The organism is Streptomyces sp. NPDC002467 (assembly GCF_042889825.1).
In the GTDB taxonomy this organism is placed as follows: Bacteria; Actinomycetota; Actinomycetes; order Streptomycetales; family Streptomycetaceae; genus Streptomyces.
Map to the genome: position 1 here is coordinate 1 of NZ_JBIARJ010000007.1, position 54,598 is coordinate 54,598.

The window sequence follows — 54,598 nt, forward strand, 5'->3', positions numbered from 1 at the left end:
AAGCCGTACTCCTGGGCCAGCCGCTCGTGAATGACCGCGGCCTTCATCAGGACCTCGGCCCGGAGCATTGAGTCGATCAGCGGCCCGAACTCGTCAATCACCCTTGCCCGCGACCGTCCGCTCGGCGACCGCCGCGGAGGGGTCGCCGGCCCCGATGCCGAGAGGTACTTGCGGACCGTCTTGCGATCCAGCCCCGTCTCCCTGGAGATCTCCGACAAGCTCATCGCTCCGGACTCCAGCAAGCCACGAAAGCGCCGAAGCTCCAACCAACGCTGCGGATCCAAGACCACTGCCAGCCCCCTCCGCCGCCCGAATAGACCAAGCAGCAGAGTGGCGGGCAGCAGGTCTCACTGCATCAACAACTGTCCCTATTCATCCGTACGAGACTGGGGACGTTCACGTGTACGCCGACACCTGCCGCCATGTGACCGTGGTGAACGTGCTCGTCTCAAGGCCGGCGGCCAGGGTCGCTACTGACGGTGCGGGGTGCCGGTAGCGGGGCTGGGGCCAGCAGCCGACCGGCCCCTTGCGGGGCGGTGCTTCGGGTTCGGCGTCGAGCGGGTGGGCACTCACGTCCGCTCGGACGGCCAGGACGTAGTGGATTCCCCGGTCGTCGAGGCCGGCCCGCAGGTGTGCGTTGGTGCCGTAGGCGGCGTCCGCCACGACGACCGGGGGCCTCATGTCCCACTCCGCGAGTGTGTCGAGCATGTCCAGGGCCAGCCGCCATTTCTCGCGGTGTGTGACCTCGGGCGGGACGCGGGTGGACGTCCGGCGGTCGGCGTCGGTGTCCCACGACCGGGGCAGGAACAGCCGCCACTGCAGCGGACAGGAAGCGGTGTCGGTCGCGGCGTGGACGCTGACGGCGACCTGGCAATTGGCACGTTTGCCCAGGGCCCCGCAGTACTGCGGGGCCACCCCGACCGACATTCTTCCGTCCTTGGGCAGCGACACGTCGTCGATCACCCAGGCCGTCGGGGCGATGAGCGGCAGCATGCGTTCGCAGATCCGACGCTGCACCGGCACCGGATCCCAGGTGGACTGGTTCACGGACTGCTGCAGGTTCTGCTCGTTACCGTCCGGCAGTCGGCCGGCCATCGCCTGGATCGACTTTCGGCGGCCGTCCAGCATCAATCCCCGCAGGTAGCAGTCACACTTGGCCCGTTGGTCCTTCCGCCGCAGAGAACCGAACACGTCAGCCACATACAGCGCCAACTCAGCTCGTACGCGGTCCACTTCACGTGCATCCACACATCCAACATGCCCGCCCACGAACAACCCGAACCGAAGACCTAATGACCTGAGTCAGAGATTCGGTGGCAGTAGGCGGCGACCTTGTCGAGAATCTCGTCGGCTGTTTTCGTCCAGACAAAGGGCCGTGGGTGCTCGTTCCAGTCGGCGAGCCAGGTCCGGATGTCGCGTTCGAGGGCCTGGACGGAGCGGTGGACTCCCCGCTTGAGCTTCTTCTGTGTGAGCTCGGCGAACCACCGCTCCACCAGGTTCAGCCAGGACGCGCTGGTCGGGGTGAAGTGCAGGTGGAAGCGCGGGTGGGCCAGCAGCCACTTCTTGATGTCCGGTGTCTTGTGGGTCGCGTAGTTGTCGAGGATCAGGTGCACCTCGAGGCCTGCGGGGACTGCCTTGTCCACCTTGGTCAGGAACTTTTTGAACTCGGCGGCACGGTGGCGGCGGTGGAGGGACCCGATGACCTTGCCGGTGGCGACCTCGAGGGCGGCGAAGAGAGTGGTCGTGCCGGCCCGGACATAGTCGTGGCTTCGGCGTTCAGGGACGCCGGGCATCATCGGCAGGACGGGCTGGGACCGGTCCAGGGCCTGGATCTGCGACTTCTCGTCCACGCAGAGGACCAGGGCCTTCTCCGGTGGGTCGAGGTAGAGACCGACGACGTCGCGGACCTTGTCGATGAACAGCGGGTCCGTCGGCAGCTTGAATGTCTGCGACTGGTGCGGCGCCAGCGCGAACGCCCGCCAGATTCGCGAGATGCTCGACTGCGACATTCCTGTCGCCGCGGCCATCGACCTGGTCGACCAGTGAGTCGCGTTCTTCGGTGTCTCCTCGAGCGTCTTGACGATGACCCGCTCGACGTCAGCATCGGTGATCTTCCGGGGGACCCCGGGCCGCGGGTCGTCACACAAACCGTCCAGGCCCCGCTCGATGAAGCGCCGCCGCCAGGTGCGGACCGTTTCCGGAGCGATCCGCAGCCTGCGGGACACCTCCATGATCGAGTGGCCATCGGCGCACTCCAGCACGATCCGCGACCGCTGGGCCAAAGCCTGAGCCGTCGTGCGGCGGCGTAACCAGCCCTCCAGCACCACCCTCTGGGCATCAGTAACCGACAACGGCGGAATCTTCGGACCAGGACGACTCATGCCCAACCAACAGTAAATCTCCGACTCAGATCACTAGAGGCAGGCCGAGCGCTGGTCCGAGCGGCGCGCGAGTGCGGACAGCTGGTCCGGGTGGACATCGGTAAACTCGACGCCACCGAGGCAGACCGGCAGGCTGGCGTGGGCAAGGTGATCGACCGCCGAGGCGGCAGGTACTGAGCCACGGACCACCTGGGGACAACAATGTCCCGGAGCCCCAAGAACCCGGGCTGGTCCAACCAACATCCAGGCACGCCGCGTCCTTGCCACCACTCCCTGGTCGTGCATCTGCGCACGACCCTAAACGGTATGTGTACCGACGGCAGCATCGGGCCACCTCGGGCCCTGCCCACCGCCATGGAACTGTCGACCGTCATCACATACCTCGCACGCTGGCTCCCCGCCCACCAAGTCACGTAGTTCCACAACCGAGCCGTCGAATGGGCCACCGTGACCAGCGACGGCCATGCACGCCTACGTCCTGCTTCGCAAAGCCCAGGCCACCAAACACCACGACGCCGCCTGCATGCTCGACCTTGCGTCCACCGCCGCACACGACCCCTGGAGCCTCCCGCCGCGCGCACAGGCCGAAGCACTCCAGCAGGAAGCCCGCGCGCTCGCCCTGACGGGCGCACCCGCCGACACCATCACCCGCACCTCGACCAAGCCCACCACGCCCTTGACCAAGCACAGCCCACCGAACCTGCCAGCTGCTCCGGACCGCTGTGCGCCAGCTGCACCCTCGACCGGCTGATGGCCCAGTCGGCCATCAGCCACCGTGCGGCCAGCCAGCCGGCCCGCGCTGTCGAAATGCTCCAGCAGCACCTCGCCCACGGCGAGTTCGCCGCCCGGGACAGGGCCTTCTTCACCGCGCACCTCTCCGGCACCATCGTCGCCGCGGGCGAACCCGACCAAGCGGCCATCACCGGCCTCACCGCGCTCCGCCTCACGGCCGCCCCCGGCTACGGCCACGCCCTGGGCGAACTACGCCGCACCGCCGCCCAGGTCAAACCCGCGCGCGACGCCCCGTGGTCCGCGAACTCCGTCAAGCCCTCACCACCCTCACCGTCTAAGAGCTCGTAACACGATCATGAGTCGGGTTTGGTGAGGCGTCGCCAGCAGATGAGGCTGCAGGCAAGGGAGACGAACGCGTCGTGGAGTTCGGTGCGGCGTTCCCAGCGGACGGCGAGTCGTTTTGAACTGGTGGAGCAGGGCGAAGGTCTGCTCCACGACGTAGCGGAGCTTGCCCATGCCCTTGATGTTCGGGGCTCCTTTGCGTGAGATGACGGGCAGGATCCGGCGTTTGCGCAGTTCATCGCGGTTGGGGTTGGAGTCGTAGCCCTTGTCTCCGAGCAGAGCCTCGGGACGCCGGCGGGGCCGGCCGGGACGGCCTGACACCGGTGGGATGCCGTCGACCAGGGCGAGGGTCTGGGTGACGTCGTTGACGTTCGCCGCGGTCGTGATGACCTTGAGCGGGGTGCCGCGTCCGTCGCAGATAAGATGGTGTTTGCTGCCTGCCTGCCTGCCGCCGGTCGACCGGCGACGGACCGGTGTCGGCTCCCCCTTTTTCGCCCGGATGTGGGAGCCGTCGACGCAGGCCCTGGACCAGTCGAGGCGGCCGACCGCGTTCAGCTCGGCGAGCAGGATGCGGTGCAGTTGGTCGAAGACTCCGGCCTGCTGCCACCGCTCCAGCTTTCGCCAGCAGGTCTGCCCGGACCCGAAACCCAGCTCAGGCGGTAGGAGTTGCCAGGCGATGTCGTTGCAGAGCACGTACAGGATGCCTTGCAGGCACAGCCGGTCAGCTACTGGCCTCGGCCCTGGTGACCTCGTCGGCCAGGGCGGAAGCAGCGGCTCGATCAGTGCCCACAAGTCGTCGTCCACGATCCACGGCCGAGTACTCACACGATCACGAACGCCGAATCGTCACACCGGTCACGGCTGACCAGAGCATCTCATCAAGATCGTGTTACGAGCTCTAAGCCGCTCTTGCGCATGTTCCCTCCTGGAGTTGGTGGAGCCCTTCGGGTGGTGCGCATTCACGCTGCCTCGCACGGTCCGCCCGGTCTTCAGCACGGAGCGCACGTCTACTTGGCATCCCGTGCACGCAGCCATGCCTCGCTCAGGGGGAAGCCGTAGGCCTTGCGGAAGGCCCGTGTGTCGGCGTACGCATGGACGTGGCCCTGGCAAGATTTCCGTGAAGCTGGGTGTGTCACCGTGCGCCCGTGACGCTCCGTCACGGGTAGTGCCGTCGGAGCAGGGCCATGAGGATGACGCGGTGGCGGAGCAGTGGGACTCCCGCGCGGCCGGCCGTGATCCGTTTCTGGAGCTTCAGGTCGGTGATGCGGCCTTCGTTGACGCCGGAGTTGAACGGGGTGGTGATGCCCTGCACGACGGCGAATTGGTCTTCGCGGATGGCTTTGCCCAGACTGGCCAGGGCCGGGAGGCGGGCGGTGGTGAGTTCGTCGAGCCAGGCTGGCAGAAGGGTTGCGTCGCGGGCGTCGAGCATGGCGGCGAACTGCCGCACCAGATCGTGGGTGCGGTCCAGTTCCGGGCAGTGCTCGAACAGCCGACGCAGGCCCTCGGAGGCGTGCAGGCCACGTCGGGGCGACGTGGTGGTGATCCAGCGGGCGACTTCCCGGGGCGAGGGCGGCCGCTCGCGCGGCGTGTCGATCGGGAGGCCGCGACGCAGCGGCGCGACGGCCATCTTGATCCGCTGGTAGTGGCCACGGTAGCCCTTGGCGAGGAGTTCTTGGTGAAGCACCGTTGCGTTGTGTTCGCCTTCCTCCCAGCGTTGCCGCAGGTACTCCAGGTAGGGGTCGAGACTGGTGGGTCGGCGGGGCCGGGTGGTTCGTGCGCATTCCTGCCAGGTGGCTGCTCGGGCGTACTTGCTCACGGTGCGCCGGTTCAAGCCCAGCTCGCGGGCTGTGGCGTTGAGCGATCGGCCGGTGTCGGTCACGGCGTGCACCGCTTCGAACAGCTGCTTCGCGTGGCGTCGGGCGGGGGTATCGGCCCGGCCGGACGGTCCCACATGCTCGGCCGGTGACGGTGCCGCTTCGGGCTCGGGCACCGCGGCGGGCAGGCAGCCGCGGTGGGCGGCGGCGATGTCCCCGACCCGCTTCGACAGCCCCTGCCACAGATGGAAGCGGTCGCTGACCTGCACCGTTTCCGGGGCACCCGCCGAAATGCCCTGGCGGTAGACCAGCGATCCGTCCCGGCAGACCACCTCGACACCGGGATGCCTCCGCAGCCAGGCGGCCAGCTGCTCTGCGTCGCGCCCGGCCCACAGCTCGATTGGCAACCGGGTCTCGCCGTCCACTAGCAAGGTGCCGTAGACGTCCGCATACAACGCGAAGTCATCCACGCCAAGGACCCGCGGGGTCGCGGCCGCCGGCAGCGGCAAGTGCATCAGGTGGAACAGCACGCTGGTCCGCGACAGCGGCACCTTCAAGATCTGCAGGAGCCGGGCGCCGCCGCGACCAGCGAGCAGCACCCCGGCCATCTCCACCAGGTGCTGCAGCAGCGGACTGCGGCGCCGGGATGGCCCGGTCAGCCCCTCGACCTGCTCGGCGAACGTCCGCCGGCCACGGCCCGGGCCGTCACAGAACAACCGCCGCACCGACAATCCGATCAACACCGGACGTCCACCGACAGCGATATCGGCCAGCGTGCGGCAGTAACGACTGTGCACCCGCGCAGAACCGCGACCGCAGTCCGGACACGCCACCGTCGATTCGCGCGTGCAGGCCGCAACGCGGACCACGCCGTCCGCCACCCACACCCGCTCCACCCGCACCACATCAAGGTGCGGAGACACAATCCCTACGAGGTCATCACACCTGACGACAGTCCCGCCAGCCATGACGGAGCGTCACCGGCGCACGGTGGCACACCCAGCTTCACGGAAATCTTGCCAGGGCCACGTTCACGTGTACGCCGACACCCGGATCTAACCGACCTGCGCACTGCAGTGCATCACGCCGAAAGAGGGATCGTCGGCACGGTGTCCCCGTCCAAGAACGTAACCGTGCAGGGCCCGGGTCACTGGAGCACTTGGAGGATCGTCAGCGTGAGGGTCGCGGCGAGGGTGAGGGTGCCGCCGAAGGCGATCACCGCCCGGCCGATCGCCTGCGAGTGGCGAGCCCCGTCCCGGTGGGCCAGGTGGCCCGCCGCCCAGCCCACGAGCAGCGCGATGACTACGACGTTGGCCGCGGCGAGCAGGGTGATGGCCACCTTGGTCGAATTATTCATGAGTAGTCCCATTTCCTGGTGCTGGGTGCTGACAGGGGGGACACTGCTCTCGAAAGGGTTCGCCGCGGTTCGGCTGAACCCTTCTGAACCGAAGCGGACCGTGTGCCGGGGGGCGACGTGGCTCAGCAGGACGGCTCCGAGACCGCCGACGACACTGCCACGGTGACCGGACGTGACGCACTCGTCCTGCTGCGCCAGTTGCTGGAGCGGGGGCGGGCGACCCACAAGCTGACGAAGACCCAATTGGTGGCCCGGACCGGACTGGGCAAGACCACCGTGATCCAGGCGTTCAGCATGAGCGCCCCGGCTCCCAGCGCGATCACGGTCGCGAAGCTGGCCGACTGTCTCAAGCTGGACCGAGACCGGCTCCTCGAACTGCACGCGAACATCACCGTGACGTCGCAGCCTCCGGTGGCCGCGGTCGCCGACGGCACCGAACCAGCCGGAGCGCCCCACCCTGACAACACCTCACCGGTAGGCGGCGGTGTAGGCATCGGAGACAGTGGGACCGACGAGGCAGCGGCCCGGATTGCCGGCCAGGTCCTCGCCGAGGAGACGGAACATGCCTCCCGATTGCTGGGACCCGGCGGACACCGGATCGACCTGGAGTTCCGGTGCGTCCCCGAGCTGGCCAACAACGCGGCCGGCGCCCAGGAGCGGGGAAACCTGCGTGATGCCCAGACGTTCTACCTGGCGCTCCGGCCAGCCCGTCTGGTGATCACCGGCGAGCCGGGCGCCGGAAAGACCCTGCTGGCCATCCACCTGGTTCTGGCGCTGCTCTCGGACCGGACCCGGTCCCCGGCCGATCCCGTCCCGGTGCGCTTCTCCTTGGCGGGCTGGAGCCCGGGGCTCCCGCTCCAGCGGTGGCTGGCCGAACAGGTGGCCGACCGCTTCGCCGCCGAGGGCATCAGCCGACGCCGGGCCGTTGCCCTGGTAAAGCGCCGCCGGATCCTTCCGGTGCTCGATGGTCTGGACGAGATGGACGCGGCCGACACCCCGCTTGCCCGCAGCCGCGCCTACCAGGTGCTGGAGGAACTCAACTCCTACCAGGACGCACGGGGCAGCGCACCGGTCGTGCTGACCTGTCGCACCGAGCTTTACGAACGGCTGACCCGACATCAGGTGCGGGTGCGGGACGCGGCCCGCGTCCGCATCGAGGCCGTGTCCGCCATCGAGGCGGTGGGCTACCTCACCGACCGCACCGCCTCCCCCCGGCGCTGGCAACCGGTGCTCAGCCACCTGGGGGAATCTGAACCGGGCGTCTTGGGCGCCGTGTTGAACACCCCATGGCGGCTGAATCTGGCAGCCACCGTCTACGAGCAGCGCGATGCTGAACTCGCCTACCGGCGCGACCCGGCCGACCTGCTCGCCTTCACCTCCGCTGAGGAGGCGGGTGATCACTTGCTCGGGCTGTACCTCTCCGCAGCGTCGGCCCTGCATCCCACCGCTCCCGACCGCTACCCGGTCGAGGCCACCCGCCGCTGGCTGGGTGTCCTGGCTGCCGGACCGGCCGCTGGGGCGCCGAGGGCCGGTACGGATCTGTACCTGCACGAGCTCTGGCAGCTCATTCCTCGGCGGGTGCGGATCGCCGAGCTGCTGCTGGTCCTGCTGTGGGTCGCGGTCCTGTGCGGGTGGGTGCGGCTGGCGGAGCCCGAGGAGAGCGACGTATGGACGGTCTACACCGTGCTGCTCGCTGGGCTGCTCGGGCTGCGCGCCTGTAAGCGCCGGGTCGTGCCGCGCGCCGCACAGCTCGGGCGGCTGGGCAGCGTCGCAGGACTGCGGCTTATGGGACGGCGCATGGTCGGAGCGGGCACGGCGGGCTTCCTGATCGGCTTCTTCGTCGCGGTCGCCGAGACCATCGTCACGGGCGTCGTCGACCTGGTGATGCTCTCCCTCGACCCGTTCAAACAGCTGGGGCTCTTGATAGGCGGCACCGCGATCTTCGCGGGCGTGGGTGTTCCGGCGGGAATCCTCTTCGGTGTACTGAGTGCCCTGACAGGTCCGGTCACCTGGGAGCGCACGTCCGCGACGCCGACCCGCTTCGGCCGGTGGGTCCGGGCTGAGAAGTGGCGCAAGCTGACCTACGGCCGTTCGGTAGGTGCGATCGTTGAGCCCCGTGCCGACCCGCACCATGCGATCCGTAACGACCTGCTGGTCGGGTTCGGCCTCATCCCCATGATGGTCCTGGTCGGTGGACTGGTGCTCACCCAGGTGGTCCACATCAGCCTCGACTCCTGGTCGCCGACGTTGGGGCAGGTCGCTGTGGGCCTGGTCCTCGGTCTCCTGCTCGGCTTGTACTTCCTGACCGGGGCGGGCAGGCGCTACCTGGTGTTCCTTCTCTGCGCGCGCGGACAGCTCCCGTGGCGGCTTGGCCGGTTCCTGCGCTGGGCCTACGGAGCGGGCCTGCTCCGGGTGTCAGGATCGGCCTACCAGTTCCGCCACCGGGAGCTTCAGGAGTGGCTCGGTGTGCACGGACCGTGCCAACCCGGCAGCACCGCGACCGACCGAGCCGGTCGCGGGCACATATCGTGACCGGCACCTCGGCAGCGGGGCAGTTGCGAGCCTGCTTCGTACAGGGGGTTCGACGGCCGGCCCTGGGGTTCCAGCACATTGAGGGAAGGGAGCACGGTGTGAGGACGCCAGTGCTGATGCATGTTCGGCTCAGTCGCCCCGGGGCGCTCGCCAAGCTGGTCGACCGGATGCGGGCGGAGCTCCGGGAGCTGGCGACCGCGGTCGTCGACCACCCCCACTGGGCGACCGTTCCGCGTGAAGACCCGGTGAACGCCCGGATGCAGCTCAAGAAGCAGACCCGCTTGGCGGAACCCGATGACGTAACCGAGGCGGCGTAGTCCCGTCACGCCACCTGCCCGTACCGCCGGCACTGGACCAGCTCCTGGTAATCGCCGTTGGCCGGAGCTCACCCTCGCCCACGGCGACAGTTCGGAGTCGGGCGAGACGGCCGAGGTCCGGACCTCGGCGCCCCCTACATCGAGCGCCTGCGCGGCAACCGCCGCATCTCCGCCGCCCTGACAGGCATCACCGCGATCGTCGTCGGCGGCATCGCCAACCTCGCCCTCTACTTCGCCGAGCACGCCCTCTTCGCAGACGTCGACGAGAAGACTTTCGGGCCGATCACCCTCGCCCCTGCTCGCCAAGTTGCGCCCCGCCGCCCTCGCGATCGCCCTGATCGCCGCGCTGATCTTCAAACTCCGGTGGAGCGTGCTGCGCACGCTCGGTATCTGCGTGGCCCTCGGTCTGGGCGCCGCCCTCATGGGTCTGGCTGGTATTTGAGCCGCCGACCGGGGAGAGCGCGGTGTCCGCGCCGCGGCTTAGAGCTCGTAACACGATCTTGATGAGATGCTCTGGTCAGCCGTGACCGGTGTGATGATTCGGCGTTCGTGGTGGTGTGAGTACTCGGCCGTGGATCGTGGACGACGACTTGTGGGCACTGATCGAGCCGCTGCTTCCGCCCTGGCCGACGAGGTCACCAGGGCCAGAGGCCAGTAGCTGACCGGCTGTGCCTGCAAGGCATCCTGTACGTGCTCTGCAACGGCATCGCCTGGCAACTCCTACCGCCTGAGCTGGGTTTCGGGTCCGGGCAGACCTGCTGGCGAAGGCTGGAGCGGTGGCAGCAGGCCGGAGTCTTCGACCAACTGCACCGCATCCTGCTCGCCGAGCTGAACGCGGCCGGCCGCCTCGACTGGTCCAGGGCCTGCGTCGACGGCTCCCACATCCGGGCGAAAAAGGGGGAGCCGACACCGGTCCGTCGCCGGTCGACCGGCGGCAGGCAGGCAGGCAGGCAGGCAGGCAGGCAGGCAGGCAGGCAGGCAGGCAGCAAACACCATCTTGTCTGCGACGGACGCGGCACCCCGCTCAAGTGGCTTTAACGCCTTGTTTCGGCCCCACTTTTCCGGTCTGAGGTGGCGCCATTGGCAGGGATCGGGTGCTGTCGGAACGGCTTGCGGTGGCTCCGGGTTCCGGTCTGTTCTGGCCCCGCTCGTGGGTTCTATCGGTCGAGGAAGCGTGGGTCGGCCGTCTGGATGTAGTGGCTGAGGAGTTCGCGGTTGTGGAAGGCGGAGTGCAGGAGGACGGCCAGGTCCGTGAGGGCCGTGAGGTCGGGGCTTGTGACTACGAAGGTGCCAGCCTCTGATCCGAAGTGGAGCTTGTCGACGTTTTTGGGCATGTGGGAACGAACGAGTGACTCGGCCAGGCCTTCCCAGCCGTGACCGTGGCTTTCGGCGTTGTGTTCCTCGAAGGCTGCGGCGACCTGCTCCATGTCGCCGTCGAACAGATAGAGGCAGTGGGAGCCGTCGGCTTCGCTGTCGTCGTCAAGGTGGAACGGGGCCAGGGCTGATGCGTCGGTCATGCGGTGATGGTAGAGACGGCCGTGTTCCGGGGATGCCGCGGGTGGACGTTCAGGCTGAGCGGGTGTGTGTCCTCTCCAGCTTGGCCTTGGTCTGGGCGAGGCGGTAGGACTCGGTGCCGGTCTCGATGATCGCGCCGTTGAAGGTGAGCCTGTCGACGATGGCCGCGCAAAGGCGAGGGTCGGTGAACGTCTTCGTCCAGCCTCCAAAGGATTCGTTGGAGGCGATGGCGACACTGTTCTTTTCCTCCCTCTCGGTCAGAACCTGGAACAGCATCTCGGCTCCTCGCCGGTCCAGTTCGAGATAGCCCAGTTCGTCGATGCAGAGAAGGTCCACTCGGCCGTAGCGGGCGATCTTTTTCGACAGCTGCTTTTCATCGGCGGCCTCGACTAGCTCGTTGACGAGCTTCGCGGCCAGGGCATACCGAACACGGTGGCCCTCCATAGCGGCGGCAGTTCCCAGGCCGATCAGCAGGTGGGACTTGCCGGTGCCGGAGTCCCCGATCAGGCAGAGGGGCTCGCCCTTCTTGACCCATTCGCAGGTGGCGAGGTTGTTGATCACGGCCGGGACGACGTTGGGGTTGGCGGAGTAGTCGAAATCGGAGAGCCACTTCTGCCGTGGGAAGCCGGCCGCGCGGATCCGGCGTTCCGAGCGCCGCCGGTCGCGGTCCTCGCACTCGGACATCAACAGCTCCGCGAGGAACCCACGGTAGGAGAGCTGTTCGCGTTCGGCCCGAGCGACGAGGTCGGGGAACTGGGCCCGCATCGTGGGCAGCCGCAGGACCCGGCAGGCGGTGTCGATCGCCGCGTCGGCGGCGGGCTCGGTCAGGTAGTGGTTCGGACCGGTCATGGCGCGTCCTTCCTGGACTGGTTCAGAAGCTGGTCCCAGCGTTCGAGAGCGGGCAGGGGCCGCTGGTCTGCGGGGAGACGTGTGGCTCGGTGAGCACTCAGGCTGACCACCTCGCTGGGCTCGGGTCCCGGGAGGGCTGGTGCGGGCCCGGTCACGGCCACGGTGGGAGAGCGGCCGTCGGCTTGGGCTGCTTTTCGGGCCTCCAGGGCCACGACGTCAGCGGTGCAGGCGCCGACCGCCAGGGCCGACCGGATGCCAGCGACCACGTCTCGGTGTTCGAGGTGCCGGTGCAGGAGGAGGACGTGGACCAGTTGTTTGGTGCCTTCGGTGTCGCCTTCGGCGCTCTTCGCCGCGGCCCAGAACGCCTCGTGAGCGGCGGTGAACCTGCCTTCGCGGCGGGCCTGGTCGAGGGCTTCAGAGCCGGCCATCGCGCCGGGCTTGGCCAGCAGTACTTCCAGGAAGTGGTCGAGGACGACTCGCTCGGCGCCTTTGGCGGTGAGCCGGGGGTGCCGGGCGATCTCGGTGCGTCCGTGGAAGACGACCAGGTCGCTGGAGCGGAGCACGACCCGGACGGAGCGGCCGATAAACCGCGCCGGAACGGAATACCGGCAGACCCTGACCGCGATCATCCCGTAGCGGTCGACCCTCGGAGTGAATACGGCACCGGTTTCGAACCCGTCCGTCGGCTGAGGTAAGAGGAGCACCGACTCATGGAGGAAGTCCTGCCCGATGGTGCGGATCCGCATCCCGATGCGCCGTCCTTCCTCCGCCCGCTCGAACTCCGCGAAGGACGCGTTCAGCTCGTCGAGTGAGTCGACCCGTGGAACGGGAGTCAGGTAGTTGCGGCGGAAGTAGCCGACCTGGCCCTCGACCCCGCCCTTCTCATGGGCCCCGCGAAGTCCAGGCTCACAGTAGAAAGGGGTGAAGCCGAATTCTCTGAACTTTGAGATCGGGCCTCGAGAGTGGTGTGAACTCGCGGTTTCGGCTTCGGTCAGGGCAGGTGTTGGCGAGTCTCTGTCCAGGCGAGAAGTTGATCCCGTACTGGGCTGGGTTGCAGGTGGCCGACGAGCCGGTCCAGATGGGCGGTCAGGCTCTTGTGCCGCCGTAGCTCGCCGATCCGCTCAACCTCGAGGTCGCGCCAGTGATCGGCGAGAGCCCGGGCCTCAGCAGGGGCGAGGGCGAGTGCGCCAACAGTGTCGGCCGCCAGCGCCTCGGGGCTCCAGTCGTGATCCTCGTCGTCAGGGCCGAACTGGTCGATCATCCACATCCGGAGCATGAAGTTCTGCTGAGCCCCTCGCGCTCGATCCCACAGACCGTCGCCGTGCAGACGATGGTTGGCCTGCAGCGACAGCTTGGCCCACTGCTGGCGGGCTTCGCGGGGTTCGTCGGCGCGATAGGCATGGCTCTGCGCGACGACACGTACCGCCTCCAGCTCCTGGCCTTGGGCGTCCTCGGCGAACGACTGAAGACGTTCGATCGTCCAGGTGCTGAGGTCCCGGCTTGGGCTTTCGTGATCGGCGTCGGCGTTCAAAAGTCCTCGTTCCTGATGGTGGGCATGCCGAGGTCGACGTCGGCTCCCTGGCGGGGACGCCGGTCGACCTGGGCGAGCTTGTCCTCGGCTCCCGCAAGGCTGACACGCAGGCCTTCAACTTCGCCGAGCCACCCCTCGCGCTCAGCCTCGGCGATTCGGGCGATGAGATTGTCGCGGATCTCGACCAGCCGGTCACGCTGGGCAGGGTCGGGCCAGAGCATTGGGCAGCGCACGCAGGCGTGTTCGTGGATGCACGGAGTGCCGAACGAGCGTCCGCAGGTTCCGGTGGAGACCTTGCGGCGTTCGAAGTGGCCGAGAAACTCAATCCACTCCTCGTCGGTGGGGACGCGGTACTCGTCGCTGGGTCGCATGGCTCGTCTGCGGGCGAGGAAGGCCAGGTGGGCCTGGACTGCTTCGTCCGGATAGACCGCCTTGTAGCCGAGAGTGACGTTGATGTCCTGATGCCCGGCGATGACCTGGGCAATGTGCGGAGGCAGGCCGCTCAGGACGGCGTCGGTGATGAACAGCCTGCGGAAATCGTGCGGAGTGAAGTGCAGAGGGCCGCTGGTGACCGAGTCGGTCAGCCCGGTGTGCGCGAGCGCGGTTGTCAGCAACTTCCGGATGGCGCCGGAGCTGATCGCTCGGTTCTCGCCGCCTCGCTGCCGCTGGAACAGCAGGGGCGAGGGCGGCAGCCAGGTGCGTTCGTAGTGGTCGTAGGCGGGAACCCGAGGGACTTTCCCATTCGTGTCACGGATTCGGCAGATGATCGTGGAGAGCACGTCGGCGAGCTCGGGACTGACGACCAGCAGCCTCTCAATGTCCGTCTTCGACGGGATGATCTGCAGCAGTGGGATGAGCTCGCCGGTGGTCGGCAGCCGGTATTGGATCAGGCTGTGGTGGGAGAGCTCGGTGAGTTCCTCGACGCGGATGCCGGTGGCTCGCAGGACCTCGACGACGGCGAAGGCCCAGAAGGCGTGGTCCTCCTCGCGGCCGAGATCGCGCCGCTGTCCGGTCGCGGGGTCCTCGGCCAGGATCTTGGCAGCGGCCGAGCGGCGTGGGGTGACGCGTACCAGTGTCTGCCCGGCCGCAGTGAACGTCTCTCCCGGTGCCGAGTCGCGGGCGGCCATCAGCAGGGTCGCGGCGTCCTTGCGGCGCCGGTCGACGCTGCGGACCAGGACCGGCAGCACGGGAAGCCGTTCCCGGGTGCGGGCATCCATCCGGGACTTGCGGCGCCGCTTGTCCTTCTTGCGGTTGATCTCTTCGCTGCCCACCGGGCATGGCGTGACCCACCGGGCCCAGCGCGAGGGCTCCTCGACGGCCCAGTGGGCCAGGTCAAGGTAGAAGGCCCGTACCGGGGTGAGGCACTCGCGGTAGTTGATGCGAGGTGCCTGGGCAGTGATTCGTCGGCCGTCGGGGGTGCGGACCGTCTTGTCCACGGTGCGAAGTCGCTGCTTCCAAGCGTCGGCGACCTCGGTCGGCAGGTGGAGGCTGTCGATGCCCGGGTGGTGCCGTTCCAGGTCGGACCAGAACAGCTTCGCGAGGTAATAGGACAGCGCTTCCAGGCTGTTGTAGTCCAGCGCAGGCTGGCGCTCGCGCAGGTAGTCGACGAACAGGTCACGGATGGGACGGCAAGCGACGCCGTAGCGGTCGATCAATTCCTCCGGCGTGCGCTGGCCGGCACTCCTCAGCTCACGCAGCGTCGCCGGAGCCTGGTCTCCGAACACGCCCAGGTCGTGTAGGACCCGATAGAACAAGTGGGTGGCGCCGACCGAGGTGCCCCGCAGTTCGGCCTCGACCTCCAGCAGCTCGAGGACGTCGCCGGGGGTGATATCGGAGATGCCGCCGCCCTTGGCGGCGAGGATCTGGGCGGTGCGGTAGGCGACGCGGGTCGCGGAGGCCGTGGAGACGCTCGGATCCTCGCCGCATCGCTGCCGCAGCCGGGTGAAGCCGACGGTGTCCCGGTACTTCTCCATCGCGCGGGGCAGTGCCCCGCGGCGAAGCGAGGAGGTGACCAGCCACGTCAGTGAGGGGCGGAAAAGGTCGGCGGCGAGGGCGACATTGACCGCCCGGAAGAATGCGTCCTGATGGGAGACGCTGGCGTGGCCTCGATTGGAGAGCCACTGCAGCTGAATTTCACACCAGCTGCCGTTCGCGTGGTCGGCGTCGGCTCCGCTGGCCAGCCACCGGTTCTGCCAGGTGACGCCGGGCTGTTCTTCGAGCCAGTTCAACAGCAGCCCGAGGCCCGCCTTATGACCGCTGTTGTCGCAGCCCACGAGGAACGGCGGGGTGGTCATTCTCGCCCAGACCGCGTCTCGGTCCTGCACCGTGACGGGCCAGGACTCTTCACGCGGTCTTCCCCGCGCGTACGTTCTCTCCGAAGGCAGCGGCGTGACCGCGCGTGGCGCGGCGTCCAGCGCGGTGGCCATCAGCGGGCCGTCCCGAACAGCACGTCCAGCGATTCGGACCGGTAACCGGGCGCGGGGGCGGGCGCTGTGCGAGCTGCGGCCTGCCGCGTTTGTTCGGCGTGATGGATCAGTAGCCGCCGGATCACCTCTTCCTTGCGGGGAGTGAGGTAGATCTGGGTGGTGGTCAACTGGGAATGTCCAAGGACGAATTGGACATCAGTGAGGGGGAGATTCGGGTCCTCGGCCATCTGGTAGGCAGCGGTGTGCCGCAACGCGTGCAGCGTCGCCGAGGTGCCGGCCTTGGCGTTGACCCGCTCGAACATCCGGTGGGCCGCGTGATAGGTCAGTGGCCGGGACGGATTGCGCAGCGTCCACCACAACGGCATCCGCCGCCCCTTCGGGATGAGGTCTTCCATTTCCAGCTGGTAGAGCCGCAGCCAGACGAAAGCATCGGTCGAGGCGGGGAGTTCCTGGACCTCTCCGGTGCCCTTGCGGACCACGCTGATCAGCTGGCGGCCCGGGTCGGCCCCGCCCTGCCACGCGGTCAGAAGTTCGCTGGCGCGGGCCCCGGTGGAGACATAGAAGGCCACCAGGGCCCGGTCCCGGTGCGAGGGCAGCCGCGCGAAGATCTCGTTGAACTCATCGTCCGGGACACTGCGAGGAACCCGCTGCGGCAACCTCGGCCGGTAGAGGCCGACGCGCTCGTTGCGGTGCGGTTCCATCGGGTTCCGGTGAGCGTGCGCTCGTCGTCCCCGCCGTGAGCGATCCAGCGGGAACGGGTTGAGGACCGGGCCGGTGCCAGCATCACGGTGGAAATCGTAGAAGGTTCGCAGGACCGTCTCGCTGTGGGTACGAACCGACGGTGCGTACGGCTTTCCGCCCGGAGCCCACTGGCCGACCGCGTCGGGACGCCGCCAGTGAGGGCGCGACGGCTGCCCTGCGACCTGCAGCCAGCGGGAGAAGTCCCTTGCCTCGATGCGGCTGGCCCGGTCCCACGGCACCTCGACAGCCCAGAGGAAGCGGAACCAGCGCAGTAGATCCATCCCATAGGAACGAGCCGTCGTCGTCGGCCGTCCCGCCGCCTGCAGGTCCCGCAGGAAAGCAGAAGCCCCTTCAACAGGTGCCCCGGGCGCATCGACGATCCGGTAGGGCTCCCACGGATCACCCGTGGTGACCAGCTCGCCGACCAAGGGAACGGACAGGATCGACAGGTCTCTTGATGGTTCCACGGCAAGACCAACGATGTTTCCATCAAAGGGTCACTGACCTGCGGGAACTCCGCCAGTAGTTCAGTCAACGGGTAATGCCGCCGGAACTCCTCCCACCTGGGATGTTCCTCCCGCGACCGGCTCTTGTGGATCACCCGTGAGACCGCCGGAGAGAGGTTGTCGTAGCGGATCTGACCACCCGGAATGCCGCCCAGGGCCCGGAAGGCGTGAACGTGGCCGTCCAAGAACGCTTCCTGCCCGCATGACGTCGTGATGCGGTGGATCGCTTTCCCCGAGTAGGCGAGACGCAGCGCGAACACGAAGCACTTCGTGCGTTCACCGGCCAGGTCCACCCATGCCTCGCCGAAGTCGACCTCGGCGTCCATGCCCGGGCGGTTGTGGCGGATCACGAACCCCGCCGTCGGCGCCGCGCCGGCCGCCTCGGCGATCTCCCGGCGCCGGCGGGAGACGTAGTCCCACACGGTTGAGTAGGCGAGGTCGGCCCCGCACTCCTGATGCAGTCGCGTCAGGATCCGCTGAACGGTGTGCCGCTGCTTCGGCGGCGCCTCCAGATCCCCGAGCAGCCACTCGTCGATCGTCTTCTTCAACGGCTCCAGGCGAGGTGACGACCGCACCGGGGTCTTCCGCGGCTTGGGCACCGGCGATGCCAGAGCCTCGCGTACCAGCCGACGGTGAACGCTGTACTTACGGGCCAACGCCCGCATCGACAGCCCCTCCTGCCACGAGTCACGGCGGATCCGCAGGAACAGCTCTTCCCTCGACAGCTCCATCCGGCATCGCCCCCACACGGTCCACCACGACCGTCCCACCACCCGCTAACCGGTGGGGCCAAATGAGACCGGAACAACCCCCGAACGCTCCCGTACGCCCCCACGCCTGGGGCCAACTCAAGCCGAAAAGTGGAGCCGAATCAGACCGTTAAAGCCACTCAAGGTCATCACGACCGCGGCGAACGTCAACGACGTCACCCAGACCCTCGCCCTGGTCGACGGCATCCCACCGGTGTCAGGCCGTCCCGGCCGGCCCCGCCGGCGTCCCGAGGCTCTGTTCGGAGACAAGGGCTACGACTCCAACCCCAACCGCGATGAACTGCGCAAACGCCGGATCCTGCCCGTCATCTCACGCAAAGGAGCCCCGAACATCAAGGCATGGGCAAGCTCCGCTACGTCGTGGAGCAGACCTTCGCCCTGCTCCACCAGTTCAAAACGACTCGCCGTCCGCTGGGAACGCCGCACCGAACTCCACGACGCGTTCGTCTCCCTTGCCTGCAGCCTCATCTGCTGGCGACGCCTCACCAAACCCGACTCATGATCGTGTTACGAGCTCTAAAGGGGGCGGTGATCCACGAGCGTCTGGTGGCGGAGTACGGATTCACCGGCAACTACCAGCGTGTGAAGATGTACTTGCAGGAGGCCAGGCCGCGGATCGCGGAGGAGCTGGGCATCAGCCCGGGTGAGCTGGCCTGCCACCGCATCCGGGTGAACGCCGTCGCTCCAGCCTTCATCACGGGCCCCATGGTCGAGGCCGACAGCGCGGGCGGCGACTACACCGAGGACGACATCGTGGCCCGTACCCCCCTCGGACGGCTGGGCAGTCCGGGTGAGGTGGCGGCGGCGGTGCTCTTCCTCGCCTCCGACGAGTCGAGCTACATGACGGGCTGGGTGATCCCGTCCGTTCGACCACCCCCGCGCCAACCCAAGATCAGCTTGACTCGTTGACATCGTGAGGTGTCCAAGGAATTGCCTGGCTCGATGGCTCCGGCCGGGCGGCTGTCTTGCCCCGCCGGGGTGTGGTGTTCTGCCGGATTTCCTCGGTTGCGGCCCGGAACGCGGGCGCGGCACGGGCAAAGTAGTCGAAGAGCAGGGCCTGCTGCTCGGGGGTGTAGCTGCCGATCACACCCGCGATATGGCGCCGGGCCGGCCCGACGACGTCCTCGATGCGGTCCAGCGCGTCCGGTACGGGCTCCACGATGACCCGGCGGCGGTCGTGGGGGTCGGCGGCGCGACGGGCGTAGCCGGCCCGTTCGAGGCGGTCGATGAGCCGTGTCGTCGCCCCGGTGGTGAGTCCGGTGCGTGAGGCGAGCTCACCGGAGGACAGGCTCCCCTCCAGGGTGATGAGGCTGAGGGCGTACCACTCCGAGGTGTGCAGGCCTGCCGCCTCCGCGCTGGCCAGGCCCTGGAGGCCCACGGCGTCCAAGTAGCGCCGGAAGACCATGTGCGCGTTGCCGCCGCCGGCTGTTGCCATGTCCGGGATCTCCTCCTACATTCATATCTGCACGCATGCAGATATTGCATTCAGTCAGTATCTGCGTCAGTCTAGCCAATAGGGAGCGGTCCGTCATGGAGTCCAACGCCAACACGAGCAACATCAACGCCACCACCGCCGTCAACGAGGACGTTGCCGCGGTCCAGGCCGTCCTGGCCCAGCTCGCCGGCGCCTGGGAGCGTCACGACGCGGAGGCGTACGGCGCGCTCTTCACCGAGGACGCCACCTACATCACCTACGTCGGCACCTTCTACCAGGGGCGACGCGACATCGTGGAGAGCCACCACACGTTGTTCGCGGGCTTCCTCAAGGGCACCCGGCTGGCCGACGAGATCCTCGGCATCCGCTTCTACGGAACAGGCCTGGCCGTGGTCAACGGCCGCGGTGACACCTACAAGGGCAAGCGCCCGGAGAAGCTCGGCAAAGTCCAGACGTACACGCTCGTCCTCGAGGGCGACGGGCAGTGGCGGATCGCCGCCTTCCAGAACACCCAGCGCCGGCCGGTCATGGAGAAGGTCTCCTTCCTCCTCTCGCCCGGCACGATCCCTGCGACCGAGAGGTGAGAGCGCTGCGCGCGCTGGTACACGCCCCACCTCGCTGGGCTCCACGTAGCCCTCCCGTCCGAGCTTCGGAGTCAGCAGGAGGACCCGGGCCTCCCTCTTCCATCAGGGCGTTCGCACCGACCAGCGCCGCGGTGAGGTCGCTGTCCCCCTCTCGGAACCACAGGACCACCGCGTCGGCGACGTCCTCGTGGTCCTCGCCGACCAGCTCCGCACCCGCCGACACCTCGATCGCCTCACGCAGTTCCCGGTCCACGTCATCGTCATACCCGACCTCCACCACAACCTGCCCGGGCTGGAACCCGAGCCTGGCCGCCAGGTCCGCCTGCGCCCGGTCCGCAGTCGCCGACTGCCCGACGTCCGGCCGGGCGAGGGCCACCGGGACGGCCCGGCCAGCCCGAGCCGGGCGCACCGACGCCCGCGGCCAGGACGCCATCACCGGCAGCAGATGTTCACCACTTCGGGTTCTGGCTCAGCTTCCGTGCAGCAGCAACTCTGAGTGACGGCTGAGCGTCGACGGGCAGTGCTCGAAGTCGCCCGAAAATGAGCCGTGGTCATGGCAGTTGGGCTGACAGTACGGGGCCGTGGAAGAGGTCGTGCTCCGACTGAAGGAGCTGTTGTTCCCATCGATCGCGGACGTCGCGGTGCTGTCGGTGGACGTGAACATCGCGATAGTGCGTGTTGACGCGAAGTGCACCACGAGTGGTGCCGCCTGCCCGGAATGCGGGGCCTGGTCGACTCGCGTTCACAGTTCCTACCTGCGGTTTCCTGCCGACGTGCCCAGCGCCGGGCGAAGGATCGTGCTGCAGCTTCGCGTCCGGCGGTTCCGGTGCGGGACGACCTTGTGTCGGCGTCGGACGTTCGTGGAGCAGATATCCGGCCTGACCCGCAGGCACGGTCAGCGTACGGAACGACTGCGCTCGACCCTCGCGGCACTCGGCCTCGCCCTGGCCGGCCGGGCCGGCGCCCGGCTGGCCCACGTCCTCGGCGTGTCCGTGAGCCGGAGCACTGTCTTGCGCCTGGTCAACGCACTGCCCGAGCCGGAAGTACCGGCGCCGCGGGTGGTCGGCGTCGACGCCACCCGCAAGGGGCGCCACTACGGCACCGTCCTCGTGGACGTCGAAACCCGCCGCCCAATCGATCTTCCCCCAGACCGGGAGGCATCCAGTCTGGCGGCGTGGCTCGCCCAGCGGCCGGGCATCGAGGTGGTCTACCGGGACCGGGCACCGTTTTTCGCCGAGGGCGCCGCCGCCGGAGCGCCGCAAGCGGTCCAGGTCGCGGACAGGTGCCACCTCTGGCACAACCTGAGCGAAGCCGCCGAGCGGAGTGTTGCCCAGCATCGCCGCTGCCTGCACGTTCTGACACCCGCGTCACCTGAACCCCAGCCGGTGACAGTCCCGGCCACGGGCCAGACCGCGTCGCCATGGCCACGCGGACACCGGTTCGCCGACCTGCCCCGCTCCCGGCACGCAGCCGTGCACGCCCTGCTGAAGGCAGGGCACAGCCAACGCTCGATCCAGCGACAACTCGGGATGACCTGGCGGACCGTCAAACAGTTCGCCGACGCCGCGAAGCCGGAGGACCTGTTCACCGGCCAATGGCAGAACCGGCCCTCCCTTCTCGACGATTACAAGCCCTACCTGGACGACCGCTGGAACGAGGGCTGCACCAACGCCTGGAAACTCTGGGAGGAGATCCTGCCGCTCGGCTACAAAGGCAGCTACCAGCGGGTCCGCGCCTACCTGCACGACAAACGCACCTCACCCAGGCCGGTCACCGCACGGCCGCCCTCGCCCCGAACGGTCGCCGGATGGATCCTTCGCCGCCCGGACACCCTCACCGAGTCCGAGCAGATCCAACTCAAGTCCGTCCGGACACACTGCCCCGAACTCGACGCTCTGACCCGCCACGTTCGATCCTTCGCGACCATGCTCACCGAGCGCCAAGGCCAACGACTTCCGGACTGGCTCGACGCCGTCCGGCAGGACGACCTCCCCAGCCTCCACACCCTCGCCGCCGGCATCGACCGAGACCGCGATGCCGTCATCGCCGGCCTCACCCTGCCCTGGAACTCCGGAGTCGTCGAAGGACACGTCAACCGGATCAAGATGCTCAAGCGCCAGATGTTCGGCCGCGCAGGCTTCCACCTTCTTCGCAAACGGGTCCTGCTCGCCCCGTAATCGTCTTGTCAGTGCCTGCTGCGAGGATCCGGGCGACCATACGCAAGGAGAGCAGCATGGGCACCTGGGATACCGGCCCTTTCGACAATGACACAGCCGCAGACTTCGCCAACGCACTCGACGACGCCGAGCCCGAGGCACGCGAAGCCCTGATCCGAGGCGTCCTCGTCCGAACGATCGACGCAACCGGCTATCTCACGGAAGCGGAAGAGGCGGTGGCCGCCGCTGCACTCATCGCGGCGCAATGCCCGGGCGGCGAACCCGTCGACATGTCCTACGGTCCGGAAACACCCATGCCCGTCTTCCCTTCCGACCTTCGGGCACTCGCCGACGAAGCCCTGGCCCGCATCGCCGGCGACGAGGATGGGCTGGCCTCAAACTGGGTCGACCCGGAGGACTGGAAGCAGTGGCGAGCCATACTCACACGCCTTCGCGCCGTGCTTGCCCCGCCACCCCCCTCCATCGCTCTCTTCGATGTCCAGCCGTAACTGAGCGTCACTCAGCACGGAAGTTGTGCCAGAACCAGATTTGGCTCTGGCGCAGCTTCTGTGGTGTAAGGCTCTGTGGGCCAGCGGGCGGCTCCGCGCAAGCCGCTGACCTGCCGGTTCCCTCGCTTGTCAGCTTCGATGTGCCGAGGAGTTGGGATGCACCACGGAAGCAGTTGTGCCAGAGCCCGAGTCGTGACGTCGGTTGAACGTCGTGCCGATCCCGGACGGCGGGCCGAGTCGCCGGCACCGTCCGGGATCGCACGGATGTTGCGTGGGCGGCTCAGGCGGGCTGCGGGACCAGGTGGTCACCGGGGATCCCGGACAGGCCGGGGGTGTAGTAGTCACGGATGGCGTCGGCCCAGGCGGTCACGGTGACCCGGTCGTCGTCGTCCGGTCCGAAGGCGTCGAACAATTGGTTGATGTTCGGCACGTCGAAGCCCCATGCGGTCATCAGGGCGAGGAAGCGGGGCCGTTCGATCAGGCCGTCCTCGTCCGGGTCGCCGAGCTCGGCCAGCGCGTTCGCGAACGTGTCGGCGGCCGGGGCGAACCGCTCGGGGTCGAGTACGGAGGCCTCGAACTCCTGCGGGCTGATCACACCGTCACCGTCGGCGTCCAGTGCCCCCTCCAGCACGTTCCACCAGCCGCGCATGCTGTCGACCAGCGCCTGCCTGGCTTCGAGCCGCGAGTCCGTGGCGACGGCCAGCACCCGGTCGGCGTTCAGCTCGAAGTCCTTGGCTTCGAGCACTCCGTTCCCGTTGGCGTCGAGCAGCTTGAAGATGAGCGCGACGCGCTGAACGGCTTCGTTTCGCACGGTTGTTCTTCTCCTCATAGACCATCGGGGCCAGGACATCCCCGACCCGACCGCGGCCCGCCGTGTCGGAACACCGCGGGCCGGGAACGCAATTCTTGGCGATCTCCGACCGGCCGACCGTTGAGCCGGCGCCTCTTCACACGGGCGGGTGGAATCGTGTGATGAGCGAAGCCGCCGGGCACCCGTGGGGCCGGCCGGGCCTCCTGGTGGTGGCGCCGGTACGCCTGCGCAGCCGTCAGGAGACGGTCGGGGCCCGGCCCCAGCAGGTGGCCATGGCGAAGAACGACTCCCTGGTCAGGGGGTGCGCCAGATACTCGACGGCCTCGTCGAGAACGGCCTCGGGCAGCCCGGCGGCCAGCATCCTGTCCCTGGCCTGTTCCAGCGTCAACGCCAGGAACCGGTCGAAGCCGGCATCAAGGCCCACGACCGGCAGGTGCGTGTCCATGCCGACGTCCCGCAACCCGAGCGCGGTGAACGCCTGGGGATACTGCGCGGCGCAGTGCCTGTCGCTGCCGATCGTCTCGGCGATCATGTGCCAGTAGCCGGTGATCGTGCGTCGGTAGGCCTCGTGCGGGGATGTTTCGCCGCCGACGGCGAGGGCGTCGGAGACGACCAGCAGCCCACCGGGCCTGAGCCAGGAGACCATGCGGCGCAGCACCTCTTCCCGGTCCCGCAGGTGCATCAGCACGAACCGGGCGTGGACGAGGTCGAACCGGCCCGGCTGGAAGGCCGGGTCGGTGATGTCCGCCTCGATGACCGTCGCGCCCCTGTCCGCAAGGTGGCCGAGGAACCGGGCGTCGCGGTCGACGGCGTCACCTGCCCCGGGGATGCTGCGAGGGACGTGAGCCAGCCGCTCAGGGTGCCCGTGCCCGCACCGACGTCCAGGCAGGACCACCGGGCGTCGAGCCCCAGCGCGAGCAGGTTCCGCCGACTCGCCGGATCGAACGCGTCGGCCAGACCGCTCAGCCGATCGGACTCGTTGCTGTGGGAGGCCGCGAAGAGCTTGTCTCCGTACCGTTCGGCCTCGTGCGTCGTGGTGACGACGGGTTCTCCTTCAGGGGGAAATCCTCCTGCGACCTCCTTCGCCGCGGCGGTGAGCCGAAGACCCGGAAGGGACGGCCCAACCAGCGGATCGGCACAGACGCCGACACGACGGAGAAAGTCCCATGAGGACGAAGGGGCGGCGTGTGCCGCCCCTTCGACGTCGGCGCTTCCCGGGTGATGTCCGGTCGACAGGCCGACTGTCCGGTGTTTTCAAGGGGGTGCCAAGGAGCCTACGTACGAGATCCCGAAGGCTCACGGAAAGCATCAGCCCGCCACCCGAACGAGGCAGGATCGACAGAACATTTGACGAAGGGGCCCAGCGGAGAGGGGTGCCGCGGCGCCCTCGGTACGAAGTAGCCCGGAAACCCGGATCGTGACCGTCGATTCACCAGGACCACCCCGCCCCGCACACCGGGCACGTGTGCTCCGGCGCAGCAGGCCGCATCCGTCACCCAAAGCGCGCCACCAGCTCCGGCGCCGGGATCTCCCCCCAACAGAAGTGATCAGCCCAGCTCAACACCGTTTGATCAACTGCCGAACAAGTCAGAGCGGACACCCGCGTCCGCTCTCGGGCATGGCGAAAAGGCGTGAGCCTTCAGGCCACAGGCTCGGTAGCCTGCGTCACATGGACCTCGATGATCTTCCTACGGTGGAGTTCGCGTTCCCCGGGCCACTGCGGGACCAGCCGGTCGCCGCGATCCTGTCCGGCGCCAAGACCACTACCTCCGGGCTGGTGTTGGAATACGAGCGAGAGAACGAGCCATTGCCCAAAGCCGGCCGGCAGTCGGCCGTGGTCGACTCCGACGGGCGGCGGATCGCGGTGATCGAACTGACCGAGGTCCGGGTGATCCGACTTGCCGACGTCGACCTACAGCATGCCCTCGACGAGGGCGAAGGCGACAAGTCGGTGGACGAGTGGCGGGCTGGGCACGAAAGGTTCTGGCACAGCGCGGAGGTGCGCGAGGAACTGGGCGACCCCGATTTCACCGTCAACGACGACACCCAGGTGCTAGCCCAGCGCTTCCGGCTGGTGCACACAGCCTAACGAGCTCCAACAATCATCAGAACCACTGAGAACGATCACCTCATCGCGTCTCAGTGGAACTGATGAGCACAGCTCATCGCAGTTCGACCGACCATCGAACAAGCCAGAACGGACAGCAGCGACTCAGAGACAATCACCCGCGGTGTCGCACCCGGACCCCAAGCATAAGCGCAACCGGCAGATCGTCTGCAACAAAACCATCTGCTAACGTCTCTCTTGTTCCGTCAACTGGCAGGAGAAACCGCATGTTTGCCGCATCCGACCCTGCGCCATCGCCCGCTTCGCCCACTGCCCACGCGCACACCGGCTCGTTCTCGGAGCCATCGCCACAGAGCTGCGGTTGATCGCCTCGACGGCTCCATCGCGCCTCTTCCGCCCCGGCCATCCAGAGCGGTCTGGACTTCACCGCCGCCGCCCCCGGCCGGGTCATCAACCTCTACCTCATCACGCTCGGCAGCCGGCTCCTGCCGTGGCCGGCCGGCCACGTGCCCCGATCAGCCACAGGCACACACTCCCAGACGGCACCGCCGCCTTCGACTCACCGGAGTGGCGGGCGCGTCCACCGGCCAGGTCCGCGGCTGCACGCTCCCCGTCGAAGGGCACCACCACTCCCGCGCGGCGGGCCGCCCGGGAGCCCGACGCCCTGGCCCCCGCCCCCTCGGCCTGCTGACCCGCCCTCCCACACCACTCACCTCACCCCAACCGACGAAAGGCCGATCCCGTGAGCGACCGCACCACCACCGAGACCACCGCCGGCACCACCCAGAACGACGGCCCGGCCCCCCGAGCACTCACCGACCAGGAGCTCTCCCAGCTGTTGAGCCAGCAGCAGTTCGGTGTACTCGCGAGCGTCAGGAGCACCGGCCACCCACACCTGTCAACCGTCCTCTACGACTGGAACGCCGAGGAGCGCGTACTGCGAGTCTCCTCCACCGCCGACCGCCTCAAGGTCCGCCAGTTGCGCCGCGACCCCCATACCTCACTGCACGTGAACGGCCCGGACATCTGGTCGTTCGCCGTAGCGGAAGGTGAAGCAGAGATAGCAGACCCGGCCGACGGGGCGGCCCCCGGCGAGCACCCGCTGCCTGATCGACGCGTGACCATCCTGATCCGGGTCGCCCGCCTGTACGGAACCGCCCTGGACATCCCCACACAAAACTAAAAACCCCCGTGCCTACAGAGTCGGCGCCAACCCCACCCTCGCTTCGGCGGAGCCCTTCACCAGAGATCGGCGTCACGTCTTCAGCAAGACCATCGCCATGCAGCAAACCACCAGGTCACAGGACTCAACGTCCACTGAAAACGCCCTGTCGCTCGACCCGGTCTACGGCGGCGGTGACAACGCGTACGGCTACCCGGGTGACCCGGTCAACGAGTTCGACCTCGACGGCAAGTCCTGGGGTGATGTCTGGACGTGGACCGAGCGCCACAAGTGGGATATCGCGCTGATAGCGGCCACCTTCTTCGTACCGGGCGCCGGAGCGCGGGCCGCCACCGGGTGTGTGGGACGGCCCGCACCGAGGGTCGTGAACTTCGGTCGGGTCAGGTGTGCCGGGCGACCTTGACCGCCGAGACGAGCAGGATCACCGCGAGCGCGGGGATCAGGACCAGGTCCGGGATCACCCCGAGGAGAAGCCCTCCCAGGAGCGCGCCGGTGATCGAACCGGTGGCCATGAGGGCGGCGAAGCGGCGGTTGGCGCCGAGGACGGCGAAGCTGCCGTCGCGGCTGTAGCGGGTGAACGCGACGAGCATGGTGGGCAGGGACACCAGCAGGGACAGGCTCCCGGCGAGTTTGATGTCCGCGCCGAAGAGCAGCACGATCGTGGGGATGAGGAGTTCGCCGCCCGCGACGCCCATGATGGCCGCGACTACGCCGATCCCGAAGCCGGCCACCACTCCGGCCACCACCTGCACCGGGCCCGGCAGATCCGCGGATCCGATGGCGGTGGTGTGGGTGACCACCAGAGCGGCGGCAGCGGCGACCATGAGGGCCGCGAGGACCTTGTAGAGGGTGGCGGAGCGCATCCGCACCGCCCACGAAGCCCCGGCCCACGCGCCGAGCAGGCTGCCGGCCAGCAGGTTCACCGCGATCGTCCAGTGCGCGCCCAGGTCACCGAAGGAGACCGCCGCGAGGCGGGCGGGCAGTGCGGTGACCACGACGACCAGGCTCATCGCCTTGTTCAGGATCACCGCCGACAGGGCCGCGAACCCGAACATGCTGATCAGCAGGGGCAGGCGGAACTCCGCGCCGCCCAGTCCGATGAGGCCGCCTAGGATGCCCACCGTCGCGCCGGCCCCGAACACCAGCGGCGCCGACCGCAGCCGTGCAACGGCGGCCAGATCCTTGTCCGGCTCCACATCGACCACGCCCCTCACCTGTGCCACCAGCCGGCGGCCGAGCGGCCTCTCAGAGTGGTGGGGACATCGTGGCCGACGACCGCTGACACAGCAGCCATCGAGGACAAGGGAAGAGCAGACATGCTCGGCAGTCTGCACAACGCCGACACCCCACAGACAGTGGAGGATCACACCAGGTCCGCACTACGTCACGTGCAATCCATCCGACCGCCACCACCTGGCAAATCACAGCCGACCCTGCGGATACTCACGCGCGTGCAGGTTGGCCCTCACAACCTACCGTCCTCCGGGGTGGTGAGCTTCTCGGCCTTCCGGGCCGCCGCCTCCGCCCGCGCCCGCGCCTTCGCGGCCGCTCCCCCCGCCTCCTTCAAGCGGGCGGGCGCATCCGCGCTCGCCACACGCGCCGCTTCCAGCCGCTCCCCCGCGGCCCGTACGCCGTCCTCGGCCGCCGCCACGTCTGTACCAGCGCGGTCCGCCAGCTCCTGCGCGGCGGCCTGCGCGGCTTTCAGGCGCTCCGCCTCCGCCCGCGTCTCGGCAGCCTCCGCCTGCGCCGCCCTCACGCGTTCTCGGCGCGCCTGCACCGCACGCCCTTCGGCATCCGGTTCCGACGGCGGTACCTGGTCTTTCGCAGGCTCGGCGGGCGGGGCCGCCCGTCGCGGAGGAGCGGCGCCGGGCGCCGGTTCCAGGCCGGTGAAGCCCAACGCGGCGTCCGGGGCTTTCACCAGCCGGCCCGCCTCCCACAGAGCGGCCGTGTCGGCATCGGCGAGGACCGCGTGGAGGATCTGCTCGACCTCGTGCAGCGCCGGCTCACTCACCGCCTGCCCGGCCTCGGCAGCAAGGGAGCGCGCCGTACGGGCGAGGCGCCCGATCACCACGTGCTGGTCATGCGACAGCTTCCGCAACTGCTCGGCATCCAAGGTCCGGTGCGCGGTACGCAGCGCCTCGCCGAGCTGGACGAAACTGTGCGCCTCGTCCGGCCGGCGGCGAGCCAGCAGCCCGGCCGTCCACGCCGCGAGCGTCGGCTTCCGCAGCGCCGCGATCGCGGCGGCAAGCTGCCTGTCCCCGGCCTTGCGGGCCTTGGCCGCGTACTCGTCTCGGGCCACGGTGAACTCCTCCGGCCTCAGCCCGAACAACTCCACCGACAGCGACTCCACATCCATGCCTCGGAGTCTCCCGCCCCCGCCGCAGCCCGGCCGGCACCCCGCACGACACCGCGCGTCGACCCGGTGACAGCGCGCGGCACCCGGCTGGCTTGGCCAGGTACCGCGCTCAGAGGGAGCGTTTCCCGGCTGGCGAAGCTGATCCAGGAGCCAGGAACCGAGCTCCTTGGTGATCAGTGGCTCTCCCGGGTTCGCGGCGCCGGCCTGGGCTCATCGAAGTCTTCGTCGTTCAGCTCGCTGGCGAAGTCGGCGCTGACCAGCTTGAGCTTGAGGGGCCTGACCGGCCAACCCCCAGACGCTTCAGTTCCGCACCTCTCCGCTGGAGGGAGCGGTGCCGTTGTAGGAGACGTAGACCGTGGTGTCGTGATCGATACTGTCCTGCTCCGCCTTCGCGAGAACGTAGCGAGCCGCCAGGGCACCCCTGCCGACACCGCCCACGACCAGGCGCGCGCTGCCCCTCTTATCCCTGACCGCCCAGCTGATCGCCTGCAGAACGGCGTCCGCCTGGTCGGAAAGGTTGGTGACCTTGTCGTTGTAGCCGACCAGGATCAGGTCGTGGCCGCGGGCGTGCAACTCCCCGAGGAACGAGCGCTTGGCGAAGAAATCTGACGGACTGCCGGTCTCGGGCCGCCTTGCGATATCGCCGAGCTCAACAACCGCATCACCCGGCTCGAACAGCTCAACGTCGATCTGACCAGGGCGCTGGAAGAGCGGGAGGCAGAACTCGACGCCGCGCGGGCCACAAACCGGGACTTGACCCGCGCCCTGAATCAGCGCGGATAGCCCGCCCGCGTCCGACACGGGCGAACCTGGGCATGGTCCGCCGGATCCTGTCGGCTGGCGGACCGTGTCCGGGTTCCCAAGCCGGCCTGGCGGTTCAGGCCAGAACTTCGGCTGCCTCCTGCACCTGGTCGCTGAGGGCGGCGAGGTAGCGCTCGGTGTCGAGGGCCGCTGCGCAGCCGGAGCCAGCTGCGGTGATGGCCTGGCGGTAGGTGTGGTCGACGACGTCGCCTGCGGCGAAGACGCCTGGGATGTTCGTGCGGGTCGAAGGCGAGGCGACCTGGATGTAGCCCTCGTCGTCGAAGTCGACCTGGCCGGTGAAGAGTTCGGTGCGGGGGTCGTGTCCGATCGCGATGAACAGGCCGGTGACGTCGAGGTCGCGGAGCTTTCCGGTGAAGGTGTCGCGCAGCACGACGCCGGAGAGCATGCCGTTCGTCTCCTTGATCTCGGCGATTTCGCTGTCGAAGGCGAAGGAGATCTTGTCGTCGGTGAACGCCCGGTTCTGCATGACCTTGGAGGCGCGCAGGGTGGAGCGGCGGTGGACGATGGTGACCGAGCGGGCGAAGCGGGTGAGGAAGGTGGCCTCTTCCATGGCGGTGTCGCCGCCGCCGACCACGACGATGTCGCGGTCGCGGAAGAAGAACCCGTCGCAGGTGGCGCACCAGGACACCCCGCGGCCGGACAGTTCTTCTTCCTTGGGGAGGCCGAGCTTGCGGTAGCCGGAGCCGGTCGCGATGATCACGGACTTCGCGCGGTGGACGGTGCCCTCGGAGTCGGTGACTTCCTTGATGTCGCCGGTGAGGTTCACGGAGACGATGTCGTCGTCGATCATCTCGGCGCCGAACTTCTCAGCCTGGGCCCGCATGTTGACCATGAGCTCCGGGCCGTCGATCCCGTCGGGGAAGCCGGGGAAGTTCTCCACCTCGGTGGTCGTGGTGAGGGAGCCGCCGACGAAGATGGAGCTGCCGAACAGCAGGGGCTTCAGCTGCGCGCGGGCCGTGTAGAGGGCAGCGGTGTATCCGGCGGGGCCGGAGCCGATGATGACGACATCGCGTATGCCGTCATCATTGGTCACGTCGGTCACGGAATCAGCCCTGCTTCTTGGCGTCGATCTCGGTGATCAGGCCCTCGATGAGGCCCTTGATCTCGTCGCGGATGGGGCGGACGGCCTCGACGCCCTGGCCGGCGGGGTCCTCGAGCTGCCAGTCGAGGTAGGTCTTGCCGGGGAAGTACGGGCAGGCATCCCCGCAGCCCATCGTGATGATGTAGTCGGACGCCTGGGCGGCCTCGGGGGTGAGGACCTTCGGCGTCTGGTCGGAGATGTCGATGCCCAGCTCGGCCATCGCGGCCACGGCCGAGGGGTTGATCCGGTCGCCGGGCACGGAGCCGGCGGAGCGGACCTCGACACGGTCACCGGCGAGGTGGCGCAGGAACCCGGCCGCCATCTGGGAACGGCCCGCGTTGTGGATGCAGACGAACAGCACCGATGCGAGCGGGGTGGAGGACATCGTCTCTTCCTTCAATCCAATGACTCAGCCCGGACTGGTATCAGCCCCGAGTGATGTGAGAGTATCAGTACATGATGACGTCAGTCGACACTGATCTGATCCGGGTTCTGGCCGACCCGCTCAGGCTCCAGATCGTGACCCTCCTGGCCAAGGAGACGCTCTGCACCACCCACCTCGTGGAGGAGACGGGCGCCAAGCAGACGAACCTCTCCAACCACCTGAAGGTGCTGCGCGAGGCGGGGGTCGTGGAGACGGAGCCGTGCGGAAGGTTCACGTACTACCGCCTGCGCCCGGAGGTCATCGAAGCCATCGCCAGTCAGTTCGCCGACCTCGCTCAGACCGCGCGCGCCACCGCCGAAGCCAACCTCAAGCGGTCCTGTCCGTAGCCCGTATCGCATTCTTTGCCTCACCTGCCCGAGGAGAACCCGCCTTGACCGCCACCGAGCCCGTCGGCACCGCCCCTGCGGCGGAGACCGCCATAGCCGCCGACGCGCCCCAGCCCGCACCCGGCGCGACCCCGCCCCGTACCCCGCTCGTCGCCCGGGCCGCCGCCGAACTGGTCGGCACCGCCGCGCTCGTGGCGATCGTGGTCGGCTCCGGCATACAGGCCACCGAGCTGACCCAGGACGTGGCGCTGCAGCTCCTGGCCAACTCCACCGCCACTGTGTTCGGGCTCGGTGTGCTGATCGCGCTCCTCGGACCGGTCTCCGGGGCCCACTTCAACCCGGCCGTCACGCTGGCCGAGTGGTGGACCGCCCGCCGCGGCGGCGCAGGAGTCAACGCGCGTGAGCTGGCCGTCTACGTGCCCTCCCAGATCGCCGGCGCGATCGCGGGCGCGATCCTGGCGGACGCGATGTTCGGCGAGGCACTGGTCAAGTGGTCCACCCACGACCGCTCCGCCGGCAACCTGCTCCTCGGTGAAGTGGTGGCCACCGCGGGTCTGGTCATGCTGATCTTCGGCCTGGCCCGCACCGACCGCATCCGCTTCGCCCCCGTGGCCGTCGCCTCGTACATCGGCGCCGCGTACTGGTTCACCTCCTCCACCTCCTTCGCCAACCCGGCCGTCACCATCGGCCGCGCCTTCACGGACACCTTCGCGGGCATCGCCCCCGCCTCGGTCCCCGGTTTCGTCGGCGCGCAGCTGGCGGGTGCGGTGGTGGGCCTGGCCCTGGTGGCGGTCATCTTCATGCGCGGCAAGAGCGAGCAGTCGGCCGCATGACGCGGCACGCGGATGTGGTGGTGGTCGGCGGCGGCCAGGCCGGGCTTGCCGCCGGCTACTACCTGCGCCGGGCGGGCATCGACTTCACCATCCTCGATGCCCAGGCCACCCCGGGCGGGGCCTGGCAGCACGCCTGGGACTCGCTGCACCTGTTCTCCCCTGCTGCCTACTCCTCCCTGCCCGGCCGACTCATGCCGCAGCAGGAGGGCAAGCCGTTCCCGGACGTCGCGCATGTGCTGGAGTACCTCGCCGATTACGAGAAGCGGTACGAACTCCCCGTCCAGCGTGGCGTCCGCGTCGAGGCCGTCCGTGACGAGGCTCCTCTCCTGCGCGTCGAAACGGACTCCGGCGCCTACACGGCCCGCGTCGTGATCAGCGCGACCGGCACCTGGTGGCGCCCCTTCCTCCCGGCCATCCCAGGCCGTGAGCAATTCCAGGGCCGCCAGCACCACACGGTGGAATACCGCAGCCCCTGGGACTACGCGGGACAGCGCGTCATCGTCGTAGGCGGCGGCAATTCCGGCGCCCAGGTCGCCGCCGACCTCGCCCCGCACGCGACCGTCCGCTGGGTCACCCAGCGGCCCGCCCTCTACCTCCCGGACGAGATCGACGGCAGCGCCCTCTTCGAACTCGCCACCCAGCGCGTCCAGTCCGGCGGCCCGCGCATCTCGGACCTCGGCGACATCGTCGCCGTCCCGCCCGTACGGGCCGCCCGCAACGCCGGCCTCATCCCGGACCACCGGATGTTCGACAGCCTGACGGCCGACGGAGCCCACTGGGCCGACGGCAGCACCTGGCCCTGCGACGCAATCATCTGGTGCACGGGCTTCCGCCCCACGCTCTCGCACCTGTCACCGCTGGGCCTGCGCACCGAGGGCGGCCGCATCCCCACCGAGGGGACCCGTGCCGTCGCCGACCCACGCATCCACCTCCTCGGCTACGGCGACTGGACCGGCCCCGCGTCCGCCACCCTCATCGGCGTCGGCCGAACCGCACGCGGAGCCGCTCGCGAGATCGCGGAACTCCTCGGCGCCTGAAACCGCGCAGGGGCGGGAATCATCGCGGTGGACGGGCGAGGACGATGAACGAGAGAGATGACGATGGACCGGCAGGCCGCGTACGCGGACTACGAGCGCGAACGGCAGACCTTCCACGACCTGCTCGACAACGCCACGAAAGCCGACCTCGCCCGCCCCACCCGCGGCACCAAGTGGACCAACGAGCAGCTCCTGTGGCACATGCTCTTCGGTTACATGATCGCCCGCGTGCTGCTGGTCGTCGCCCGGGTCTTCTCGCGGCTCCCCCGCAGCGCCGGCAAGGCCTTCGCCAGTGCGCTGAACGCCGCGACCGGGCCGTTCGACTGGGTCAACTACGTCGGCCCGTGCGGGGCCGTGAAGGTCTTCGGGCCACGCCGCACGGCCGCCGCGTTCGACCTGGTCATCGACTCCCTGCACCGCCAGCTCGCAGCGGAATCGGATGCCGCCCTGGCCCGCGGCATGCACTTCCCCGTCCGCTGGGACCCGTTCTTCCAGGACGTCATGACCCTTGCCGACATCTACCGCTACCCGACACAGCACTTCGACTTCCACCGCCGCCAGCTCACCCTGGACGGCGGGCTCAGCTGATCAGCGGGCTGCGACGCTCGAGCAGGACGACGTCGCGCCACACGCCGTCGTGGCGGCCGATGCGCTCGCGGGTGCCGATGACTCGGAAGCCGGCCCGTTCGTGGACGGCAAGGCTGGCAGCATTCTCGGGAAAGATGCCGGACTGGATCGTCCAGATGCCGGCCGCCTCGGTGGAGGCGGTCAGCGCACCCAGAAGCGCCTTGGCGACGCCTTGTCCGCGGGCGGCGGGGTGCACGTAGACGGAGTGCTCGACCACGCCCGCGTACGCACACCGGTCCGAAGCCGCGCTCGCCGCGACCCAGCCCAGCACCCGGCCGTCGTCATCGAGGGCGGCGAAGCGGTGGCCGGGCAGCTTGGCCTTGTCGAACACGGCCCATTCCGGGGCCTGCGTCTCGAAGGTCGCATTGCCCTCGTCGATCCCCGCCTGGTAAATGCCCAGCACCTGCTCGGCGTGCTCCGGAAGGAGTTCCTCGATCCGCACGCCGGTCACGCCGCCTTCGCGGCGCCGGCCAGCAGCGCGCCCATGGCGGCGAGTACGGACGGCTCGACCCGGTAGTACACCCAGGTCCCCCGGCGCTCGGAGGACAGCAGCCCGGCCTCCTTCAGCTTCTTCAGGTGGTGGGAGACGGTCGGCTGGGAGACGCCGACATCGGAGATGTCACACACGCACGCCTCCCCGCCCTCGTGGGAGGCGACCGCGGAGAACAGCCGCAGGCGCACGGGATCACCGAGAGCCTTGAACATCTTCGCCGCGACCTCGGCCTCCTCGGCCGACATGGGGCGCTCGTTCAGCGGTGGGCAGCAGGCCGCGACGACGTCGGGCTCCAGCAACGGCAGAACCTTCACATTCGACATGCGTCTATGTTGACACACATCGAACCAAGGCGGCAGGGGGTCAGTTGCGGGCCAGGTGGGCGGCCATACGGCGGGCCGCCCGGGCGGCATCCCGGCCGACTCCACGCAGCGTGTTCGAGGACAGGCTGCGCCGCCACTCCAGCCCGACGAAGGCCAGGCCCGGATGAACGGAGGAGGCTCCGTCGCAGTGGCGGGGGTGTCCGGTCGGGTCGAGGGCGCCGTCGAGTCCGGCCAGGTAGGGCAGGTGGGGGCGGTAGCCGGTGGCCAGGATCAGCGCGTCCAGCCGCTCGGTTTCGCCGTCGGCCCAGGTGATCCGGTCTCCGTCGAGGCAGGTGAACATGGGGCGCCGGTCGGGGGCGCCTGCGGTGAAGGCGGCGCGGTACCGGCCGTCGTCCAGGACCGGCTGGGCGGGCGACCTCTTCAGCAGCCGGCGGAGCGGGGCGGCGTCCAGGCCGGTACGGGTGAGCCAGAAGTGCAGGTCCTTGCCCAGCAGGTGCTGCCGGGCGAACTTCACCGGCGCGCGCGTGGCCAGCGTGGTCCGGCTATCGCGGGCGAGCTCGGCGGCGATCTGCACCGCAGAGCTCCCTGCCCCGACCACCACGACGCGCTGCCCGGCGAACGGGGCCGGGCTGCGGTAGTCGGCCGCGTGCAGGACCCGCCCGGCGAAGGTCTCACGGCCCGGAAGGTGCGGGATGTGGGGGCGGCCGAATCTGCCCGAGGCGGCGACCACCGCCCGCGCCGACAGGTGCCCGCCGCTTTCCAGCTCGACGGTGAACCCGCTGCCGTCGGGCCGGACCGCGGTCACTCGCTGTCCGGTGCGGATGTCGGCCTGCAGGCGGGCGGCGTAGGCCGACAGGTAGGCGACGACCTCGTCCCGGTGCGGGTAGCGGTCCGGATCCCCACCGAACGGCATACCGGGCAGTGCACTGAACCGGGCCGGGGAAAACAGGGTCAGGCTGTCGTAGTAGCGCGGCCATGACCCGGCCGCCCGGTCCGACGCCTCCAGCACCACCGGCTTCAGCCCCGCCCTGACCAGCTCATGCGCGGACGCCAGCCCCGACTGCCCGCCTCCGATGACGACGGCTTCCACGTGCTCCACGGCAACTCCCGAGAAATAGATGAATGTCTATGTTGACGTCTATCGATACAGGTGCCATGCTGATCACACAAGCCATAGACAAACTTCGAAACACGAGGGAGTCGTCATGAACGAGCCGGTCACCCCCACCAGCCCCAACCGCGCCGAGACGGCGGGCACCTGTTGCGGCCCCGCCCCCGCACAGCCCGCCGCCGAGGCGGCTCCCACCCAGTCCGCACCGTGCTGCGGCACCAGCGAAAGCGCGGAAGCCGCCCGAGCCTGCTGCGACCCCCAGGCCAAGCGCGAAGCCGTCACCGCCGGCACCGGCTGCTGCTGACCACCTGACGTCCCCACCCACCCCGCTGCCTGCTTCAAGACCCGGAGACCCGTCATGAGCGAGACCACCACCGAGCTGCCCGTCGTCGTCATCGGGGCCGGCCCCGCCGGACTCGCGGCCGCCGCCCACCTCGTCGACCGCGGCCTGGAACCCCTCGTCCTCGAAGCCGGACCCGTCGCCGGATCCACCGTCCGCGAGTGGGCCCACGTACGGCTGTTCTCCCGTTGGGGCGAGGTCGTAGACCCGGCCGCCGAGAAGCTCCTGGCCCCGACCGGCTGGGTCAAGCCCGCCGAGGACACCTACCCCTCCGGCGGGGACTGGGCCGAGCGGTACCTCCAGCCCCTGGCCGACGTCCTCGGGGAGCAGGTGCGCTACGGAGCGCGCGTCACCGGCGTCTCCCGCACGGGGCGCGACCGCATCGTCGACGCCGACCGCGAGGCCCAGCCCTTCGTCGTCCACTACGAGAACGCCGACGGCCGCGAGCAGCGGGTCTTCGCCCGCGCGGTCATCGACGCCTCCGGTACCTGGTCAACCCCGAGCCCCGCCGGCGGCAGCGGACTCGCCGCCCTCGGCGAGAAGGCCGCCGCCGACCGGATCACCTACCGCGTCCCGGACCTCAAGGACCCGGCGATCCGCACCCGCTACGCCGGGAAGCGCACCGCGGTCATCGGCTCCGGAGCCTCCGCCTTCACCGCCCTCGCCTACCTCGCCGATCTCGCCAAGGCCGACGACGGCCAGGGCACGCACGCCACATGGATCCTGCGCCGCGGGATCTCCGGCTCGACCTTCGGCGGCGGCGAGGCCGACCAACTGCCCGCCCGCGGAGCCCTCGGTCTCGCCGCGAAGGCGGCCGTCGACGGCGGCTACGCGGACGCGGTCACCGGCTTCCGCACGGACGCGGTCGAGCGCGACGGTGACGGCCGGCTGGTCCTCGTCGGGGAGGACGGCCGCCGCCTGGACCCGGTCGACGAGGTCATCGTCCTCACCGGTTTCCGTCCCGACCTCACCTTCCTGAACGAGCTCCGTCTCGGTCTCGACGAGCGCCTCCAGGCGCCGGTCGAGCTGGCTCCGCTGATCGACCCGAACCAGCACTCCTGCGGCACCGTCTACCCCCACGGCGTGAACGAGCTCTCCCACCCGGAGAAGGACGTCTACCTCGTCGGCATGAAGTCCTACGGCCGCGCCCCCACCTTCCTCGCCATGACCGGCTACGAGCAGGTCCGATCCATCGCCGCCCACCTCGCCGGCGACCACGAAGCTGCCGAGCGCGTCGAACTCACCCTCCCCGAGACCGGGGTGTGCGGCGGCGCCGGTCTCTTCGACGAGCCCGCAGCCGCGGAGGAGACCGGCGGCGGGTGCTGCGCGGCCCCGGCCACCCTCACCATCGGCGCCCCCCTCTCCTCCGGCGGCTGCTGAACGTGCCCAACACCAAGGCCAGCGTGGCCGCGACCGGGACGGGGGTCCGGTCGCGGCCACGCGCCGTCCTGCCCGCCCTCTGCGCCACGCAGATCACCGGCTGGGGCATCGTCTACTACGCCTTCATCGTCCTCAACCCGGCCATCACCGCCGACACCGGCTGGAGCACGGGCGCGACCACCGCGGCGTTCTCCGCCGCCCTCGTCGTCTCCGCCATAGCGGGGATCTACGTCGGCCGCGTCCTGGACCACCGCGGGCCCCGCACCGTCATGACGGCCGGCTCCGTCCTGGGTTCGCTGAGCCTGCTGGTGATCGCCGCAGCCCCCAACCCGGCCGTCTTCTTCGCCGGATGGCTGCTCGCCGGAGCGGCGATGGCCGCCATCCTCTACCAGCCCGCCTTCGCCGCCCTCACCCGCTGGTGGGCCCCCGACCACGTCCGCGCCCTCACCATCGTCACCCTCGCCGGCGGACTCGCCTCCACCGTCTTCGCACCCCTGACCGCGATCCTCGCCGACCACATGTCCTGGCGCGCCACCTACGTAGTCCTCGCAGGCATCCTCGCGGCCCTGACCATCCCGGCGCACGCGATCGCGCTGAAGGCTCCCTGGCCGCCGGCTCCGCCGAGCCCGCCGCACGTCACCAGTGGCCACGAGGGTGTGGTGCGCAGCCGGGCGTTCCGGATGCTGGCCGTCACCTTCACCCTGTCCGCGTTCGCGATGTACGCCGTCGTCATCGGCCTCGTCCCCCTCCTGATCGAACGCGGCTACACCACCACCCAGGCCGCATGGGCCCTTGGCCTCGGCGGGGCGGGGCAGACCCTCGGCCGCACCTTGTACGCGACTCTCGCCCGCCGCCTGGGCGTGACCGCCCGCACCGTGACCCTGATCACACTCGGCGCCCTGACCACCGCAGCCCTCGCCGCCGTGGCCGGCCCCTACGCCCTGCTCGTCGCCGTGTCCGTCCTCGCCGGGGTGATCCGCGGCAACCTCACCCTCCTCCAGGCCACCGCCGTCACCGACCGCTGGGGCACCACCCACTACGGCCGACTCTCCGGCCTCCTCGGCGCACCAGCCCACGCGGCCGCCGCCCTCGCCCCCTTCGCTGGCGCAGTCCTGGCCGGACCCCTCGGCGGCTACCCCGCACTGTTCGCACTGCTCGCCGTCCTGTCAGCGGCAGCCGCCGTCATAGCCCTCGGCGCACGCCCGCAACCGGCCTGAGGAGCGACTCACCCGAACCGGCGATAGCGCCACACCTGTTGCAACGCCTACCGTGAGTGCTTCGCGGGCTGAGCTGCACAGACTTTCCGTCCACCACCTCGCGCCACACCTGCTCCCCCAGAGAAGCAAGGTCTACAGCCTCCTGGAACAGGCCCTGGCCAAGGCCGGGAAGGCGGGCATCGCCACCTTCGTGATGCGCCAGCACGAGTACCTCGTCGCCCTCAAAGCCGAGAACGGCCTCCTGACCCTGCACACGCTGCACTGGGCGGACGAGATCAGAGACCCCCCAACGCCGAGATCGACACCCTTCCCGGCAGGGCGAAGGCCACGGCCAAGGAGCTGAAGATGGCCGAGCAGCTCATCGGCGCCATGAGCATGAGCTGGGACCCGGACGAGTTCCACGACACATTCCAGGAGAAGGTGGCCGCCCTCATCGAGGCCAAGAAGGCCGGCGAAACCGTGGAAAAGGCCGAACCCGCCGCCGAGCCGACCGGCGTCGTCGATCTCATGGAGGCCCTGCGGGGCAGCGTCGACGCGCCGGCAGCCCGAAGGCCACGGGCGGCAAGGCTTCCGCTTCCTCAAAGGCGGCCGCGAAGAAGCCGCCAGCCGAGAAGCGGATCCGCTCGACACCCAAGGAAGGCCTGAGCGGGCTGTCGAAGGCCGACCTCTACAAGAAGGCCGCCGCTGCCAACCTCCCCGGCCGGTCAACCATGTCCCGAGAGGATCTCGTGAAGGCCATGTCCTGAGAAGGGGGCCGCGGCGGCAACCAGGCGGCCGATCCACCGAGAGCTGGCCGATGGGCGGTCGCCTGTACCGCTTTCGGTGGATCCCGGGGTGCCAACGCCTGAGCCCGGGCAGTCTGGAGGTCGCGGACCGGCCAGTGGACCGGCCCGATCGGGCGTCGGGGAGGGGTGGATTGTGGTCGACAGGGTGCTGGAGGCGTTGGGTGCCGCGCACGAGGGATCGGTGGGGGTGCTGCTGGACGACGGCAGCGAGCCGGGGCCGGTGTACTTCGACGTGGGCAGCGGTTCGCGCATGCCGTCGTCGACCGAGTGCCACTGCTACGACGGCCGGCACGGCCCACCCCGGGCGGCGCTCCTGCGGGGCGGCTGCTCCTGCGGCTGGCGGGGCGCGGCCGAGTACCCGCTCGACTGGAGCACCCTCCCTGGCGACCAGCCGCTGTATGAGGCGGATGTCGACCTGTCGGGGCCGGTTGTGGACTACGAGGCACACGTGTCATTGATCCGGGATGCGGCAGTACCGCTCCCCCGCGGAGCTCACCGGTCTTCTCAACAACCTCGTCCGCGTCCTTGATGGCTTGGCCGTCGAGGAGCCGCTGGTCGCACTGAAAGCCCTCGCTGACCTGCGGTACGTCATCGCCCAGACTGGCCAGTACGCCGTGTACGAACTCGCCGCCCTGGAGGTGCCGCTCAAGGAGGTGGCGTCCGCGCTCGGTACGAGCGAGGCCGCGGCCCGCAGCTACCTCAACGACTACCGCCACTCCTGACCCCGGCCCGCCCGGCGTCGCTCACACCTCATCCGACGCAGACCCGGACCGGAAAGCGACGGGTACGCGCAGGCCGAGGGCGACAGCCGCGCGTCGGCACCCCGCGCGAACGGCAGCCAGCTCTGCCCTCACATCCGCCCCCGGCCGCTCACCGGCGGCCGCCAGGGCCCTGGCGGCCGCCGTGTGCAGCTCGGTCCGCGCGGTCGCGCCGTCGCCAGGCAGCACGGTGACCTCGGCGGCGTCCGCAACCGTGCCGACCAGTTGCGCCACCTCTGCCGGCCCAGACACTGACCGGTGAACATGAACGCCGAGCAGCCGGGGTGCCCACTTTGAGCTCGTAACAAGATCTTGATGAGATGTTCTGGTCAGCCGTGACCGGTGTGACGATTCGGCCGTTCGTGATCGTGTGAGTACTCGGCCGTGGATCGTGGACGACGACTTGTGGGCGTTGATCGAGCCGCTGCTGCCGCCTTGGCCGACGAGGTCGCCAGGGCCGCGGCCGGTGGCCGACCGATTGTGTCTGCAGGGCATCCTGTACGTCCTCTGCAACGACATAGCCTGGCAACTCCTGCCCCCTGAGCTGGGGTTCGGCTCGGGGCAGACCTGCTGGCGAAGGCTGGAGCGGTGGCAGCAGGCCGGAGTCTTCTGCCAGCTGCACCGGATCCTGCTCGCCGAGCTGAACGCAGCCGGCCGCCTCGACTGGTCCAGGGCCTGCGTGGACGGCTCCCACATCCGCGCGAAAAAGGGGGCGCCGACACCGGTCCGTCGCCGGTCGACCGGCGGAAAACGGGCAGCAAACACCGTTTGATCTGTGACGGACGCGGCACCCCGCTGAGAGTCATCACGACCGCGGCGAACGTCAACGACGTCACCCAGACCCTCGCCCTGGTCGACGGCATCCCACCGGTGGCAGGCCGTCCCGGCCGGCCCCGCAGACGCCCCGAGGCCCTGCTCGGCGACAAGGGATACGACTCAAACCCCAACCGCGATGAGCTGCGTAAACGCCGGATCCTGCCGGTCATCTCCCGCAAAGGCGCCCCGAACATCAAGGGCATGGGCAAGCTCCGCTACGTCGTCGAGCAGACCTTCGCCCTGCTCCACCAGTTCAGACGACTCGCCGTCCGCTGGGAACGCCGCACCGAACTCCACGACGCCTTCGTCACCCTGGCCTGCAGCCTCATCCGCTGGAGACGCCTCAACAAGACCGACTCATGATCGTGTTACGAGCTCATAGGACCGGGAGTCGACCACGACCCACCGGACGGTTCCTGTTGCCGGGGAGACGGCCCGTTCTCCCGCATAGATGCGCTCCACCTGCCGAATGTAACCACCACTCCCCCGCCCTCACCCAGGGATCGTCACGCGACCATTCCCGCAGGTGACAACCAGAACAAACATCCCTCGTACTCCAACCACCCCTAGATAAATGGGCTCAGGGCGCATGATGTCTTCAACACCGAACGTCAGGACTGGCGGAGGGGCGTCGAGGCGGCCCTCCGGTACCGGGAACGCGAGGGCGACCTCCAGGTCCCCTACGACCACACCGAAGGCCCGTACCCGCTCGGGCGGTGGCTCTCCGACCAGCGCCGCACCTTCCGCGCCGGACAGATGACCGGCGAACGGGCCGCCGAGCTCGAGGAGCTCGGGATCGTGTGGGACACCGCCGACGCCGCCTTCGAGACCAACCTCGCCGCCGCCCGCGCCTACCACCGGCTCCACGGCACCCTCGCCGCCGCACGAGGCGCCGCCATCCTCGACATCCAAGTCGGGCAGTGGCTCACCAACGTCCGCAGACCCGGCGGACTCGGGAAAGACGCGGTACGCGCCGCACGGCGAGCGGCAGCGCTGGCCGCAATCGACGAGGACTGGAACCCCGCGGCGCGCGGGTGGACGGTCGACTGGCAGCGCCACTACACCTACCTCACCCAGCTCCTGGCCGAAGGCACCCGCCTGAAAGCCATCACCGCCGGAGTGACCCGGCACGGCGAAGACATCGGCCGTTGGCTCGCCACCCAACAGCGGGACTGGGCCCGGCTGAACGCCGAGCAGCAAGCCCGGCTCGGTGCCCTCGGCATCACCCCGGCACGGGTCGTACGGGCCCGCCAGACGCCCATCAAGACGAGCGCGACCTTCACGTCCGTGCGAGGCGCGGAAGCCTTCCAGACCGGCCTTCAAGCCCTGACGCAGTACCTGGAACGGGAAGGCGGCGGTGTACCGGGACGGTCTCACATCGAGCACCACCCCGACGGAAGCGAGCACCGCACGGGGGTGTGGCTCGCCAACCAGAAAGCCCGCCGCGACCGACTCGACCACGCCCAGCTCCAAGCCCTCGCCGAGCTGGGCGTGGACTGGGCCCGGTAGAGGTCAGGCTGATACCCGCCCGTACGCGGTCCCTCACACGGCTGGACATCCCAGAGCATCCTCGGGCGCGATCCGTCGTTGTGCCGGTATGAAGACGATCACTTCCACCGCCCTTGCCTGCGCCGCGCTCCTCATCGCCACCGTCCCGGCCGCAGCAGAAGGGATCGGCTCGGACACCACCGGCATCGACCAGGCCAGGCGCGTGGTCGACAATGGCAATGGCGGCGCCTGGGGCAGCGGCAACCACAACTTCAGCGGAAACGAGCCGGAAGCCAACCTCCTGGACCAGCTGCTCGCCCCCACCGACTAACGATCCACGGCAAACCAGCAAGAATCAGACGAGCCGGGGACGAGCCGCCGGATGCTTTGTACGGTCCCGGTCACGGGCAGGCTCCATGACCGCCGCCCGCTTCCGGGGCGGCATGACCCTGGGCCTCTTCCGAGAGACCCCGTGCAGGGACGCCTGCGACCCCTCAGCCAGCCGACTTCTCCACGCCGAACGCGTAGTAAGCATTGTTCGTGAACGCGTCATACGGCCCCAGCGCTCCGGTGCTGCGCAGCACGAAGTCCCCACTCTGGCCGTTCCACGACCGGACATAGGCACTCTCCACGACCTGCTCCTTGAGCATCGCAATCAGCAGGCTGATGTTGGTGTTGTCCGCATCCACGGCGTCATAACCATTGCGCCCCGCGATCGACGCCGGGGTCTCGTCGGCCTCGGAACCCGTGAGAAGCACAATCTCAGTCACTGATAACCCTTCTGATCAAAGTGAAGGCACGCGGATGCCACCGGCTCGAGCCACTGCGCACCGAGCCCATACGACACCGCAATCCTCGACATCCAGAACCCACGACACAGGGCTGGACCGTGGACCGGCAGCAGCCCTACGCCCATGAACCGCCAACCAGAAGCAGCGCCGCGACCGTCTCGACCGGGCGCAGCTCGGCGTGCTCGCCGAGCTGGGCGTGGAGTGGGCCGAGCAGCGGTCCGGCCGGCGGCGGAGCGGCCGCGGCCGGTACACCGCGCCCCGGTACAGGGTGACCACGCCGGCCATGCCGCCCAGGAACGTCAACACGAAGTCCAACTCCACCAGACCGAGATGGCCCGCCCGCCAGCCCGCCGCGAGCAGCGCGCCGGCCAGCAGCAGGCCCTCGACGGCGATCAGGTCCCGGCCGGGCCTGGCGCTCGGGAGCTTTACAGCCGTAAAACTCCCGAGCGCCAGGCCGCCCGCCCACGCACCGATACCCCGCCGCCCGGGGGCCGTGGCCGTCACCGGCCCCGTCCCCGGCCCGAGGTCTGAGCGGCCGCCTGCCGGTGCGCGGGCACCGCAGGCGCGGCCCGGCCGGGGGCCGCGCCGGTGGGGGTGGTGGTGGAACGGGAGCGGGCAGCGGAGGCGGAGACGCGGGGACCGTCGGGAACCGGAGCGCCGGGCGGGGCGGTCAGGCGCGCAACGTGGCACCGACCATGCGCCCCGCGAGTCCACCGGGCGAACCACCCTGCTGCCAGGCAGTGCTCTCCCCAAGCCCGGCCTGCAGGCGGTCGCGCAGTCCCTGCTCTCCCTCCGGACCGCGAGCGACACCGGCCATGCGGGCCGCGAGCAGCGGCCAGGCCTCGGTACTGACCAAGAGGGCGGTCTCCCACTCGGAGCCGATGCAGTCCCGCACAAGGGACACCAGCCGGCTGTTCGCCGCCGTTCCAACGCCAAGCTGTCCAAGGACCGCGGGCCGGTCCGACAGGTCCAAGTCGTTCGGCACGGACAGGCCTTCGGTCAGCGGCCTCCACATCGCGCGGGCATCCGCGCTCACCGCCACCGGCTCCGCGGCAGGAGCAGGAGCAGGAGGCGGAGCAGGAGCAGCGGGGGCAGCCGCCGGCGCGGCGGACGGTGCGGCGGCGGACGGTGCAGCGGGCGCCGCGGACTGGTCGGGGGCGGGGGCGAGCCGGGCGGCGGGTCGGCCGATGGGAACCGCCGACCCCGGCCCACCATCCAGCCCCCTACACGGACGCCACGGAGCGGCCGGTCGAGGCACCGAGCGTGCTCGACAACTGACGTCCCGGCCCTGCTCGTCTCCGCGACGACGACCCCGCACCCTCTACGCCGGCGCTTGGGGCATGCGCGAGCAATGGCCGAGCTCCCGGCGCACGGCCTGACCTGTGAGGCGCCATCCGGGACCGGACAGGGGTGAGTGGGGCGGCAAGGCGCTGCTGGCAGGCGCTCAGGACAGGAACTGTGCGAGCACGCCGGCGAAAACGGCCGCGAGGCTGAGAGCGGCGGCGAAGGCGGCGCTGGCGCGTACAAGCGCGGCGGGGTAGGTGGCGCCGTCGAGGCGGGCCAGCACGCCCGCGGCGGCGGCCGCCAGGAACGCGACGACGACGACCAGGGCGGCGGTGAGCAGGACGGTGGCGATGTGGTTCTTCACGGCGATCTCCCCTGACGTGACAGGAACGGTGAGGTGAGTGACGTGACCAAGTTCGCCGAAACGGTGGTGCCCAAGGTCCGGCCGGATGAAGCTGGACACTGTTGGACATGCAAGGGCAGGGGGGCGTGTGGGCGCGGAGCCTATGACACCTGATGAAGCGCTCATCCGGCTGCGCGAGCGGCTGGGGTACGGGCTCGAGGAAGCGCGGCTGACCAAACTTCAGCTCGTCGCCCGCACGCGCCTGAGCCGCAGCACCATCCAGGCGGCCTTCCAGAACGGCGGGACCGTACCGAGCGCGGCTACGCTCGGCGCGCTGGCAGCCGCGCTGGGCCTGCCGCGCGGTGAACTGCTGGAACTAAGGCGGATGGCAGTCGGTGTGCCCGGCCCGGCGCCCGCGCCGGGGCCGGGCAGGCTGATCACCGAGTGGGATCCGCACGATCTGGAAGTCCACCCTGCGGGGGTCGTCGCAGGAATCCCCGCAGCGACCGCCGCCGGCCCCCGCTCTGGCTCCCCCGGACCGGGACGGGTGTTACCCGGCTACGTGCGGCGCGGCCACGACGTGGTGCTGGCCGATGTCGTGCAGGAGGCGAGGAAGGGCCGGAGCCGGATGGTGGTCCTGGTAGGCCCGTCCTCGACCGGGAAGACCCGGGCATGCTGGGAAGCCGTACAACCGCTCGCCGCCGACGGATGGCGGCTGTGGCACCCCTACGATCCGACCCGGACCGAAGCGGCTCTCGCCGACCTCGAACGCGTCGCGCCCCTCACGGTGGTGTGGCTCAACGACGCCCAGCACTACCTCGACGACCCGCAGACCGGCGAGCGCATCGCCGCCGCACTGCACACCCTCCTCACCGAGCCCGGGCGCGGCCCGGTCCTGGTCCTGGGCACCTTGTGGCCCGAGTGCGCCGACCTGTACGCGTACGTCCCCGGCCCCGGCGAACCCGATCCCCACAGCCGGACCCGCGAGATCCTCGCCGGACGCACCCTCACCGTCCCCGACACGTTCGACGCGCACGCGCTCCGCACCGCCGAAAGCATCGCCGAGGACGGCGATCGGCTGCTCGCCGATGCCCTCGTCCGCACCCGTGCCAACGGCCGGGTCACCCAGGACCTCGCCGGCGCCCCCGAGCTGCTGCGTCGCCACGAGCACGCCAGCCCGCCCGCAAGGGCGTTGCTGGAGGCGGCGATGGACGCCCGCCGCCTCGGCGTCGGGCTCCACCTCCCCCAGGCGTTCCTCACCCGGGCGGCTGCCGACTACATCACCGATCACGACTGGGACCGGCTCGCCGACGACTGGGTAGAGGCCGCCTACGCCGATCTCGCCCGCTCGTTGTACGGCAAGCAGGCTCCTCTGCTCCGTGTCCATCCTCGTCCGGCCTATCGCCCATCGGCCGACCGAGCGGAACCGGACCCTGCATGTGCGGCGTCGGCCGGACCCGTTTTCCGCCTCGCGGATTTCCTCGAACAGCACGGCCGCACCATCCGTAAGTGGGCGTGCCCGCCCGACTCGTTCTGGGCTGCCGCTGAAGCTCACCTCACCGACGGGAGCAGTCTCAATAACCTCGCCGGAGCCGCAGAGGTCCGGCACCGCCTGCAATGGGCTCACCGTCTTCGGTGCCGTGCCGCCGATGCCGGGGACATCGGCGCCATGTACGTCCTGGCGCGGGAGCGAGAGCGGGCGGGGGACCACGACGGTGCCGCTGCCTTGTACCAAAGAGCCCTCGATGCCGGCGCCACCGGCGCCTTGGCCGGCCTGGCGCGGATGCGCGAGCAGCTGGGGGACGACGACGGTGCCGCCGTCCTGTACCGAGCGGCCCTCGCGGCCGGCGACAGCAGCGTCCTGAACTCTCTGGCTCAGACGCTGGAGTACAAGGACCAGGAAGACGCCGCCGTCCTCTACCGAAGGGCCGTCGAAGCCGGCAGCAGCTTCGCCATGTACAAACTGGCGCACATGGAGGAGGAGGCAGGGAACCAGGAGGGGGCTGAAGCCCTCTACCTCCGGGCTGCCGATGCCGGCGACAAGCACAGCCTGGAGTGTGCGGCACTGCTGCGGGAACGAGCCGGCGATCGAGAGGGCGCCGAGGCCCTCCTTCGGCGGGCCGTCGACGCCGGTGACATCGAGGCGTTGCACAACATCGCGCAGGGGCGGTGGCACGCTGGCGACGTGGAGGGCGCCGAGGCCCTCTACCTCCAGGCTGCGGACGCCGGCCACACCGACGCGCTGTGCCGCTTGGCGTTGATGCGAGAGATGGTCGGGGACCGGGATGGCGCCGAAGCCTCCCTCAAGCGGGCCGCTGACGCCGGCGATACCAGGGCCATCGTCCACCTGGCACGGATGCGGGACGAAGCAGGGGACTGGGATGAGGCGGCGGCACTCTACCAGCGGGCTGCCCATGCTGGTGAGCTCGTTTCCCTGAAGCGCTTGGTGGAAGTGCTGTGTCAGGAAGGGGACTGGGACGGTGCACAGGCCCTCGCCCGCGGGGTGGCGGACCTTGGCCATGTCCACGCACTGTGTACCCTGGCCCGGCTGCGCTGGCACTTGGGTGATCGCGAGGGTGCCGAGGCCCTCCTCCGGCCGGTTGCCGACACCGCCTCCACCAGTGCCCTCCAGGACAACGGCGTCTTCGCGTGGGTCACCGCTGCCTTCGACCCGGGAGCGCAAGCACTCAGAGAGCTCGTACTGATGAGGGAGGAGGCCGGCGACGGGGAGGGTGCCCAGATCTTCGCCCACCGGGCAGCCGATGCGGGAGACACCCACTCCCTCGCCGGCCTGGCGGAGAAGCGTCTGAAGGCCGGAGACCGGGAAGGGGCCGAAACGATCTATCGTCAGGCGGCTGACGCCGGTCAGTCTCTTTCTACCTTCGACCGGCAGTGGCCCCACGGGCTGGAGCCGGACGGCTCGCCGACGCACCCGGAAGCATGAGCCGAGTGCGGCGGTGCGGCATCGGGCCATGCCTCCACTCTGCCGCGGACCGGGCGGGCGGGCTTCACCGCGGTGGCGCGCTCAGCGGCCCGCTGGCTTTGTACGCGTCGAAGAGCAGCGTTTTGACAGCAGTTCGGGAGTCATCCCAGCCGTGGGCGCCGAGCCGTTGTTCATGACGTCCGACGGCATCGCCAGTGCCGGGACGTAGCGCTGGCAATCCGGGCGTCCGCGGGAGTCGGGTAGCCAGGGACAAAAGCGCTGGCTACGGAGTCAGGCGACCGGTGGCTCGGCACTGACGCCGTCTCGCGGCCGGCCGTGGAGTACTGCCTCCGGTTCTCGTGAACATCGACCTTCGGCCGCGGCTGGTGCCTCCCGAAGTCATGACGAACGGGCTTCACAACCCGTGAACAAAGCCAGCCTGCGGTGGCCCGGCTGCGAGGCGGTACATGACCTGTCGCAGCGTGACCTTGAGCGGCGCGTACCCGTCCACGATCTCCCGAGCGCGGTCCACGACGAGAGGCCACCGGATCCGTTCACGAGCCATACCGGTACATGTACTCCTCCGCGGTCTCGCCGGCCCCCTGGATACGGATATACCTCTCCCCTCGGCTATCGCGAGGTAAGACACCTCATGCAGTTAAACCGTCAAGCCGTGGGGGTGGGCCGTCTCTTCCGCATCTTGTCGCGGGTTCGCCCCTGGGTCCGAGTCGGCACGCGGGGGTCGACTGAGGGCCATGGGGCTGTGGATCACCAGACCGTGCCGAAGAACCGTGTCCACCAGCTGGGCCGGGCCGAGAAGTACTCCAGTTTGCTGGGGCCGTCGTAGTCGCTCTCCAGCAGCTCCTCGGGGACACTCACGTAGCCGAGGTCGGCCAACGCCCGCTCCACGGTGGCGAGGTCTCCGAGGTCCAGCGCCCCCTCCTCGTGGGCCTCGTCCGTGCCGAGGAAGGCCCCCGGATTGTCGGCGCAGACCTCGGCGAGGGATCCGAACTTGCTCACGCAGACCACGATCCGCGTCCCGCAGACCGTCGCGTCCGCGGGCACGTGGACGCGGCCGTACTCGCTGGAGTCCTGGGTGTCCCGATCGGACTCGCACGAGGCGCCGAAGTCCGCTTCGAGCCGGCGCACCAGCCCGCCGAACTTGAGGCCGGTCGCCGCGCGGTCGTAGTACAGCGGCTGTTCCAGCCGCTCCGGGTCATCGAGTTCACGCAACAGGGCCAGCAGTTCCATCTCGCTCTTCGCCATCCACACATCCTGCCCGTCGGGTGGGAGCGGTGAGACAGAGCCGTACTGTTCCCGCCGTAGCTGTCGCTGCTGCCTGGGGCTCTGGAGGGAAGGCGATTGCTTCATCGAACGGGGTCCGTGCCAGGAGGCAGTGGTGGAGCTGGCCGAGCATCCGGTTGAACAGGTGCCGCAGGGCTTGCATGTGCCAGTCTCCTCCTGCCCTGCGGCGCCTGTAGTGGGAGTCCGCGCCGCTTGAACCGCTGAGGGAGGCGAAGGCCCACAGGTGGCCGACGTGGTTGAGCCGGTCGTTGTTCACGAACCGGCGTCCGGCACAGCGGCGTTTGCCCGAGGCCCGCGTGATCGGGGCCGAGCCGGCGTACGCCTTCAGCCCTCCAGCCGTGGCGAACCGGCTCCTGTCATCGCCGATCTCGCCCAGGATGCGGACACCGACCTGGGGACCGATCCCAGGGAAGCTCAGCATGATCGCCGCGTCCGGGTGCGACCGAAAGGCCTCCTCGGTGGCCCGCGCCAGGTCATCGACCGCCTGACAGGCCGCGTCCAGCTGCAGCAGCAGAGCCAGTGCCTGATTGCCCATGGCGTCCTCGACGAGGGGCAGCTGACGCAGGGCTTCCTCGCGGAAGAGCTGCTGGATTCGTTCGGCGTCCGTCTCGATACCCCGGCGGCGGCCGGCTCGCCGGAGCCGTATCCGGGCATGCGCCGTGGACGTGCTCCCGAGAGCTTGATGGTGCGCTCCGCCGGTGGAGTGAAGGCGGTTCCTGTGCAGGGAGGGCGCATGGCCGAATTGGATCAAGGAATTCCGTCACACACGGATGAATCCGCCACAAAGGAGCAACCTTGACCAATTCAATGGTTTTCGGTGAGCTGGAGCTTGCCTTCACCGACCAGTACAGCTGGCGATGGGATGACGAGGACACGGGCGGCAAGTACTGGGTGAGCTTCTGGCACCCCAAGCCCCCACAGGGCTTCCACGCACTCGGGACGGTCGCGCTGCCGGCGTGGGGATCGGAGAACCTGAACCCCAAGACTCCCAACACCAAGGTCAAGGAACACGTCGTCTCGCTCTGCGTGAAGAACGGGCCGGCCAAGGCTAGTGAGGGCAAGAAGCCGCCGCTGGCGCATCCCGAGGACTACACCGTCGTGTGGAAGGACGTGGGCAGCGGCGGCAAGCACTACGGCGCGTGCTGGCGTCCGGTCGCGCCCGGCGGCTACGTCGCACTGGGCTGCGTCATGTCGGAGAACACCTACGACAAGCCCGCGCTGACGGACGTGATGTGCGTGCGGGAGGACCTCACGCACATGGCGGACCTGAAGTGGATCTACGAGGACAAGGGCACCGGGGCGAAGGACTACTTCAGCGTGTGGGCGAACCAGGTGCCGCCCGCCTACCAGGACGGACGAGACGGCGGCCACCGGGCGCTGGTCGCGCCGAACACCTTCACCGCGGCATCGAGCTGGGACGAGCCCTCGAAGGGGGCGCCGGAGCGGCGGATCCTGTGCGTCGAAATGCCGGTGGAGGAGAAGCCGCATCCCGACGGGTTCCCGAAGCTGACGGGCACGACCCGGCCGGCCGACCGCACACCGGAGACGACGGTCAACGCGGTGTGGGTGCCGTTCATGGCCGTGAAGGACGACGACAAGCCGGCGTCATGGAAGCTGACGAACTCCCCGTTCTACCGGATCGAACGCCGCGCGTCGTGGTTCATGCACCGCTTCATCAACAACACGACCAGCACCGCACAGTCCGTCTCGGAAACCGTGACGGTCGGCGTGGAGAGGGAAAGGAGCGACACCTTCAGCGCTGAAGTCGGCATCTCCGTCAGCGCACAGGCAGGCGTCAGCTCAGGAATCGCGAGCGCCTCGGTCACCACCACCTACAGCCTGGCACTGGGCTACTCCCGCAGCACCGCCACCAAGAACCTCGAACACAAGGCCGTCACCCACACCCTGACGGCGCCCCCGAACAAGGCGGCAGCCATGTGGGTCGGCGACCACACCATCCAAGTCACCCGCCAGGACGGCACCCACGTCGGTACCCCCCTCACCTTCCACGGAGACAGCGCACACTTCGACGAGTTCCCCGACTAACCAACCACCCCCACACCGGTCAAGGCCCCCGCAGCAACGCGAGGGCCTTGCCTGTGCCCCGGCCGGCATCGAGGCCCCACACGAGTGGATGAACCGATGCCGCCCCTGCTGTGGTTGAGATCTCTCGGTTTCGTGTCAGTGCACCACCTGCACGAATACCGCTCCATGACCGTGGAATCGCCCCGATCTCTCACACCCATGACAGTGAGCCACACCCCGGAAATCGGCGCTGACCCGCGCCAACGCACAGAACCTCACTGTCTCTCACTCCACTGTCACGGAACGGAGAGATCGCAGCGAAAGGGAAGGCCGAACTCCCGGACTGGAAGGAGGAACACAACCGGTCCCACAAGCAGGTCCGAGCACGTGTTGAGCACGTCTTCGCCCGTATGAAGACCTGGAAGATTCTCCGCGACTGCCGACTCACGTCTGGGGCTGGTCGCCGCAGCGTCCGGTGCCGAGGCGCTGGCGGTCACGGGCTGGTCAGGGCCTTGCAATTACGGCAGCGACACCGCGAAGTTCTCCGCGGTCGTCCGTGATTGGGAACACCGGTTCGGAGCCCGTGTCGTCGCGGTCGGATTCTCCACGCTGCACCTCTCCATCGCCGCGCCACCAGCGGACAGGCATGAGGCTCTCCTGGTCGCGGCAGAGCACTTCGCCTTCTGCCCGGACAACGTCTGGCAGGGCAGCCGCCCGTGCACGCTGGCTGCATACGCGGAACGACTCATCGACGCTTTTGTCTGGGAGTTCTGGTGGGACTGAGACTGGTGGGCCGGCTGGTACGACCGGCGGGCGGACCTCCCGGCATCGAACTCCGGACGCGCGGCGCCCGAGGCTTCGGCCTTTCACCCCTCATCTGTCATGGTCGGCTCAATTGGCGATCGGGTCGAAGAAGCGGCGTCTTAGGATGTGGACGAATTGATCATGGGGGGAATCCGTGGACATAGACATCAAGACGTACTACGTACGACAAAGCGCGGGAGGTGCGAGCGCGGCCGCCGAGAAGGCGTTGGAGAACCTCCGCAAGTCCCTCGGTTCGAGTGACACGGCAGCCGGCGGCCACCATGGTTGGGCCTCGGCCTCGGCGTTGAAGCGGTGTGCGACTGCCTGGGAGGACCACATGGTCGATCTGGGGAACCAGATGAACACCATGGCCGACAACCTCCACACCACAGCCAACGCCTACGACACCACGGACGCACAGGCGAGGGACGCCTTCGCCAGGCTCCAGCACGGTCTCGCCGACTTCGGGAGGAACTGACCCGTGGTCGCCTATCACGACCTGTACGACTGCCGCGTGGACCAGTGGCAGAAGGCGGCGGACGACTGGGTCGACCTCGCCCGACGCTCCTCCTCCGCCTGCGAGGACATCCGCACACAGGGCAAGAAGCCGCTCGACGAGCACTGGGCGGACGCCACCGGCAAGCAGGCCGGCCGGCGCGCCTGGAAGACCTCGCCGACCGGCTCGAATCCGGCGGCGACATCATGAAGGGCGTGGCCATGGTCCTCGACGCCCTGGCCCACACCATGGGCTACGCCCAACGCACCTTCTTCCACACGGCCGAGCCGGCGCGCGAGCACGGGCTGAGCATCGAGGACGGCCGCGCCGTGGGCGCGTACACGGGCGCCACACCCGTCGGCCCGAACGTCCCGCAGAACGTACGCGACGCCTACACCAAGGAACTCGGCCACATATCCGGGGTCGACGGGCTGATAGCGGAAGCCCTGCGCGAGGCCTCCCAGGCGGACGCGAAAGCCGCCGCCGAACTGGACAAGCTCGCGCAGACCATCAACGTCTCCGACACCTCGCAGGCGCACAACGAGCTCCTCGTCGAGGCATCCCACCTCGAATTCGACATCCTCAGGGCGGACATCCCCGTCGGTAAGGACCCGCAGCTCGTCCGCGCCTGGTGGACGGCCTGACGCCCCAGCAGCAGAAGGACCTCATGCGGGCCGACCCCGTGACCCTCGCCGACCTCAAAGGCCTCCCGCCCGAGGTCGGACGCGAACTCCGCGGACCCGACGGGAAGATCGACCGGGTCGAGATGGTGCGGTACGCACTCGACCACTGGGACAAGCTGGATGATCTCAACTTCAAGAACAACTGCGCCAACTTCACGTCGTCGGCCCTCGAGGCCGGAGGCATGCAGAAGAAGTTCCACTTCTGGCTGGGGCCCCGCGGGGACAACACCTGGGGCCGGGAAAGCGGCCTGGGGATAGACAGGCTCGACCGGCGGATGTACCACTCCCGCTCGTGGGGGCTGGCCAAGGACCTGCACGGCTTCCTCCTTCACAACGGCGGCGAGGAAGTCGCGAGATCAGAAGCACGCCCCGGCGATATGATCTTCTACGAGCAGGTCGCCCCCGATCCGGACGAGCCGCAGGGGGAGATCTACCACGCTGCCGTCGTGACGTCGGTAACTCCTGACGGCGACATCAAACTGACCCAGCACACCAGCTCGTTCCAGAACGTGAGTCTGGAGAGCCGCGAACACGTCGCCACCCGGAACCACGGCGAGCAGCGCATCCGCATCGTCCGACCCCACCCGAATTGGTACTGATGGAAACCTCATCCTCCGCCGCCGTCTCGGGCGCCGCGCAGGACCGGACGGTCACGCCGGGCATGGTGCTCACGGCGTTGCTCGTCCCGGTCATGGCCGTCCTCGGTGTGGTCACCTCCTTGCGCGTCGAAGACATCGACATGGACTGGGTGCACCGGCAACAGGCGGCCTGCCGGCACATGCCCTTCCCGAAGATGGAATACGTCCTCGCGTGGTCGGGACCGCTCCTCGGCCTGGCGGCCATGACCGTCTGCGTACTCCTTGGACGGTGGATCCGCCGACGCCGCGGACTGCGACTTTGGGACACCTGGCCAGGGCTCTTGGCTTTCGTCTGCGCCATGTTCAACGTTCTGGCGATTCTGCTGGAACTGTTCATGCTGTGGACCACCTACAGCCCTGACGTATCGATGCCGATCCTCGGTGACTGCGGCTAGCCGCCTGCATCGGGCGGTGCCCCAGGCGCCCACAGCGAGCCCGGGTGCCATCACACCCGGCACCGTGACGGCGGCGCTTCTGGTGCCGCTCCTGACCGTGGCCGGCGTGGCCAC

At 69.1% G+C, this 54,598-nt stretch carries 59 protein-coding genes and 7 pseudogenes (1 of these 66 cut by a window edge); 37 read left to right on the forward strand and 29 right to left on the reverse strand.

Annotated features, from left to right (window positions below):
* The 3 genes and pseudogenes from ACFYYJ_RS16195 to ACFYYJ_RS16205 all read right to left on the reverse strand — a co-directional run.
* A pseudogene (locus ACFYYJ_RS16195) lies at window positions 1–290 on the reverse strand (IS21 family transposase); the annotation flags it as partial.
* A 118-nt stretch (window positions 291–408) separates the two neighbouring features.
* Window positions 409–1,248, reverse strand: a pseudogene (locus tag ACFYYJ_RS16200) (IS701 family transposase); the annotation flags it as partial.
* Window positions 1,249–1,289: 41 nt separating this feature from the next.
* Window positions 1,290–2,381: an IS630 family transposase gene (locus tag ACFYYJ_RS16205; RefSeq protein WP_389133503.1), complete on the reverse strand. Its 1,092-nt coding sequence runs from the start codon at window positions 2,379–2,381 to the stop codon at window positions 1,290–1,292.
* A gap of 463 nt (window positions 2,382–2,844) precedes the next feature.
* On the opposite strand from ACFYYJ_RS16205, the gene ACFYYJ_RS16210 reads away from it, so the two are divergent.
* Together ACFYYJ_RS16210 and ACFYYJ_RS16215 are read left to right on the forward strand one after the other, a co-directional pair.
* Window positions 2,845–3,132 carry a hypothetical protein gene (locus tag ACFYYJ_RS16210; RefSeq protein WP_389132794.1) on the forward strand — a complete coding sequence of 96 codons (288 nt, stop codon included), beginning with the start codon at window positions 2,845–2,847 and terminating at the stop codon, window positions 3,130–3,132.
* The gene (locus ACFYYJ_RS16215) at window positions 3,132–3,461 is read left to right on the forward strand and encodes a hypothetical protein (RefSeq protein WP_389132797.1); all 330 of its coding nucleotides are present in this window, start codon (window positions 3,132–3,134) and stop codon (window positions 3,459–3,461) included. Before ACFYYJ_RS16210 ends, ACFYYJ_RS16215 begins: the two co-directional genes overlap by 1 nt.
* A 5-nt stretch (window positions 3,462–3,466) precedes the next feature.
* Here the strand turns inward: ACFYYJ_RS16215 and ACFYYJ_RS16220 are convergent.
* The 3 genes from ACFYYJ_RS16220 to ACFYYJ_RS16230 all read right to left on the reverse strand — a co-directional run bounded on the left by ACFYYJ_RS16220 (window position 3,467) and on the right by ACFYYJ_RS16230 (window position 6,626).
* A protein-coding gene (locus ACFYYJ_RS16220) for an IS5 family transposase (protein WP_389132800.1) occupies window positions 3,467–4,280 on the reverse strand; the annotation gives its coding sequence in 2 pieces (ribosomal slippage) (window positions 3,467–3,574 and window positions 3,576–4,280; 813 coding nt in all).
* Between the two features lie 331 nt (window positions 4,281–4,611).
* Window positions 4,612–6,171: an ISL3 family transposase gene (locus tag ACFYYJ_RS16225; protein WP_389132803.1), complete on the reverse strand. Its 1,560-nt coding sequence runs from the start codon at window positions 6,169–6,171 to the stop codon at window positions 4,612–4,614.
* A 245-nt stretch (window positions 6,172–6,416) separates the two neighbouring features.
* On the reverse strand, window positions 6,417–6,626 hold the full coding sequence (locus ACFYYJ_RS16230) for a hypothetical protein (RefSeq protein ID WP_389132806.1): 210 nt from the start codon (window positions 6,624–6,626) through the stop codon (window positions 6,417–6,419).
* Window positions 6,627–6,743: 117 nt separating this feature from the next.
* Between ACFYYJ_RS16230 and ACFYYJ_RS16235 the strand changes: the two genes are divergently transcribed.
* The 4 genes and pseudogenes from ACFYYJ_RS16235 to ACFYYJ_RS16250 form a co-directional block, all read left to right on the forward strand.
* A complete protein-coding gene (locus ACFYYJ_RS16235) occupies window positions 6,744–9,158 on the forward strand; it encodes an NACHT domain-containing protein (RefSeq protein ID WP_389132808.1) in 2,415 nt (804 codons plus the stop codon).
* Window positions 9,159–9,256: 98 nt separating this feature from the next.
* Window positions 9,257–9,475, forward strand: a complete 219-nt coding sequence (locus tag ACFYYJ_RS16240) for a hypothetical protein (RefSeq protein ID WP_389132811.1) — start codon at window positions 9,257–9,259, stop codon at window positions 9,473–9,475.
* A 307-nt stretch (window positions 9,476–9,782) separates the two neighbouring features.
* Window positions 9,783–9,917, forward strand: a complete 135-nt coding sequence (locus ACFYYJ_RS16245; protein ID WP_389132814.1) for a hypothetical protein — start codon at window positions 9,783–9,785, stop codon at window positions 9,915–9,917.
* 115 nt (window positions 9,918–10,032) lie between these two features.
* Window positions 10,033–10,501 (forward strand): annotated as a pseudogene (locus ACFYYJ_RS16250) (transposase); the annotation flags it as partial.
* A 131-nt stretch (window positions 10,502–10,632) separates the two neighbouring features.
* Here the strand turns inward: ACFYYJ_RS16250 and ACFYYJ_RS16255 are convergent.
* The 6 genes from ACFYYJ_RS16255 to ACFYYJ_RS16280 form a co-directional block, all read right to left on the reverse strand.
* On the reverse strand, window positions 10,633–10,992 hold the full coding sequence (locus ACFYYJ_RS16255; protein ID WP_389132817.1) for an Imm51 family immunity protein: 360 nt from the start codon (window positions 10,990–10,992) through the stop codon (window positions 10,633–10,635).
* Between the two features lie 49 nt (window positions 10,993–11,041).
* Window positions 11,042–11,839 (reverse strand): IS21-like element helper ATPase IstB, encoded by a 798-nt coding sequence (gene istB / locus ACFYYJ_RS16260; protein ID WP_389132819.1) that lies wholly within the window; start codon window positions 11,837–11,839, stop codon window positions 11,042–11,044.
* A complete protein-coding gene (locus ACFYYJ_RS16265; RefSeq protein ID WP_389132822.1) occupies window positions 11,836–12,585 on the reverse strand; it encodes a hypothetical protein in 750 nt (249 codons plus the stop codon). Before ACFYYJ_RS16265 ends, istB begins: the two co-directional genes overlap by 4 nt.
* Window positions 12,586–12,830: 245 nt before the next feature.
* The gene (locus ACFYYJ_RS16270) at window positions 12,831–13,370 is read right to left on the reverse strand and encodes a hypothetical protein (protein WP_389132824.1); all 540 of its coding nucleotides are present in this window, start codon (window positions 13,368–13,370) and stop codon (window positions 12,831–12,833) included.
* Window positions 13,367–15,796: a tyrosine-type recombinase/integrase gene (locus ACFYYJ_RS16275; RefSeq protein ID WP_389132827.1), complete on the reverse strand. Its 2,430-nt coding sequence runs from the start codon at window positions 15,794–15,796 to the stop codon at window positions 13,367–13,369. Before ACFYYJ_RS16275 ends, ACFYYJ_RS16270 begins: the two co-directional genes overlap by 4 nt.
* Window positions 15,796–17,004: a tyrosine-type recombinase/integrase gene (locus tag ACFYYJ_RS16280; RefSeq protein WP_389132830.1), complete on the reverse strand. Its 1,209-nt coding sequence runs from the start codon at window positions 17,002–17,004 to the stop codon at window positions 15,796–15,798. The genes ACFYYJ_RS16275 and ACFYYJ_RS16280 overlap by 1 nt, the downstream gene beginning before the upstream one ends.
* An 822-nt stretch (window positions 17,005–17,826) precedes the next feature.
* Here ACFYYJ_RS16280 and ACFYYJ_RS16285 point away from each other — a divergent pair.
* Window positions 17,827–18,315 (forward strand): transposase, encoded by a 489-nt coding sequence (locus tag ACFYYJ_RS16285; RefSeq protein ID WP_389132833.1) that lies wholly within the window; start codon window positions 17,827–17,829, stop codon window positions 18,313–18,315.
* Window positions 18,316–18,329: 14 nt separating this feature from the next.
* Window positions 18,330–18,722 (forward strand): annotated as a pseudogene (locus ACFYYJ_RS16290) (SDR family oxidoreductase); the annotation flags it as partial.
* Here ACFYYJ_RS16290 and ACFYYJ_RS16295 read toward each other — a convergent pair.
* Window positions 18,706–19,248, reverse strand: a complete 543-nt coding sequence (locus ACFYYJ_RS16295; RefSeq protein WP_389132836.1) for a MarR family winged helix-turn-helix transcriptional regulator — start codon at window positions 19,246–19,248, stop codon at window positions 18,706–18,708. The pseudogene ACFYYJ_RS16290 and the gene ACFYYJ_RS16295 overlap by 17 nt on opposite strands.
* A 95-nt stretch (window positions 19,249–19,343) precedes the next feature.
* On the opposite strand from ACFYYJ_RS16295, the gene ACFYYJ_RS16300 reads away from it, so the two are divergent.
* Window positions 19,344–19,832 carry an SgcJ/EcaC family oxidoreductase gene (locus ACFYYJ_RS16300; RefSeq protein WP_389132839.1) on the forward strand — a complete coding sequence of 163 codons (489 nt, stop codon included), beginning with the start codon at window positions 19,344–19,346 and terminating at the stop codon, window positions 19,830–19,832.
* Here the strand turns inward: ACFYYJ_RS16300 and ACFYYJ_RS16305 are convergent.
* Window positions 19,830–20,208 (reverse strand): annotated as a pseudogene (locus tag ACFYYJ_RS16305) (DUF3052 family protein); the annotation flags it as partial. The gene ACFYYJ_RS16300 and the pseudogene ACFYYJ_RS16305 sit on opposite strands and share 3 nt — an antisense overlap.
* 280 nt (window positions 20,209–20,488) lie before the next feature.
* On the opposite strand from ACFYYJ_RS16305, the gene ACFYYJ_RS16310 reads away from it, so the two are divergent.
* Both ACFYYJ_RS16310 and ACFYYJ_RS16315 read left to right on the forward strand, forming a co-directional pair.
* On the forward strand, window positions 20,489–22,009 hold the full coding sequence (locus ACFYYJ_RS16310) for an ISL3 family transposase (protein ID WP_389133504.1): 1,521 nt from the start codon (window positions 20,489–20,491) through the stop codon (window positions 22,007–22,009).
* Between the two features lie 56 nt (window positions 22,010–22,065).
* Entirely contained in the window at window positions 22,066–22,497 is a 432-nt protein-coding gene (locus tag ACFYYJ_RS16315; protein WP_389132842.1) for a DUF4259 domain-containing protein, read from the forward strand.
* A gap of 280 nt (window positions 22,498–22,777) precedes the next feature.
* Here the strand turns inward: ACFYYJ_RS16315 and ACFYYJ_RS16320 are convergent, their stop codons facing one another.
* Window positions 22,778–23,308, reverse strand: a complete 531-nt coding sequence (locus ACFYYJ_RS16320; RefSeq protein WP_389132845.1) for an EF-hand domain-containing protein — start codon at window positions 23,306–23,308, stop codon at window positions 22,778–22,780.
* Window positions 23,309–23,543: 235 nt separating this feature from the next.
* Complete coding sequence (locus ACFYYJ_RS16325) at window positions 23,544–24,203, reverse strand: class I SAM-dependent methyltransferase (protein ID WP_389132847.1); 660 nt, start codon at window positions 24,201–24,203, stop codon at window positions 23,544–23,546.
* Window positions 24,204–24,977: 774 nt separating this feature from the next.
* Here ACFYYJ_RS16325 and ACFYYJ_RS16330 point away from each other — a divergent pair.
* The 3 genes from ACFYYJ_RS16330 (at window position 24,978) to ACFYYJ_RS16340 (ending at window position 26,962) form a co-directional block, all read left to right on the forward strand.
* Window positions 24,978–25,397, forward strand: coding sequence for an ASCH domain-containing protein (locus ACFYYJ_RS16330; RefSeq protein ID WP_389132850.1), 420 nt, complete (start codon window positions 24,978–24,980; stop codon window positions 25,395–25,397).
* A gap of 721 nt (window positions 25,398–26,118) precedes the next feature.
* The gene (locus tag ACFYYJ_RS16335; RefSeq protein ID WP_389132852.1) at window positions 26,119–26,559 is read left to right on the forward strand and encodes a pyridoxamine 5'-phosphate oxidase family protein; all 441 of its coding nucleotides are present in this window, start codon (window positions 26,119–26,121) and stop codon (window positions 26,557–26,559) included.
* 97 nt (window positions 26,560–26,656) lie between these two features.
* Window positions 26,657–26,962: a hypothetical protein gene (locus ACFYYJ_RS16340; RefSeq protein ID WP_385130980.1), complete on the forward strand. Its 306-nt coding sequence runs from the start codon at window positions 26,657–26,659 to the stop codon at window positions 26,960–26,962.
* Here the strand turns inward: ACFYYJ_RS16340 and ACFYYJ_RS16345 are convergent.
* From ACFYYJ_RS16345 to ACFYYJ_RS16365, 5 genes are all read right to left on the reverse strand, one after another.
* On the reverse strand, window positions 26,940–27,764 hold the full coding sequence (locus ACFYYJ_RS16345; RefSeq protein ID WP_389132856.1) for a TSUP family transporter: 825 nt from the start codon (window positions 27,762–27,764) through the stop codon (window positions 26,940–26,942). The two genes, ACFYYJ_RS16340 and ACFYYJ_RS16345, sit on opposite strands and share 23 nt — an antisense overlap.
* Before the next feature lie 260 nt (window positions 27,765–28,024).
* Window positions 28,025–28,915, reverse strand: coding sequence for a hypothetical protein (locus ACFYYJ_RS16350; RefSeq protein ID WP_389132859.1), 891 nt, complete (start codon window positions 28,913–28,915; stop codon window positions 28,025–28,027).
* 300 nt (window positions 28,916–29,215) lie between these two features.
* A complete protein-coding gene (locus tag ACFYYJ_RS16355) occupies window positions 29,216–29,716 on the reverse strand; it encodes a hypothetical protein (RefSeq protein ID WP_389132862.1) in 501 nt (166 codons plus the stop codon).
* A gap of 76 nt (window positions 29,717–29,792) precedes the next feature.
* Window positions 29,793–30,770, reverse strand: a complete 978-nt coding sequence (gene trxB / locus ACFYYJ_RS16360) for a thioredoxin-disulfide reductase (protein WP_389132865.1) — start codon at window positions 30,768–30,770, stop codon at window positions 29,793–29,795.
* Between the two features lie 13 nt (window positions 30,771–30,783).
* On the reverse strand, window positions 30,784–31,203 hold the full coding sequence (locus tag ACFYYJ_RS16365; RefSeq protein WP_389132868.1) for an arsenate reductase ArsC: 420 nt from the start codon (window positions 31,201–31,203) through the stop codon (window positions 30,784–30,786).
* A 71-nt stretch (window positions 31,204–31,274) separates the two neighbouring features.
* On the opposite strand from ACFYYJ_RS16365, the gene ACFYYJ_RS16370 reads away from it, so the two are divergent.
* From ACFYYJ_RS16370 to ACFYYJ_RS16385, 4 genes are read left to right on the forward strand one after another with little or no spacing between them, the layout of a single operon-like run.
* On the forward strand, window positions 31,275–31,589 hold the full coding sequence (locus ACFYYJ_RS16370) for an ArsR/SmtB family transcription factor (RefSeq protein ID WP_385363857.1): 315 nt from the start codon (window positions 31,275–31,277) through the stop codon (window positions 31,587–31,589).
* 44 nt (window positions 31,590–31,633) lie between these two features.
* Complete coding sequence (locus tag ACFYYJ_RS16375) at window positions 31,634–32,422, forward strand: aquaporin (protein ID WP_389132871.1); 789 nt, start codon at window positions 31,634–31,636, stop codon at window positions 32,420–32,422.
* The gene (locus tag ACFYYJ_RS16380) at window positions 32,419–33,459 is read left to right on the forward strand and encodes an ArsO family NAD(P)H-dependent flavin-containing monooxygenase (protein ID WP_389132872.1); all 1,041 of its coding nucleotides are present in this window, start codon (window positions 32,419–32,421) and stop codon (window positions 33,457–33,459) included. The genes ACFYYJ_RS16375 and ACFYYJ_RS16380 overlap by 4 nt, the downstream gene beginning before the upstream one ends.
* 57 nt (window positions 33,460–33,516) lie before the next feature.
* On the forward strand, window positions 33,517–34,047 hold the full coding sequence (locus ACFYYJ_RS16385; RefSeq protein WP_389132874.1) for a DinB family protein: 531 nt from the start codon (window positions 33,517–33,519) through the stop codon (window positions 34,045–34,047).
* Here ACFYYJ_RS16385 and ACFYYJ_RS16390 read toward each other — a convergent pair.
* Genes ACFYYJ_RS16390 through ACFYYJ_RS16400 form a run of 3 tightly spaced genes read right to left on the reverse strand, consistent with a single transcriptional unit; the run spans window position 34,040 to window position 36,001 of the window.
* Window positions 34,040–34,537: a GNAT family N-acetyltransferase gene (locus ACFYYJ_RS16390; RefSeq protein ID WP_389132877.1), complete on the reverse strand. Its 498-nt coding sequence runs from the start codon at window positions 34,535–34,537 to the stop codon at window positions 34,040–34,042. The two genes, ACFYYJ_RS16385 and ACFYYJ_RS16390, sit on opposite strands and share 8 nt — an antisense overlap.
* Window positions 34,534–34,902 (reverse strand): ArsR/SmtB family transcription factor, encoded by a 369-nt coding sequence (locus ACFYYJ_RS16395; RefSeq protein WP_389132879.1) that lies wholly within the window; start codon window positions 34,900–34,902, stop codon window positions 34,534–34,536. Before ACFYYJ_RS16395 ends, ACFYYJ_RS16390 begins: the two co-directional genes overlap by 4 nt.
* Window positions 34,903–34,942: 40 nt before the next feature.
* Window positions 34,943–36,001 carry a flavin-containing monooxygenase gene (locus ACFYYJ_RS16400; protein WP_389132881.1) on the reverse strand — a complete coding sequence of 353 codons (1,059 nt, stop codon included), beginning with the start codon at window positions 35,999–36,001 and terminating at the stop codon, window positions 34,943–34,945.
* A 106-nt stretch (window positions 36,002–36,107) separates the two neighbouring features.
* Here ACFYYJ_RS16400 and ACFYYJ_RS16405 point away from each other — a divergent pair, with 106 nt between their 5' ends.
* From ACFYYJ_RS16405 to ACFYYJ_RS16445, 9 genes are all read left to right on the forward strand, one after another.
* A complete protein-coding gene (locus ACFYYJ_RS16405; protein ID WP_385367239.1) occupies window positions 36,108–36,317 on the forward strand; it encodes a hypothetical protein in 210 nt (69 codons plus the stop codon).
* Window positions 36,318–36,371: 54 nt separating this feature from the next.
* Window positions 36,372–37,733 carry an FAD-dependent oxidoreductase gene (locus tag ACFYYJ_RS16410; protein ID WP_389132884.1) on the forward strand — a complete coding sequence of 454 codons (1,362 nt, stop codon included), beginning with the start codon at window positions 36,372–36,374 and terminating at the stop codon, window positions 37,731–37,733.
* A gap of 2 nt (window positions 37,734–37,735) precedes the next feature.
* Complete coding sequence (locus ACFYYJ_RS16415; protein WP_389132886.1) at window positions 37,736–38,950, forward strand: MFS transporter; 1,215 nt, start codon at window positions 37,736–37,738, stop codon at window positions 38,948–38,950.
* Window positions 38,951–39,002: 52 nt separating this feature from the next.
* Entirely contained in the window at window positions 39,003–39,293 is a 291-nt protein-coding gene (locus ACFYYJ_RS16420; protein ID WP_389132888.1) for a Ku protein, read from the forward strand.
* A gap of 2 nt (window positions 39,294–39,295) precedes the next feature.
* Window positions 39,296–39,595, forward strand: coding sequence for a hypothetical protein (locus ACFYYJ_RS16425; protein ID WP_389132890.1), 300 nt, complete (start codon window positions 39,296–39,298; stop codon window positions 39,593–39,595).
* A 604-nt stretch (window positions 39,596–40,199) separates the two neighbouring features.
* Window positions 40,200–40,457, forward strand: a complete 258-nt coding sequence (locus ACFYYJ_RS16430) for a hypothetical protein (RefSeq protein ID WP_389132892.1) — start codon at window positions 40,200–40,202, stop codon at window positions 40,455–40,457.
* A 406-nt stretch (window positions 40,458–40,863) separates the two neighbouring features.
* A protein-coding gene (locus tag ACFYYJ_RS16435; RefSeq protein WP_389132895.1) for an IS5 family transposase occupies window positions 40,864–41,672 on the forward strand; the annotation gives its coding sequence in 2 pieces (ribosomal slippage) (window positions 40,864–41,181 and window positions 41,184–41,672; 807 coding nt in all).
* Window positions 41,673–41,879: 207 nt separating this feature from the next.
* Window positions 41,880–42,818 carry a helicase associated domain-containing protein gene (locus ACFYYJ_RS16440; protein ID WP_389133507.1) on the forward strand — a complete coding sequence of 313 codons (939 nt, stop codon included), beginning with the start codon at window positions 41,880–41,882 and terminating at the stop codon, window positions 42,816–42,818.
* Window positions 42,819–42,906: 88 nt separating this feature from the next.
* Window positions 42,907–43,128 (forward strand): hypothetical protein, encoded by a 222-nt coding sequence (locus ACFYYJ_RS16445; protein WP_389132898.1) that lies wholly within the window; start codon window positions 42,907–42,909, stop codon window positions 43,126–43,128.
* Window positions 43,129–43,291: 163 nt separating this feature from the next.
* On the opposite strand, the gene ACFYYJ_RS16450 is transcribed toward ACFYYJ_RS16445, so the two are convergent.
* The 3 genes from ACFYYJ_RS16450 to ACFYYJ_RS16460 form a co-directional block, all read right to left on the reverse strand.
* Entirely contained in the window at window positions 43,292–43,567 is a 276-nt protein-coding gene (locus ACFYYJ_RS16450) for a hypothetical protein (RefSeq protein ID WP_389132900.1), read from the reverse strand.
* 691 nt (window positions 43,568–44,258) lie between these two features.
* Window positions 44,259–44,624 (reverse strand): hypothetical protein, encoded by a 366-nt coding sequence (locus ACFYYJ_RS16455; protein WP_389132902.1) that lies wholly within the window; start codon window positions 44,622–44,624, stop codon window positions 44,259–44,261.
* Between the two features lie 408 nt (window positions 44,625–45,032).
* Window positions 45,033–45,236, reverse strand: coding sequence for a hypothetical protein (locus ACFYYJ_RS16460; RefSeq protein WP_389132904.1), 204 nt, complete (start codon window positions 45,234–45,236; stop codon window positions 45,033–45,035).
* 142 nt (window positions 45,237–45,378) lie between these two features.
* Here ACFYYJ_RS16460 and ACFYYJ_RS16465 point away from each other — a divergent pair, with 142 nt between their 5' ends.
* The gene (locus ACFYYJ_RS16465) at window positions 45,379–48,159 is read left to right on the forward strand and encodes a hypothetical protein (protein ID WP_389132907.1); all 2,781 of its coding nucleotides are present in this window, start codon (window positions 45,379–45,381) and stop codon (window positions 48,157–48,159) included.
* A gap of 747 nt (window positions 48,160–48,906) precedes the next feature.
* Here ACFYYJ_RS16465 and ACFYYJ_RS16470 read toward each other — a convergent pair.
* Window positions 48,907–49,404, reverse strand: coding sequence for a hypothetical protein (locus tag ACFYYJ_RS16470; protein ID WP_389132910.1), 498 nt, complete (start codon window positions 49,402–49,404; stop codon window positions 48,907–48,909).
* Window positions 49,364–50,101: pseudogene (locus tag ACFYYJ_RS16475) on the reverse strand (transposase); the annotation flags it as partial. The gene ACFYYJ_RS16470 and the pseudogene ACFYYJ_RS16475, both read right to left, overlap by 41 nt.
* A gap of 137 nt (window positions 50,102–50,238) precedes the next feature.
* Here ACFYYJ_RS16475 and ACFYYJ_RS16480 point away from each other — a divergent pair.
* The 9 genes and pseudogenes from ACFYYJ_RS16480 to ACFYYJ_RS16520 form a co-directional block, all read left to right on the forward strand.
* Window positions 50,239–51,489: a Vps62-related protein gene (locus ACFYYJ_RS16480; RefSeq protein ID WP_389132911.1), complete on the forward strand. Its 1,251-nt coding sequence runs from the start codon at window positions 50,239–50,241 to the stop codon at window positions 51,487–51,489.
* Between the two features lie 299 nt (window positions 51,490–51,788).
* A pseudogene (locus ACFYYJ_RS16485) lies at window positions 51,789–52,028 on the forward strand (transposase family protein); the annotation flags it as partial.
* Complete coding sequence (locus tag ACFYYJ_RS16490; RefSeq protein ID WP_389133509.1) at window positions 51,955–52,251, forward strand: DUF4253 domain-containing protein; 297 nt, start codon at window positions 51,955–51,957, stop codon at window positions 52,249–52,251. The pseudogene ACFYYJ_RS16485 and the gene ACFYYJ_RS16490, both read left to right, overlap by 74 nt.
* Window positions 52,252–52,426: 175 nt before the next feature.
* Window positions 52,427–52,750: a type VII secretion target gene (locus ACFYYJ_RS16495; protein WP_389132913.1), complete on the forward strand. Its 324-nt coding sequence runs from the start codon at window positions 52,427–52,429 to the stop codon at window positions 52,748–52,750.
* A gap of 3 nt (window positions 52,751–52,753) precedes the next feature.
* Window positions 52,754–52,978, forward strand: a complete 225-nt coding sequence (locus ACFYYJ_RS16500; protein WP_389132915.1) for a hypothetical protein — start codon at window positions 52,754–52,756, stop codon at window positions 52,976–52,978.
* 5 nt (window positions 52,979–52,983) lie between these two features.
* Entirely contained in the window at window positions 52,984–53,412 is a 429-nt protein-coding gene (locus ACFYYJ_RS16505) for a hypothetical protein (protein ID WP_389132918.1), read from the forward strand.
* Window positions 53,400–54,050 (forward strand): amidase domain-containing protein, encoded by a 651-nt coding sequence (locus ACFYYJ_RS16510; RefSeq protein ID WP_389132921.1) that lies wholly within the window; start codon window positions 53,400–53,402, stop codon window positions 54,048–54,050. Before ACFYYJ_RS16505 ends, ACFYYJ_RS16510 begins: the two co-directional genes overlap by 13 nt.
* On the forward strand, window positions 54,050–54,484 hold the full coding sequence (locus ACFYYJ_RS16515; protein ID WP_389132924.1) for a hypothetical protein: 435 nt from the start codon (window positions 54,050–54,052) through the stop codon (window positions 54,482–54,484). The genes ACFYYJ_RS16510 and ACFYYJ_RS16515 overlap by 1 nt, the downstream gene beginning before the upstream one ends.
* Before the next feature lie 64 nt (window positions 54,485–54,548).
* On the forward strand, window positions 54,549–54,598 hold the 5' end (the start) of the coding sequence (locus ACFYYJ_RS16520; RefSeq protein ID WP_389132927.1) for a hypothetical protein. It continues 409 nt past the right edge of the window; 50 of the gene's 459 nt are visible here — the first part of the coding sequence; its start codon is at window positions 54,549–54,551; its stop codon lies beyond the right edge, outside the window.

What these genes read in the sequence shown, in the direction of transcription:
- ACFYYJ_RS16410 (WP_389132884.1), top strand. Translation starts at nt 36,372, where the DNA reads ATGAGCGAGACCACCACCGAGCTGCCCGTCGTCGTCATCGGGGCCGGC.
- ACFYYJ_RS16430 (WP_389132892.1), top strand. Translation starts at nt 40,200, where the DNA reads ATGCGGCAGTACCGCTCCCCCGCGGAGCTCACCGGTCTTCTCAACAAC.
- ACFYYJ_RS16465 (WP_389132907.1), top strand. Translation starts at nt 45,379, where the DNA reads ATGACACCTGATGAAGCGCTCATCCGGCTGCGCGAGCGGCTGGGGTAC.
- ACFYYJ_RS16265 (WP_389132822.1), bottom strand. Translation starts at nt 12,585, where the DNA reads ATGCGGATCCGCACCATCGGGCAGGACTTCCTCCATGAGTCGGTGCTC.
- ACFYYJ_RS16445 (WP_389132898.1), top strand. Translation starts at nt 42,907, where the DNA reads ATGAAGACGATCACTTCCACCGCCCTTGCCTGCGCCGCGCTCCTCATC.
- ACFYYJ_RS16205 (WP_389133503.1), bottom strand. Translation starts at nt 2,381, where the DNA reads ATGAGTCGTCCTGGTCCGAAGATTCCGCCGTTGTCGGTTACTGATGCC.
- ACFYYJ_RS16395 (WP_389132879.1), bottom strand. Translation starts at nt 34,902, where the DNA reads ATGTCGAATGTGAAGGTTCTGCCGTTGCTGGAGCCCGACGTCGTCGCG.
- ACFYYJ_RS16365 (WP_389132868.1), bottom strand. Translation starts at nt 31,203, where the DNA reads ATGTCCTCCACCCCGCTCGCATCGGTGCTGTTCGTCTGCATCCACAAC.
- ACFYYJ_RS16370 (WP_385363857.1), top strand. Translation starts at nt 31,275, where the DNA reads ATGATGACGTCAGTCGACACTGATCTGATCCGGGTTCTGGCCGACCCG.
- ACFYYJ_RS16215 (WP_389132797.1), top strand. Translation starts at nt 3,132, where the DNA reads ATGGCCCAGTCGGCCATCAGCCACCGTGCGGCCAGCCAGCCGGCCCGC.
- ACFYYJ_RS16300 (WP_389132839.1), top strand. Translation starts at nt 19,344, where the DNA reads ATGGAGTCCAACGCCAACACGAGCAACATCAACGCCACCACCGCCGTC.
- ACFYYJ_RS16230 (WP_389132806.1), bottom strand. Translation starts at nt 6,626, where the DNA reads ATGAATAATTCGACCAAGGTGGCCATCACCCTGCTCGCCGCGGCCAAC.
- ACFYYJ_RS16210 (WP_389132794.1), top strand. Translation starts at nt 2,845, where the DNA reads ATGCACGCCTACGTCCTGCTTCGCAAAGCCCAGGCCACCAAACACCAC.
- ACFYYJ_RS16315 (WP_389132842.1), top strand. Translation starts at nt 22,066, where the DNA reads ATGGGCACCTGGGATACCGGCCCTTTCGACAATGACACAGCCGCAGAC.
- ACFYYJ_RS16405 (WP_385367239.1), top strand. Translation starts at nt 36,108, where the DNA reads ATGAACGAGCCGGTCACCCCCACCAGCCCCAACCGCGCCGAGACGGCG.
- ACFYYJ_RS16380 (WP_389132872.1), top strand. Translation starts at nt 32,419, where the DNA reads ATGACGCGGCACGCGGATGTGGTGGTGGTCGGCGGCGGCCAGGCCGGG.
- ACFYYJ_RS16385 (WP_389132874.1), top strand. Translation starts at nt 33,517, where the DNA reads ATGACGATGGACCGGCAGGCCGCGTACGCGGACTACGAGCGCGAACGG.
- ACFYYJ_RS16515 (WP_389132924.1), top strand. Translation starts at nt 54,050, where the DNA reads ATGGAAACCTCATCCTCCGCCGCCGTCTCGGGCGCCGCGCAGGACCGG.
- ACFYYJ_RS16425 (WP_389132890.1), top strand. Translation starts at nt 39,296, where the DNA reads ATGGCCGAGCAGCTCATCGGCGCCATGAGCATGAGCTGGGACCCGGAC.
- istB (WP_389132819.1), bottom strand. Translation starts at nt 11,839, where the DNA reads ATGACCGGTCCGAACCACTACCTGACCGAGCCCGCCGCCGACGCGGCG.
- ACFYYJ_RS16295 (WP_389132836.1), bottom strand. Translation starts at nt 19,248, where the DNA reads ATGGCAACAGCCGGCGGCGGCAACGCGCACATGGTCTTCCGGCGCTAC.
- ACFYYJ_RS16275 (WP_389132827.1), bottom strand. Translation starts at nt 15,796, where the DNA reads ATGGCCACCGCGCTGGACGCCGCGCCACGCGCGGTCACGCCGCTGCCT.
- ACFYYJ_RS16255 (WP_389132817.1), bottom strand. Translation starts at nt 10,992, where the DNA reads ATGACCGACGCATCAGCCCTGGCCCCGTTCCACCTTGACGACGACAGC.
- ACFYYJ_RS16350 (WP_389132859.1), bottom strand. Translation starts at nt 28,915, where the DNA reads ATGGATGTGGAGTCGCTGTCGGTGGAGTTGTTCGGGCTGAGGCCGGAG.
- ACFYYJ_RS16340 (WP_385130980.1), top strand. Translation starts at nt 26,657, where the DNA reads ATGCAGCAAACCACCAGGTCACAGGACTCAACGTCCACTGAAAACGCC.
- ACFYYJ_RS16470 (WP_389132910.1), bottom strand. Translation starts at nt 49,404, where the DNA reads ATGGCGAAGAGCGAGATGGAACTGCTGGCCCTGTTGCGTGAACTCGAT.
- ACFYYJ_RS16330 (WP_389132850.1), top strand. Translation starts at nt 24,978, where the DNA reads ATGGACCTCGATGATCTTCCTACGGTGGAGTTCGCGTTCCCCGGGCCA.